The organism is Streptomyces sp. NBC_00448, from assembly GCF_036014115.1.
GTDB lineage: Bacteria > Actinomycetota > Actinomycetes > Streptomycetales > Streptomycetaceae > Actinacidiphila.
In genome coordinates this window covers 9,282,398-9,338,473 of the sequence record NZ_CP107913.1, presented here as the reverse complement: position 1 = coordinate 9,338,473, position 56,076 = coordinate 9,282,398, and the positions used below count along the sequence as shown (strand labels likewise).

Here is a 56,076-nt window from a genome sequence, read left to right as displayed (position 1 = left end):
GCGTAGACGGCCGTGCCCGAGGAGCGCGAGAGCCAGTCGGTGATGGAGTTCATACGGCCGCCGGCCGCCTCAGCGGACCGGCCGCGGCCGCTTGCGGCGCAGCAGCCGCCACAAGCCCCACGCCAGGTCGGCGACGAACACCACGATGCCGATCGCGAGCAGGAAGCCGAGGCCCCCGGCAGCCGCGCCGATCAGGCCGAGGACGATCGCCACGATGATCAGGAAGAGGAACAGGCTCATGGTCCGATGTCCTTTCGGGGCGGAGGGCGACCGGGCCGGCGGTCCCCGTTCCGGTCGCGACCGGAACGCCGCCGGATGCCGGCCGGGCCGGTGGCTCCCGTCGCCGGTACGGGGGCGCGGTCAGCGACGGGCGAGCAGCCGGGTGCCCTTCGCCCCCGGCTCGTACGGGAGCCCGTAGTGCTGGAAGATCGCCTCCTCGTCCTCGACCGGAAGGACGTCGTCCGTCCCGATCGAGGGGGCCGACTTCACCAGCGCCTTGGCGTAGGGGACCCGTACGTAGCCCGGGCCGATCACTGCCTCCGCGACGGGCACGAACACCAGCCGGTGCCGGGTGGGCAGTCCGACCCGGATCGTTGCCACCGCGGGCAGGTCGGTGGTGGTGTCCACGTAGACCGCCTCCAGGGCGCCGATCTTGTGGCTGTCCTCGTCGACCACGTCGTGGTCGCGCCACTCGCGCAGATCAGCGGACTCGATCATTCCCCAACCTACCTTTCGCGGGGGCACGCCCGGTGCCCTGTGCGTGGTCGCATTCCCCCGTTCCGGGGCATTACGCTCAGCCGGCGTCGACCTCGTCGCGGTCGCCGCCCCACAGCGTGTGGAACACGCCCTCGCGGTCGATCCGCCGGTAGGTGTGGGCGCCGAAGAAGTCGCGCTGGCCCTGGGTGAGGGCGGCGGGCAGCCGCTCGGCGCGCAGCGCATCGTAGTAGGCGAGCGCGGCCGAGAAGCCGGGGGCGGGCACGCCGCCCGCCGCGGCCGCGGCCACCACGGCCCGCCAGTCGTCCTGCGCGGCGCCGATCTCGTCGGCGAACCGCTGGTCGGACAGCAGGCTGGGCAGGTCGGGGCGGCCGTCGTAGGCCGCGGTGATCCGGTCCAGGAACGCGGCCCTGATGATGCAGCCGCCGCGCCAGATGGCCGCGATCCGGCCCAGGTCGATGTCCCAGTCGTAGGCGTCGCTGCCGGCCTGGATCTGGTGGAAGCCCTGGGTGTAGGAGACGATCTTCGACGCGTACAGGGCTTGTTCGACCTGGTCGGCGAAGTCGGCCGCGGCCTGGCCGGACAGGGCCTTCGCCTGCGGGCTCGGCAGGCCGCGGGAGGCGGCGCGCAGGTCGGCGTGTCCGGAGAGCGAACGGGCGAAGACCGCCTCGGCGATCCCGGAGACGGGCACGCCGAGGTCGAGCGCGGTCTGCACGGTCCAGCGGCCGGTGCCCTTCTGCTCGGCCTGGTCGGCGACGATGTCCACGAAGGGGCGGCCGGTCGCGGCGTCGGTGTGGGCCAGCACCTCGGCGGTGATCTCGATCAGGTACGAGTCGAGCCGCCCGGTGTTCCAGGTACGGAAGATGTCGGCGATCTGGGCCGGGGTGTAGCCGCCGATGGCGCGCAGCAGGTCGTACGCCTCGGCGATGAGCTGCATGTCGGCGTACTCGATGCCGTTGTGCACCATCTTCACGAAGTGGCCGGCGCCGTCCGGGCCGATGTGGGTGGTGCAGGGGGTGCCGTCCTTGGCCTTCGCGGCGATCCGCTCCAGCAGCGGGCCGAGCGACTCGTAGGACTGCGCGGAGCCGCCGGGCATGATGGACGGGCCGTTCAGCGCGCCCTCCTCGCCGCCGGAGATGCCGGTGCCGACGAAGTGGATGCCCTGCGCGCGCAGTTCCCGCTCGCGGCGCCGGGTGTCCTCGAAGTGCGCGTTGCCGCCGTCGATGATCACGTCGCCCTCTTCGAGCAGCGGCGCGAACTCGCGGATCACCGCGTCGGTGGGGTCGCCGGCCTTGACCATGATGATCAGCCGGCGGGGGCGTTCGAGGGCGGCCACGAACTCCTCGGGGGTGCGGGTGGCCACGAAGGCGCCCTCGTCGCCGTGCTCGTCGACGAGGGCGGTGGTCTTGGCGGTGGTGCGGTTGTGCAGTGCCACGGTGAACCCGTGGCGGGCGAAGTTCCGGGCGAGATTGCTGCCCATGACGGCGAGTCCGGTCACGCCGATGTCGGCGGTTGCGCTCATGTTCCGCTCCTGGTGCCGCTGCGGGGGCCGTGGATGCCGCTCCGGTCATTGTGCTCGGCCGGCGGCCGGCCGGCCCGTGCACCGGGGCCGTTCGGGGGTACGGCGCGGCCCGGCCGGGGCTGCTGGGCGGGCCTGGCCGGGCCGGGGGGAGCGGGGGCGGCCGGGTCGGGCCCGGCCGGGCCGCTCAGCGTCGGCTTCGGCGATCTCGGGAGTCCCCGAACAGCAGGCGGTACGCGATCAGCAGCACCAGCGAGCCGCCGATCGCGGCGAGCCAGGTATGGCCGTCGAAGAAGTGGTGCGGCACGGGCTTGTCCAGCAGCTTGGCCGACAGCCAGCCGCCGAGGAAGGCCCCGACGATGCCGATGACGATGGTGCCCAGCACCCCACCCGGGTCACGCCCGGGCAGCAGGAGCTTGGCTATCGCCCCGGCGAGCAGTCCCAGAATGATCCAACCGATGAGTCCCATGCAGGCCATATGCCCCGCGATTCACCGGACACACCGCAATACCCGCCGGATGGAGGGTTGTTACGGCGCCGGGACGCACCCGCGACGTGGACGGGACGTACCCGCGACGCCGCCGGGACGTAGGCGCCACGCGGCCGCGGCGGCACCCGGAAGGAGCGGCGGCCGCGCCCGGACGAAGCGCCGCCCGCGCCCGAAAGGAGCGCCCACCGCGCCCGAAAGGTGAGATATACGTTGGCCCGTCGGCATGGTGCTCTGCGAAGGTGGCGGCCATGCACCCACCCCAGCAGCCGCCCCCGCCCCGGTCGTACCGCGAGACCCGCGGATGCCGCCGGTGATCGACTCGTACGCGGACCCCGGAACCCCCGACCACCGCAGCGCGGGCCGCTACCTGTGGTGGCTGCTCATGAGCCAGCGCGGCCGTACGGCCGGGGGCGCGCTGCTCGGCACCGTCTGGATGGTCCTCATCACCCTGACGCCCTACGTCCTGTCCCGCGCGATCGACGACGGCCTGGAGCCGGGCCGGATGGGCGCGCTCACCGCGTGGAGCGGGGTCCTGCTCGGCCTGGGCGTGGTCAACGCCTGGGTGAGCATCATGCGGCACCGCACGATGACCCGGCTGCGGATGGACGCGACCTTCCGCACCGTCAAGTCGGTGGTCGGCCAGGCCACCCGGCTGGGTGCGTCGCTGCCGCGGCAGGCGAGGGCCGGCGAGGTCGTCACGATCGGCGTCACCGACGTCCAGCAGATCAGCCAGTCCCTCACCATGACCGGCCCGGGCTTCGGCTCGGTGATCGCCTACCTCGTGGTGGCCGGTCTGCTGCTGTCGGTCTCCGTGTCGCTCGCGCTGGTGGTGCTGCTCGGGGTGCCGGTCATCGCGGTGCTGGTCGGCCCGCTGCTGGGGCGGCTGCGCGGGGCTGAGGCGGTCTACCGCGAGCAGCAGGGCGGTCTGACCGCCCGGATCGGCGACCTGTCCGGAGGGCTGCGGGTCCTCAACGGCCTCGGCGGGAAGCAGTTGTTCGCCGACTCCTTCCGCCGGGACTCCGGCGAGCTGACCGGCCAGGGCTACCGGGTCGGGGCGGTGACGAGCTGGGTGCAGGCGCTCGGCGTCGGGCTGCCGATGGTCTTCCTCGCACTCGTCACCTGGCTCGCGGCCCGCCTCGCCGTCGAAGGGTCCATCTCGGTGGGCGAGTTCGTCGGGGTCTACGGATACGTCGCGGTGCTCGTGGTGCCGGTCGGGTTCTTCATCGAGTGCGGGTACGACGTCACGCGCGGGCTGGTGGCCGCCAAACGGGTGGTGGGCTTCCTGTCCCTGGTGCCCGACTCCGCCGTGCGGCAGGCCCGTACGGACCCGCCCGCCGCGCCGTCCGCGCTGCGCGACCCGGGCTCCGGCGTCGAGGTGGCGCCGGGCACGCTCACCGCGCTGGTCAGCGGCCGGCCCGCCGAGTCGGCCGAGGTGGTGGACCGGCTCTGCGGGTTCGCGCCCGGGGCCGTGACCTGGGGGCCGGTCCGGCTCGACGAGGTCGCGGCGGCGCAGGTCCGCGACCGTATCCTCGTCGCCGACAACGAGGCGGACCTGTTCGCCGGTCCGCTGCGCGAGATGGTCTCCGGCCGCCGCCACCACGACGACGAGGCGGTCGCCCGCGCGGTGCGCGCCGCCGTCGCGCAGGACATCGTCGACGGGCTGCCCGACGGGCTCGGCACCGCCATGGACGCGCAGGCCCGCAACCTCTCCGGCGGCCAGCGCCAGCGCATCCGCCTGGTACGGGCGCTGCTGGCCGAACCCGAGGTGCTGATGGCGGTCGAGCCGACCTCCGCGCTCGACGCGCACACCGAGGCGGCCGTCGCGGCCCGGCTGCGCACGGCGCGCACCGGCCGCACCACCGTGGTCACCGGCACCTCGCCGGTCCTGCTCGACCAGGCCGACACCGTGCACTACCTGGTCGACGGCAAGGTCGTCGCCTCCGGCAGCCACCGCGACCTGCTGCGCCGCGAGCCCGGCTACCGGTCGCTGGTCGACCGCAGCGCGGCCGAGGCCGACGCCCCGCAGGTCCCCGCGCAGCACTCACCCGCGGAGGCGGACGGTCCGGGCCGTACGGACCAGGACCCGGGCGGTACGGCGACCTGCCGCACGAGCGTGGCCGGCACGGACGCGGCCGGGGTTGCCGACGGCGGCGCGGGCGGCAGCGGGACGGGCGAGCGCGTGGGCGTGGACCGGACCGGCGGACGAGGTCCGGGCGGGGACAGCAGGTCCCCGGCACGCGAGGCGGCCGACGACCGCGGGCCCGGCGCGGGCGCCGCGACCGGCGGGGAACCGCCAGGCGACGGGCCGCCCGCGGCGGCCGGCCGGCCCGGTGCGCGCGGCGCCGACGGCAACCGGGACGGCCGGAACGGCCAGGACGAGCACGGCACCGGCGACGCGGCCGACGCGCACCGGTCCGGGTCCGGGGAGGTGGTCTGATGAGCGGGCACCTGCCGGTCGCCGAGCCGTCGGCCGTGGGGCGGGCGGCGGGGCGGCTGATCCGGTCCGACGGCCGGGCCTTCGCCGCCGTACTCGCCCTCAACGCGCTGGCCGCCGCGGCCGGGCTCGTCGGGCCGTGGCTGGTCGGCCGGATCGTCGACGAGGTGCAGAAGGGCGGCGAGGTGCGTGCCGTGGACCGGCTGGCGCTGGTCATCCTGCTCTTCGCGGCGGCGCAGTTCCTGCTCGCGCGCTACGCCCGCTACCTCGGCCACCGTTTCGGCGAGCGGACCCTCGCCCGCGTCCGCGAGCAGTTCGTCGACCGCGCGCTGACCCTGCCGGCCTCGGTGGTGGAACGCGCCGGCAGCGGCGACCTGACCGCGCGCGGCACCACGGACGTGGCCATGGTCGGTACCACGCTTCGCGACGCGGCACCCGAGGTGCTGATCGCCCTGGTCCAGGCGCTGTTCATCCTCGGCGCGGTCTTCGTGCTCGATCCGCTGCTCGGCTGCTGCGGCCTGCTCAGCCTGGGCGGGATCTGGTTCGCGCTGCGCTGGTACCTGCGCCGGGCGCGTGCCGCCTACCTCGCGGAGGGCGCGGCCAACTCGGCGGTCACCGAGATCCTCGCCGCCACGGTCACCGGCGCGCGGACGGTCGAGGCGTTCGGGCTGCAGGAGCGGCGCGTGGCGGCGAGCCGGGACGCGATCGAGGTCTCCCGCCGGGCCCGGACCCGTACGCTCAACCTGCGCACGGTGTTCTTCCCCGCGGTGGACATCTCGTACGTCGTCCCGGTCGTCGCGGTGCTGATGGTCGGCGGTCTGCTGCACGCGCACGGCGTGATGAGCCTGGGCGCGGTGGTCAGCGCGGCGCTGTATCTGCGGCAGCTGTCCGAGCCGCTGGACTCGATCATGATGTGGGTCGAGCAGTTGCAGAGCAGCAGCGCGTCCTTCGCCCGGGTCGAGGGCCTGGGCGGGGCCGCGCAGGTCGCTCCGCAGGCGGCCCCCTCCCCCGTCGACGACCGGATCGACGTCGTCGGCGCCCGCTACTCCTACGCCGGCGGGGCCGAGGTGGTGCGCGGTGTCGATCTGACCGTGCGTCCCGGCGAGCGGCTGGCGCTCGTCGGCCCCTCGGGTGCCGGCAAGACCACGCTGAGCCGGCTGCTGGCGGGGATCGACGCCCCGCACGCGGGGTCGGTGACCGTGGGCCGGGTCCCGGTCGCCGACCTGGACCCCGAGCAGTTGCGCCGCCATGTCGTGCTGGTCACCCAGGAGCACCACGTGTTCCTCGGCACGATCCGGGACAACCTGCTGATCGCCGCGCCCGCCGCGCGGGACGACGAACTGCTCGCGGCACTGGCGGCCGTGGGGGCGGACTGGGTCGGCGACCTGCCGGACGGCCTGGACACCGCCGTGGGCGACGGCGGCCACCGCACCGACGGTTCGCAGGCCCAGCAACTCGCCCTGGCACGAGTCGTGCTGGCCGATCCGCACACGCTGATCCTCGACGAGGCGACCGCGCTGCTCGACCCGAGCACCGCACGCCACACCGAGCGCGCGCTGGCGAGCGTGCTGCGCGGCCGTACCGTGATCGCCATCGCGCACCGGCTGCACACCGCCCACGACGCGGACCGGGTGGCCGTGATGGAGGGCGGCCGGCTCACCGAACTCGGCACCCACGAGGAACTGGTGGCGGCCCGGGGCGCCTACGCCGCGCTCTGGTCGTCCTGGCACGGCGGCCAGGAGTAGCCGCCTGCCGTTCGGGCCGCGGCGCGCCTCAGCGTTCGGTGTGGCGGTAGCCGAAGGGGCCGGGCAGGTCGGCGGAGGTGGTGCGGCGGCCGGTGGTGGACCAGGTGCGGTGCGCGCCCTTGCGGCCCAGCGTCAGGGAGAGCGACCTGCGGTTCACGTTGAGCCGCACGCCGGGGAAGATGTGGAAGGACTTGCGGAACGTCACGGGCATGAGGGCCTCCTCGGTCTCCCGTGGCCGTCTGCCCGCGTCCGCCGCGTTCACCCCCGGCAGCCGCCGGCCGGCCGGAACCGACCGGCCGCGCCGCTTCCGGGCGCGGCCGTGGACCCCGGCCGGGGCGAGCCGGTCCGACCGCCGACCGCCAACCGGCAACCGGCAACCGGCAACCGCCAACCGCCAACCGCCAACGGTCAGTGGAACCCGGCCACCGCGTGCGGCGCGTACGGCTCCTCCAGCCGGGCCACCTCCTCGTCGGTCAGCTCGACCTCCAGCGACGCCACCGCGTCGTCCAGGTGGTGCGCCTTGGTGACGCCGACGATGGGCGCGGTGACCACCGGGTTGCGGTGCATCCAGGCGAGCGCGACCTGCGCGGCGGGGATGCCGCGCGCCGCGGCGACCTCGGCGACCCGCTCCACCACGACGCGGTCGTCGGAGTGGTAGAGGGTGCGGCCGAACTCGTCGGTCTCGGCGCGGGCGGTGGTCTCGTCCCACGGCCGGGTCAGCCGCCCGCGGGCCAGCGGGCTCCACGGGATGACGCCGACGCCCTGGTCCGCGCAGAGCGGCAGCATCTCGCGCTCCTCCTCGCGGTAGAGCAGGTTGTAGTGGTTCTGCATCGAGCAGAACCGGGTCCAGCCGTGCAGGTCCGCGGTGTACTGCGCCTTCGAGAACTGCCAGGCGTGCATCGAGGAGGCGCCGATGTAGCGGGCCTTGCCGGCCTTCACCACGTCGTGCAACGCCTCCATGGTCTCCTCGATCGGCGTGTCGTGGTCCCAGCGGTGGATCTGGTAGAGGTCCACGTAGTCCGTGCCGAGCCGGCGCAGGCTGTGGTCGATCTCGGCCATGATCGCCTTGCGGGACAGCCCGCCGCCGTTGGGTCCCGGCCGGGTCCGGCCGTGCACCTTGGTGGCGATCACCACCTCGTCGCGGTCGGCGAGGTCGCGCAGCGCGCGGCCGGTGATCTCCTCGCTGCTGCCGGCGGAGTAGACGTTCGCGGTGTCGAAGAAGTTCACCCCGGCGTCGAGGGCCCGCTTGATGAGGTCCCGGCTCGCGTCCTCGCCGAGGGTCCACTCGTGGTTGCCGCGGTCCGGCTCGCCGAAGCTCATGCAGCCCAGGCTGATCGCCGACACTTCAAGACCGGTCGCGCCCAGTCGCGTAAAGCGCATGAGGCCGCCTCCTCGGTGTATCCGTACGTGCTGTCCGTACGTGTGTGTGCCATCGGTTTCGTGGATGCCGCTGCCCATGCAACCAGACGGACGTCCGGGCCGGTGGAACCGCCTGGTCCGGCATGCGGAATGCCGTCTCGCGGAATGCCGGCGTCCGGAATAGCGGGCACCCGGTACGCGGTTGTTCCGCAGGCGTGACCGGGCGGACCCGGTCGCACGGACCGTCCCAGCGGTGTGCACCGGGCCAGGCCGGGCAACCGCGGAAGGAGCATGTCATCGTGAGCACGCAGACCCAGCCCGCCAAGGCGTCCGGGACGTTCTCCCTCTCCGGGGAGCTGCCGGTCACCCGCCTGGGGTTCGGTTCGATGCAGTTGACCGGACCCGGGGTGTGGGGTGACCCGAAGGACCCCGACGAGGCGGTGCGCGTGCTGCGGCGGGCCGTCGAGTCGGGCGTCGACTTCATCGACACGGCCGACTCGTACGGGCCGGTGGTGGCCGAGCCGCTGATCCGCAAGGCGCTGCACCCGTATCCGGCGGACCTGGTGATCGCCACGAAGGCCGGGCTGACCCGTTCCGGGCCGAACGACTGGCGGCCGGTCGGGCGGCCGGAATACCTGCGGCAGCAGGCCGAGATGAGCCTGCGGCACCTGGGCCTGGACCGTATCCCGCTCTTCCAGTTGCACCGGATCGACCCGAAGGTGCCGCTGGAGGAGCAGGTGGGCGAGCTGAAGCTGCTCCAGGAGGAGGGCAAGATCGCGCACATCGGGCTCTCCGAGGTCGATGTGGACCAGCTGGAGGCGGCCCGGGCGGTCGCCGAGATCGCGTCGGTGCAGAACCTGTACAACCTGGCCAACCGCTCCGCGGAGAAGCTGCTCGACCACGCCGAGGCGCAGGGCATCGCCTTCATCCCGTGGTTCCCGCTGGCCACCGGCGAGCTGGCCAAGCCCGGCGGGCCGCTCGCCGAACTGGCCGAGCGGCACGGCGCGAGCCCCTCCCAGCTCGCCCTCGCCTGGCTGCTGCGCCGCTCCCCCGTGATGCTGCCGATCCCGGGCACGTCCTCGGTGGCGCACCTGGACGACAACATCGCGGCGGCCGGACTGGAGCTGACCGACGCGGAGTTCGCGGAGCTGACCGACGCGGTCGGCTGAGCCGGCCGCTGCGTTGGCCGGTATCGGCGCAGGCCGGGGACCGGGAACCTTCCGGTCCCCGGCCTGCGCGGTGGTGACGAGGCGGGCCGACGCTCACCTCGGCGGGGCCGGTCGGCGGCCGCCGTGTGCTCCCCCGATCCGCTGGTCCACGGTGGCGCGGGGGTGCGGGGGTGCGGTGGTGCGGTGGCGCGTACGAGCTCAATCGCGCGGCGTGACCGGGGAGCGCATGCCGAGCCACTGCTCAGCGTCCCAGGCCCGGAACCGCTCCACCTCGGTGAACCCCAGCTTCGCCGCGAGGCGCAGCGACCCGGCGTTGGCAGTCTGGGTGGCGAGCGCCACCGGCTCGCCGGGAAGGACGCCGTCGAACCAGTCGAGTGCCGCCGCGCACGCCTCGGCGGCGTACCCGAACCCCCACGCGCGCGGCAGGAACAGATAGCCGAGATCCGCCTTCCCCGCGGCAGCCGGGCGATGCTGCTCCGATGCCCTCCTGAGCAGGATCTGCCCGATCATCGCCCCGTCCAGATCGACGACGAAACTCCCCCGCCACCGCTCGGGCACCTCGGGCAGCTCCCGCTCCAGCTCGTCACGCGGCCGGGGCCCCCGAGGTAGGTGTGCACCTCGGGCGAGGCGAGCAGCTCGATGAAGGCCGTACGGTCCCGGGCCTCGGGCTCACGGAGCACGAGCCGCTCGGTCCTGATCGGAGCGGGTGGCCAGGGGACTGGTCCGAGTTCGGTCATACCCGCGAGCCAATCAGCGCCCTCGGCAGCGATCAAGACGCAGGCGGCCGGACCCGGCAACGCGGCTCCTCCCTGGTGAGCCGAAACCGGATTCGCCCCGGCCCTGGCCGGACGCAACGGCGTTGTCGTAGGCAGGTCCTGGTCTCAAAGCTGTGAGCGATCTTCTGGAACCGGTGCTGGACTGGGCTGTTGGGCAGCTGACGCGGCCCGAGCACGTGCGTTCACGGGTGGCCGACGTGGTCGGGCTTCGCGAGGGCGAAGCCCGTGGCTGGTGCGACTCGCCGACGGGACCTCGGCCGTGCTCCGGATCGGGGACGCGCAGGACGAACAGCAGCGTGACGGGTTCCGCATCGAGGCGGCGGTGCTCGAAGCAGCGCGCGGGCACGGCATACCCACGTCCGCACTGATCGCGCACGACCTGACCGATGAGGACTGCGGCGCGCTCGCGGTGCTGAGCACGGTCATCGAGGGGAAGAGCCGCATCCCCGTGGCACCGACGCCCGGGCGGCTTCGGGAGTACGGCGCGGCCACCGCCACGCTGCATTGTGTGCCCGGCAGCAGGCTCGGCCGACTGCCGCGCCGAACCCGACCGATCGAGCTGGTGGACTTCGCGGCCGAACGCCGGAAGCACGGCGCGAGCGACCTCCTGACGTCGGCCGAGGAACTGATCGCCGGACACGCGACACCCGAGCACGAATCCGTGCTCGTCCACGGGGACCTGTGGCAGGGGAACACGCTGTGGACGGGCACGAGGCTCACCGGGTTCGTGGACTGGGACTGCGCCGGCATCGGCGAGCCGGGCCTCGACGTCGCCCCGATCCGCCTGGACGCCGCCCTCATGTTCGGGCCCGAGCACGCCGATCCGGTGCTGGCCGGCTACCTGGAATCCGGCGGCCGGGACGATGTCGCGGACCTGGCGTACTGGGACGTCGTCGCCGCCCTCAGCACGCCACCGCGCATGGCCGGCTTCGTGTCCGCGATCCAGGACCAGGGACGCCCCGACCTCGACCGCCCGGTCCTCGAAGAGCGCCGCGACGCCTTCCTACGTGGCGCACTTGGACGTCTTTCCGCCTAGTTTCCGTCGGTAGTTGATCAGGCTGGTGGCGATTGCGGTAAGGGCGAGGAGGCTCTCTGCCTTGCGTCGTGTCCTCGGCGCGGTGGCCGGACCGCGGGACCGCCGGACCGCCGGACATGATGCGCGCGACGACGTCTCGAATCCGAAGCCATCGCCCGCGGTCGGCTTCAGCGGTCCGGCAGCGAGGCCAGGAAGTCCGCGAGGAAAGTGGTCTCCGGGTGCTCGGGCCCCAGCGAACGGCGCCTGCGGGTGAGGGTGTCCTCGCCGAGTTTCCGCGCGCCCTCGTGGTCGTCCAACTCGTACAGGACGCTCACCAGGAAGCCGGCGGTGCGCAGTGTACGGAAGTCGTCCGCGCCGAGTACCCGGCGACGGCGTGAGAGGGTATCCCGCGCCACGTCCCGCGCAGCCTCCAAGTGGCCGTGTTTCTGAAGCGTGAGCACCATGTTGTGCGCCAGGACCAGGGTGTGCGTGTGGTCGATGCCCAGCCGGCCGCGCACCGCGTCGAGGCGGTGCAGGAGCGTCGCCCGGGCGGCGGCCTCGTCGCCCATACCGGCCAGCATGACGGCCAACTGCTCCTCGAACCGCGCGGTCCTGATGTCGCTGTCTCCGAACAGCCTTCGACAGCGGGCGAGGGTGTCCGCTCCGAGGGTCCGGGCACGTTCGTAGGCGCCCGACCAGTACAGGTTCCGGACGAGTGCCTCGGCCCGGTCCACGGTGCGGTAGTCGTCCTCGCCGAGCAAGCTGCGGGAGCGCGAGAAGGTGTCGTCCGCGAGGGCGAGCGCGACGTCGGCGTCACTCAGGTCGACCAGCACGTCCACCAGCTTGTCCGCCGTGTCCAGCGTGTCCGGGTGATCGGCGCCGAACGCCCGCCGCCGGCGGGTGAACGTGTCCTCGGCGATGTCGCGCGCCACCTGCACGTCGCCGACCCCGGCCAGGGCGTCGGCCAGTTCGTCCGCCGCTTCCAGGGTCTCCGGGTGGTCGGCGCCGAGGGTCTCCCGCAACTGGTCGAGCAGTTGGAACTTCACCGAGTGCGGCGGGCTCTTGGAGATCGCCCGCAGTGCCGCCGCGGCCGAACCGTCCAGCCGGTGCCGCGCCGGGATGGTCATCTGGAAGCCGGTACCGGCGAGTTCTGCCCGGTCCGCGGTGACGTGCTGCCAGAACGCGGCCCGCGACCCCGGGTCGTAGAGCACCACGACGACGGGCAGCGCGTGGTCGAGCCAGTAGTCGAGCAACCGCGTGTCGGCCCGGAAGACCCAGCCCGCCTGATCCGAGGCGGACGTGCGGAAGTAGCTCTTCCCGCTCTTGATCTGTAGCGCGATCAGCTGGCCGGTGGGGCGGCCGTCGTCGGCGATCTCGATCATGGCGTCGATGCCGAAGTCCGACTCGTGCTGCTCGCGGAACTTCCAGCGCAGCTCACGGTGGACCAGCCGCGCGACACTGTGCACGCCGAGGCGTTCCGCATCATCTGTCAGAGCCACAAGGCCGTGATTCTACTGGCGCGACCGATGGCATGGGCAGAGATTGTCCATGCCATCGGTCGCACCTGGTGGGGCGGCGGCGCCACCGTTCCGTGCCTGGGTTCCGGCCTTGCCGGCCGGCCGCCCGGCCCGGGTGCCCGGACCCCGAGAGAGCGGCTGTCCCGGAGGGAGATCATCCCGAGAGAGCGGTCATCCCGAGGCACCCGCCGTGAAAGCAGAGGGGGCACCCGGCCGCCATCCTGGGGGGCAAGTCGGCGGCCGGGCGCGGACCGGCACCGCGGGGGGGGTGCGCCGCCGGTCGTGGGTCCGCCGGCTCGGCTGACGCACCACCGATCGGACCCTCCCTTGCGAGTCCCCTGCAAGGGCTGACGTCCGCCTGCCCCGTCATCCGGCCCTCATGCGCGCCTTCCGGAGAACTTCTCGCCGGTCTCCCGGACGGGGCCGCACCGCGGTTCGCCGCGCACCCGCCGACGGCCGCCGCGTACACGGCCCAACGGCCGCCACGTACGCCGCCACCCGGCCGTCCCGTCCACCGCCGGGCAACCGCCACGTACCCCGCTGACGGCCGCCCGCCCCACCCCGCCGACCCCTCCCAAGCAGGCACCCACCCCCGCACAGGGGTTGACGCCGTCGCGCGGCGATGCGAAGAATGGCCCACGCCTGACAACGTTGTCGAGTCGCGCGACGGCGTCCCGCACCGAGGATGGAGCCACCCGTGCAGCACCACACCTCCCCCATGAGCCGGCGCAGGTTCACCCAACTGGCAGGAATCACCGCCGCGTTGGCGGCCGTACCGACGGCGGTGGCGGCTGCGCCCGCGTCGGCCTCGTCGCCCGCGTCGGCCACGGCCGGGGGCGCGAAACCGGCGGCGGGTGGGATCACGCCGTCGAGCACCCCGCCGGACGCGATCGCGGCGACGTACCACCAGGTGCTGCTGCGCCACACGCGGTGGACCGAGACGCAGTGGGACGACAAGGCCGGCCACTACACGGTCACCGACTTCGGGTTCGCCGTGGTGCTGGGCCACGCGCTGCTGCTGACCCGCGGCGGCTACGACGCCGCCGTCACCGGCATCGACGAGGACACCCTGCGCTCGCGCACCCTCGCCACCCTCTCGCACTTCGCCGGCTCCAACCGCCTGACCGGCGGCAGCGAATGGGGCAAGACGCTCTTCTTCGACACCACCTTCCAGCTGTATTTCGTGCTCGCCGCGCGCCTGCTGTGGGACCAGTTGGACGCGGTGACGCAAGGGCACGTCGACACGATCGTGCGCGAACAGGCCGCGTACACCACGTCGTTGGGCACCGGCAACGACCCGCTGTCCGGGTCCTGGACGCCCGACGGGCTGCTCGGCAACCACGTCGGCGACACCAAACTGGAGGAGATGGGCGTCTACGCGCAGTCCCTGGCGCCCGCGCTGGCGTGGGCATCGGACGACGCGAGCTACTCCGACTGGGCTTCGTGGTACGGCAAGTGGAGCCGCAACGAGACCGGCCTGCCGGCCGCCGACCTCGCCAACCCGACGGTCGTGGACGGCGTCGCGATCAGCGCCAACACCGCGCAGAACCTGTACGACACCTTCATCGTCGAGAACCACGGCTCGTTCGGCCCGCACTACCAGTGCGAGTTGTGGCGCACCTCCGGCCGCAACACCGCCCACTTCCTGACCGCCGGCCGCCCCATGCCCGAGGTCCTCGCCGCCCAGCCGAACGCCGACCGGCTGTGGGCCTCCCTGCTCACGGTGATGAGCGACGCCGGCGAGCCCCTCATGCCGATGGTCAACGACCGCGAGCACCTGTACGGGCGGGACGTCATCCCCGTCGCGTTCCTCGCCCAGGTGCTGGGCGACCGGGCCGCCGCGCGCGCCGAGACCGCGCTCGCCGAGCGGCTGACGGCGTATCAGGCGTACGCCCCGGCCGACCGGATCACCAAGTTCTCCGGGGAGCCGAAGTACGAGCCCGAGGCGCGCGCCGAAGTCGCGATCAGCTATCTGCTGCACGAGTGGCGGGCCGCGCAGCGCGAGACGGTCACCGCGCTCACCGCCGAGGAACTCTTCCGACTGGCCTCCGGCGTCACCGACTTCGGCACCGGGCCGGGGCTGGTCGCCCACCAGACCCCGAACGCGTGGGCCGCTTCCGTCACCAAGCCGGGCTTCGTGAAGTTCTGCTGGCAACCCGCCCACGACGACTGGCTGTTCTCGCTCAGCGGCAGCACGCCGATGTTCCTGCCGAGCACGGCGGGCAAGGTCACCGGCCGCAACGTCGCCACGTACACCGAGCTGCGGGACGGCCTCGACGCGTCCGCGGTGCTGCTCGCCCTGGACAGCGGGTACGCGGGCTTCACCACGCTGCCCGGCGGCGAGGTCGTCTACGCCACCGCGGGTACCGGCGCCGGCGAGGGCCACATCGAGGTCTTCAACCTGACCATGCCCGGCGTCGCGGGCCTGGACGGCGGCCGTACGTACACCACCGCCGACGGTTCGGTCACCGTGCCGGCGGTCGACAGCGGCAAGGCCGGGCACCCGACGTCCGGGCCGCGCACCGACAACTTGACGTTCACCGCGGGCAGTTACCGCTATCTGCGGATGCAGGGGCGGCGCGGCAATCCCCAATACGGCTACTCCGTCTACGCGTTCGAGGTCCGCGACGGTGCCGCGGGTCCCGACCTGGCGCGGGGCGGCACCGCCACGGCGTCCTCCTCGGACAGCGGCAAGGGGGCGGCGCTGGCCGTGGACGGTGACCCGGCGACCCGCTGGGCGGTCTCGGTCGCCGACCGCGCCCGCGGCGACAGCTGGCTGGAGGTGGACCTCGGCGCGGCGGCCACGGTGGACCGCGTCACGCTGAGCTGGGAGGCCGCGGCCGGGCAGGCGTACACCGTGCAGGGCTCGACGGACGGCTCGACCTGGACCGACCTGGTCGCCTACCCGCCCGCCGACCTCACCGGCCGGGGCGGCTGGATCAGCGTCGACGGCCGGGCCGGGTTCGTGGTCCGCGGCGCGGCCAACCCGCTGTCCGTGTACGGCGACACGCTGATCCTCTCGGACGGGCCGGCCGAGCCGCTGCTGGTCGAGGGCGTGCCGGACGGCAGCCCGGCGGCGGTACGGGCCGCGGCCGCGCGCCCGGCGCCGAGCACCGACCACGACGCGGTGCGCGCCTCCACGGCCGGCGGTCACCTGAGCCTGTTCAACCTCTCCGGCTCGGCGGTGACCGCGCAGGTGGCGCTGGCGCAGGACACCCGTGCGGTCACCTTGTACGCGGGCAGCCAGACGGTGACCGCGCACGGCACCTCCTACCTGGCCGAACTCGGCGCTGCGGGTGCGGAGTTGGCGCCCGCGAGGGCCGTACTGCGGGCCGCCTCCGGGCGTCTTCCCGCGGGGCTGACCGCCGAGGTGTGCGACGCCGCGACCGTGGTGCTGCGCGGCCCGTCCTGCCGGGTGGAGCTCGCCGCTCCCGGTGGCCGTACGGTCCGCGTCACGCTCCGCTCGGGGCGCGCCCGCACCGTCGCTCTGCCGGGGGCCGCGCCGTATCCGCTGGACGACCTCGCGCTCGGCCGCGTCACCTTCCCGACGTCGCCGCTGCCGCCGGGCATGTCCTCTCCCGCCGCCGCGGTGGACGGGGACCCGCACACCTCGTGGACGCCGGGGGCGGGCGGGCGCATGGTCGTCGACCTCGGTGCGGTCGTCCCGCTCGGCACGGTCACGGCTCGCTGGACCGGTGGTCGCGCGCCTGCGGCGCGGGTCGAGACCAGCGGGGACGGGCTGACCTACCAGCAGGCCGGTACGCTGCCCGCCCGCGCGACCTCGTCCCTGCGGCTGAAGGGTTCCGCGCGCTACGTCGCGCTCGCGGTGCCGGACGGTGCCGCGAACGGCGCCTCGCACGGTGCCCTGAGCGGCGCCGCCCGTCTGGTGTCCTTGTCGGTGACCGGCGCGAAGTAGCGTGCGCGCGGCGGCGGGGACTCGGCTTGCTCACCGTGCCGGGTCCCCGCCGCCGTCCGAACGGTGCGGGCCGTGCTCGTCCAGCACGGCGTGCAGGAACGTCAGCGATGCGGGGGGCGTGAGAGCGGTGTCCCGCAGCAAGTCGTAGGCCAGGCGCAGCGGTTCGACGTCCTCCGGCTCCTCGACGAGGTGGCCGCTCCAACTGCTCTGCGTGTACGCCACGGTGCGGCCGTCCTGGAAGGAGATCAGCTCCAGGCAGCTGCGGATGTGGTGCGGGCCGGTGCCGAACGGCACGACGTGCAGGGAGGCATCGGGCTGCTGGGCGATCTCGATGAGGTGTTCCAGTTGGGCGGTCCACGTCTGCGGGTCGCGGGCTTTGCGCCGTAGTACGGCTTCGTCGATCAACGCGCGGTAATGGACAGGCTGCCTTCGCTGTCTCCGAACTTCATTCTGAAAGATCAGCAAGGGGCGACACGCCGGAGTCGGTGGCAGGGTAGCGAGTCGGGTCCCTACCCTCGGACGCTGAACTCAGGTGAGGTCGAAGGTGACGTTCACGGAGCCGTCCCAGTCCGGTGCCTCCGTGAGCGCGAGGGTTCCATCCTCTGTCTCGACGACTCGCACCATGATGGCGCCGCGATCCTCGCCGGGAAACGCAACGGAGAAGTGGGGATCCATCTCCATAAGGAAGTCCCAGCCCTCACGCTGGGTCGTGTCCAGGGCGTTGGCATGCCGACCGGTTGCCCGCCACTTGCCGACCGCGTCGACAGTGACGGTGATGTCGATGTCGTACATCTCAAGGCAAGTCGAGTGATTGGCCCACCATTCGAGGCGGCCCTGACCCACGAATCGATCCATGAGCACACTATGCACGGTGCGTACGCCGGACGGGCGAGCCTGTACGGCCACCGGTCGTCGTGGGTCAGGCCGCGCGACAGAGCTGCATGGCAGCCCGGACAGGTCCTCGCCTCAACCGACTGACATCCTCGCCGCCTCCGGACCTCATTCTGAAACCATCAGTAAGTCTCACGAAGGCGGCACAAGTGCCACCGTCATGCCATCGAATAGCCGGCCGGAACCCCGCCGCGCTCCCCCAAGCCCAGCACCGCTCGGCTGCCTCCGCGGCCACCACGGCCCCGCCCCTGGCACTGGACCGCGGCCGCCTGACCCGCCGGCGGGTGCCTTTGACGCGTGCAGGGATACTGCTGTGGTGCTGCTGACATGGATCGCCGAGGTGGCGGAAGAGCCCTTGGCCCTGGAACCGACCGACCGTCAGGTGGAGCGGGAGACCAACACCTGGCGGCTGGGGGCGAACGCCGAGGACAGGAGGTCGTTGTCCGTCGCCGAGGTGGCGGCTGCTTTCGAGTCGACTGCGGTGGCGCTGCGAGGACGGGTTCGCCGCATGGGGGCTTCAGGGCCGGCGACGTTCTACGTGTGGCACGACAAGATGGCCGGACAGCTGCGGTGTTCGACCGGATCGGTGCTGCCGAATGAGTTGCCGTTCGGCGGCGCCTATGTTCCCTCCGAGGATCTCAGACCGGTCATCGAGGAATTCCTTTCCGACGACAGCCCGGGGGTTGTCTCGCTGTCAGACCTGGACGCGGCGCAGGGATCTTCGCCGCGGACCGGGACTGAACCCGAGGTCGGGCCCTTGCATGTCTGGGTCAGCAGCATCGGAGCAACCTCACTGTGATTCTGCACGCCGGGCTGCCCGGACGAGCCTGCCGGTGGACAGAAATCACCAGCCCATGGCCGGATCAGCCGCAAGGTAGGACACCACGCCCTACCTCATAACGTCGGGTCGACACCGATCCGGGACGCGAGCCCGCGCAGCGGGGTGTTCCGGCGCCGCTCGGCTTCCAACATGTCCCGCACCGTGGCGGCCGCGACGGTCTGGTACCTGATCCACTCCGGTTGCTGCCGCTCGACCTCCAACAGCGTCGCCAGGGACCCATCGCAGTCGCCGGCCTGGTACTGCGCCTGCGCCACGTCCACGCGGTGGCTCGCGGTGTGCACCGGCCGGGAGATCGCACGCAGGTCCACGCGCTGAGCCAACGTCAACGCGTCGCCCGGGCGTGGGCTCGCACCGGCGAGCGCGACGTTCACCGCCTGCGTCCGCACGTCCGTCACGCTGAACGCGCTGCCGTACGCGCGCGTCGGGCCGGACCGCACCGCCGCCGCCTCGGCCACCCGCAGAATCTCTGCCGCGTCGTCATGCCGGTCCCGGCGGGCCGCCGGCGTCGCCGCCGCAATCAGCAGATTCCCGTACACCGCGAGATGCCGCGGGCTCGCGTGGCGAAACCCCGGCTCGATCTCGTCGGCCTTCCGCTCGGCCACGGCCTGCGCCTGCTCCCACCGCCCTTGTACGCCTGGCCTCCCCCAGAACACACGAAAGCGCCCACGCCTGCCTCCACGGCCAGCGCGGCCCCCGTCCCTGGCACTGGATCGCCGCCGCCTGACCCGGGAGGACCGGTTGCCGCGCGCCCGCTCCCGGGTTCGGCCGGACGGGGACGGGGAACCGTCGGCCGGAGAAATCGCCCCGATCACGCGCTGCGCGCTTGGAAGAGCATGAACGGGGGCAGCCCCGCCCGCTGCGGCTGCGCCGCGATGACAGCGGCATCCGGCACCGGTTCCTCGACCGCCTCGATCCTGAAGCCGTGCCCCGTCAGCGCGGTGAGGTAAGTGGACAGCTTTCGGTGCTGGTTCCCCGCCCGCCGTACGCCCTCCGGGTTCGTCGACCGCCAGAAGCCCTCGGTGAGGTAGTCGCCGACGACCCTGCGCACGGTGCCGTTGTCGGTCCGCGTCCAGGCGGCGTGCGGCGCCTCGAAGCAGGGGTGCGGGATCGTGAAGACCAGGCATCCCCCGGGGACGAGGACCCTGTGCACCGCCGAGAGTGCGGCGTCGAGGTCCGGCACGTTGTTCAGCGAGAGCCCGGCGGTCACCCACTCGACGCAGCCGGTACCGATCGTGGCGAGCGTGCAACCGTCGTCGACCGAGAAGACCGCCCCGCTCGGTCGGCCCCGCTCGATGGCCCGTGCGTTGGCGATCATCCGCGGAGCGGGGTCGATTCCGACCACGGAGGCCCCCCGAGCGGCCACAGCCCGGGCGACCATCCCCTCTCCGCATCCGAGGTCGAGGACAGGCGCACCCGCGAGGTTCTCGGGAACGCGGCACAGAAGGCTGTCACGTGCGAAGTCATGCAGGGCGGAACCGGTGCGCAACAGTTCCGCGTACCAGTCGGCGATGGTGTCCCAGGATTCGGTCATCAAAGTCCGGACGCTACGCGGCAGTTCCCGATCCCACCATCGAATTGGCCGGCTTACGGGGCCGGCACCGTCCTGCGCGCCAGGTCGGACAGCCGTTCGGCGTCAGGGGTGCCGGGTTCGGCGGACCAGAGGACGAGTTGCTGTTCCGGCGCGCCCGCGTAGCGGAAGGTGTCCCAGTCGAGGGTGAGGTCGCCGACGACGGGGTGGGCGATGCGCTTGCTGCCGAAGTCCTGCTGGGCGACGCGGTGTTCGGCCCACCAGAACCGGAACTGCTGGTCGGCCACGGACAGTTCGCCCACGAGGGCCGTGAGGGCCGGGTCGGCGGGATTGGTGCCGGCCTCCATCCGCAGAACCTCCACGCACGTGCGGGCCACGTCCTCCCACTCGGCGTAGATCTCGCGCATCACCGGGTCGGTGAAGACCGTGCGGACGCAGTTGCGCTCGGCTTCGGGCACGGCCGCGAAGTCGCACAAGAGCGCCGCCGCGAGCGGGTTCCACGCCAGGATGTCGAGCCGTGGCCCGAAGACGATGGCGGGCGTGTCGGTGAGCTGCCCCAGCAACCGCGCGAGGTGCGGGTGCAGCTTGGGCCGGGCCGATCGGCGCGGGGCCTTGCGGTGCCCGGTCCGGGCGGCCTGGTCGACCAGCCCCTCGACGTACGTCCGCTGGTCGCCGTCGAGCCGTAGCTCCCGCACGAGCGCGTCGAGCACCGGCTGCGACGGCGCCAGACGGCCCTGCTCGATGCGCACGTAGTAGTCGGTGCTGATCGCGGCGAACTGGGCGACCTCCTCACGGCGCAGCCCCTGGACGCGACGCTGGGTGTGCCCGCGCTCGGGGAGCCCGACCTGCGCCGGCGTGAGTTCACCACGGCGGTGCCTGAGGAACTCGCCGAGCTCACGAAGGTGCGCGGAACCAGCCACCCGTTCAGCATGGCACCGAGGCGAGCGCTCTGCCTGGGACAGATCCTTCCTAGGAAGCGGCCCGACCTTCTCCCGCCCTGCCGTCGACCGGACAGTGGACAGGGATACGGGCCCGCAGATCGCCGGCCGCGCACGATCCCGTCAGGAGCAGCACATGAGGACTGACGTCCGCTTCCCGACCAACGGCCTTCAGCTCGCCGGCCACCTCTACCTTCCGGACCTTACCGACCTTCCCGAGGGCGTCGACGGCCCACTGGCCGCGATCGTGGTCGGCCACCAGACGACCGGCGTCAAGGAGCAGTCACCGGCGGTGTACGCGGCGCGCCTGGTCGAGGAAGGCTTCGCCGTCCTGACCTTCGACGCCGCCTTCCAGGGCGAGTCCGAGGGCATGCCCCGCGGTCTGGAGGACCCGTTCCAGCGCGCCGAGGACTTCCGCGCGGCGGTCTCCTACCTCACCACGCGTCCCGAGGTCGACCCTGACCGCATCGGCGTGATGGGGGTGTGCGGCTCGGGTGCGTACGTGCCCTACGCCGCCCAGACGGACCACCGTATGAGGGCCGTGGCCGGGGTCTCCGGCACCGACGTCCCCAGCTTCTTCCGCGACGCCGACCCCGCAGGCTGGAAGGAGATGGTGGCGGCCTCCGGCACGCTCCGCAGCGCCGAAGCCGCGGGCGAGCCCGCCGCCACGTTCCCCGTTCTGCCCGAGAAGGCCGATGCCGCCACCCCCGCGCCGATCGCCGACTTCGTCGACTACTACAAGACGCCCCGGGGCCGGCACCCCCGCTCCACCGGGGACCTGGTCACCCGCAGCGCCGACCTCCTCGACCAGTTCGACTCCTTCGCCGACGTCGCGAAGATCGCGCCCCGCCCCCTGCTCATGATCGCGGGCACCGAGGCCGTCACCCGCGGCTTCTCCGAGAAGGCGGTGGCCGACAGCCCCGGCAACGCCGAGCTGTTCCTCGTCGAGGGCGCCTCCCACGTCGACCTGTACGACCGCGACCCTTACATCACGCCCGCCGCCGCCAAGCTCGTCGAGTTCTTCAGGAAGCACCTCGCCTGAGATCGGCGCGCGGGGCGGACCGTTCGTACCCGGGCGATGAGCCGGTGCGAGGCCAGGAACCGAAGCGACGCGGCGCACGTCTCTCGCACCATGACTTCAGACGAGCAGCAGGTGGACGCGCCCTCCCCCGGCCTCCCCTCGCCCGCCGCCGCGCCTGTGGACGCGTCGGAGGTGAACCCCTACGACGTCTTCGCCGAGGGGTACACGGCCGCGAACGAAGCCGGTCTCATCAATGCCTACTACCAGCGGCCCGCGATGCTGGCCCTCGCCGGAGAGGTGTCCGGCCACCGGATTCTCGATGTCGGCTGCGGCTCCGGACCCCTGTTCGCCGCGCTGCGCGACCGCGGCGCCGTCGTGAGCGGTTTCGACGCGAGCACCGGGATGGTGGAGCTGGCCCGGCAGCGGCTCGGCGACGACGCGGACCTGCAGGTGGCCGACCTGGGCAGCCCGCTGCCCTACGCCGACGACACGTTCGACGACGTCGTGGCCGCCCTGGTGCTGCACTATCTGAAGGACTGGGGTCCGGCGCTGGCCGAGCTGCGGCGCGTGCTCAAGCCCGGCGGCCGGCTGATCACGGCCGTGGAGCACCCTTTCGCCATCAACCTGATGCACCGCGAGGCGGGCCGCAAGGACGAGTACGGGTACTTCGACACCACCAACTGGGTCGAGGAGTGGACCTTCGGCGAGCAGAGCGCCCCGGTGAGCCGCTGGCACCGGCCGCTGCACGCGATGACCGACGCCTTCACGGCGGCCGGCTTCCGGATCACGGTCATCAGCGAGCCGGCGCCCGATCCGGCCGCCCGCGACGTGTTCCCCGACGAAGTCGCCGCCCGCTCCCGCTTCCTGTGCTTTCTGTTCTTCGTCCTGCAGGCCGACTGAGACGCCATCCCGATACCTGGCAGCGGAACGGCCGGTACGCGGCCCGCGGCTCTTCGCGCAGCCGCAACCGTGGTGGCTCGCCTGGATACCGGCCTGAGGCCTCCCGGGACGTGATGCGAGCCGTACCCGGCACCGGAGTTACCGCACCCGGACGGGCGCGCGAAGGCGCCCGTCCGGGAGGCGTCAGAGCCGGCGGAAGTAGACCGCGAGCGGAAACGGTGTGCACCCGAGCGCCTCGTAGAGCGCCCGGGCCGGTGCGTGGAACGCGTCTCCTCCGGTGCCGATCTCGACGACATCAGCACCGAGGGCCCGCATCTGCCCGAAGGCGTGTTCGCACAGGGCGGTGCCCACGCGGTGTCGCCGGTGCCGGGCCGAGACGGCGAGGATCGTGACGTCGCCCTTCTTGCGGGGCGAGTCGACGCTCCACGCCACGTACCCCGCGAGGGCGTCCTCGTCTTCGGCGATGGCGACGTACATGTGCCGTTCGGGCGCGTGGAGTTCGGCCACCTGTTCGCGGTAGTCCTCACGCCAGTTCCCGTGCTGGACGGCGAAGACCGTCTCCCCCACCGACGGGCGGAAGGACTCTTCGTAGAACGGCCGGAACGTCGCGATGGTCAGTGCGGTGAGTGGTGCCAGGTCGTGCGGGGTGAACGCACGGATGCGCATGGGAGTGTGCCTTTCGGACTGAGGGCGTGGTGCGGCGTGGCGACCGAGCGAGACAACGGCATCGGCCCACTCCCGGCCACGACATCGGCGTCGGGCCGGGCCCTCAGCGACGCGTACGCCACGTGGCGAAACACTCCATGGCCCGCAGCATAGCGACGAGCCGCATGTCGGTACGCCGACCCGCGAACTCCCGTCAGCCGGGCGGCGACAGCCGTAGGTCGAGACGGCGGGACCTGGGCGCCCGCTAGGCTGCGGTCTTACCCGCCGGACCGTTTCGGAGGAGCCGTGGACATCGCATCCGCCCAGCAGCTCGCCTGGGAGAACAAGCTCGCCAAGGGCTTCAACGTCGAGGATGTGGACCTGGAGTTCGGGCTGCTCACCGCCGAGGTGGGCGAGGCGTTCACCGCGTGGCGCAAGGGGCATGCCGACTTCGGGGAGGAGTTGGCCGACGTCTTCCTCTATCTGACCGCCCTGGCGCAGATGAACGGGCTGGACCTCGACGCCGAGGTCGCCCGGAAGATCGAGAAGAACAAGCGGCGCACGTACGAGCGCAACGCGCACGGAGCGCTGGTCAGGACGAGCGACGGCTGAACGCGGTTCGCACCGCACGCCGAGGGGGTTCGCCCGAACCCGGGCCGGGCCCGGCCGGTCCGGCGGCGTACCGGGCCTAGACGTCGAACGGGCCGATCGGGCCGAGCGCCAGGCGGACCGTGATCCGCTTGCCGACCGGTTCGCGGAGGACCTCGAAGCCGTCGCAGAGCGCGAAGACGATCTCCAGGCCGTGCTGGCCGATCCGGCCGGGCTCGGCGGCGCGGGCGAGCGGGAGCGTCGCGTCGGTGTCCCAGGTGGTGATCTCCAGCACCGGGCCGCGGATCTCCAGGTTGAGCACGCAGGGCCCGGGGGCGTACTTCACCGCGTTGGTGACCAGCTCGCTCACCACGAGCTGGGCGTCGGCGTGCGCCTGGGCCGGTACGGGCAGGCCGTGCCGGTCACGGGCGCGGTCGAGGAAGGCCGCGGCCATGGCGCGGGCGACCGCGATCGAGCCGGTGTCGCCGTCGTACGCCGCGCCGGCCCACAGGTCGGGCGTCGCCGCCGGGGCCCGGCCTTGCTCGGCCGTCGTGCTGTCGTTCATCCCCGCGCCCCTTGTCCGTTCCCCGTACGTTCGTCGTACGCGACGCGAGCCGTATACCCCGTCCCGCACGGGTCAATACCCCCCGCGGCACACTCCTTTCGCATACTCCCGGGGCACGCGCCGGCGCACTCGCCGTCGAGGCGGGGCGGGCCGTGTGCGGGGGCGATGCGGGGGCAAGCGACTCCCGAGAGTGCACATGACAGAACGTGGCGGAACGTGACATGCGGAGGTTGTCGTGGAGATCTCGGGGATCATCAGTGCCATCGTGATCGGCATCATCATCGGCGTGCTGGGGCGGCTGGTCGTGCCGGGCCGCCAGCACATCGGGGTGGTGTGGACGATCCTGATCGGCATCGTGGCCGCGTTCGTCGGCGCCGCGATCGCCAGTTGGGTGGGCGTGGCCCATACCCACGGCGTGGACTGGATCGAGTGGCTGATCCAGATCGGGCTGGCGGCCGTGGGCATCTCCGCCCTGGACCGGCGCGGCTACAGCCACCGGTAACGGCCGGTGCCGGCGCAGCACGCGCCGCCCCGCCCTGGCGCGGAGCGGCGTGTCGCCGTGTGCGGAGGCGGTGCGGCCGGCCGGTACGGGTTCGGGCGACGGGCAGCGGTACGGGTCCGGGCAGCGGCCGGCGGGCAGCGGGCGGCGGTACGGCCGGCGCCGCCGAAACGGCGGCGCCGCAACCGGGTCACCGCGCTACCGCGCCAGGAACGCCGCCACCGTCTTCCCCCCGCCGTTGCGCGGCTGGATCGCCAGGCCGTCGGCGAGCTTGTGCACCATGGACCAGCCGAAGCCGCCGGTGCGCCCGGTCCAGTCCGGACGGCGCAGCCGGGGCAGCGACGGGCTGGCGTCGTCGACGGCGACGTGCAGGCGCTCCGGGGTACTGCTGAACCGGACCTCGAGCGCCCCTCCCGCGTGTCGGATCGCGTTCGTCACGAGTTCGGAGACCATGAGCAGCAGGTTCTCGGCGACGGCGGCCCCCACCCGGGGGGACAGTCCGTCGAGGAACGCTCTCGCCGCGCTTCTGGCCTCGGCGGCGGCTCCCGGCCGACACACCAGATCCACCCGGTCGGTACCCGTTCCGCGGGCTTGCACGTCCTCCACGGCCTTCACCCCATGACCACTCGTCCACTGCCCCGCATGAGCGGCTGCAACGCTCTCCTACCCGGGACGCCCGGGAATCTGCGCGGATCGGCGCAGATGGATGCACGGAAGACGGACAGGAACGCTCTCAAGGACCGGTGCGGCCGGTACGACCGGTGCGCCACGCCACGACGGAGGGGAACGCAGGGATGACGGACACGGAGGAGGACGGCCATGGCCAGGACGGTGCGCACGCCGGCGGGTACGACGACGCCCGGCCGCACGACGAAGCCCGCGCGCACGGCGACCGCCCGCGTGAGCGCAGGCCGCTCGGCCTGGGGGCTGTACCGCGAGACCCGTCGCCCGGGAGCCCCGGGGCCGGCCCGGCGGCTGGTCGCGACGCCGCGGATGGTCGCCGCGGTGCTCGGCCGCCGCTACCCGGGGCTGTCCCGGCGCCGGCTGGCGGCGTTCTCGCTGCTCGCCGCGCTGTACGTGCTCTCACCGATCGACGCGATTCCGGACGTGATTCCGGTGCTGGGCTGGACGGATGACTCGGCGGTGGTTCTTTGGTTCGTCACGGGCCTCGTCCGCGAGTCGGGCCGCTATGTCGAGTGGGAGAGGCAACACCGACAGTAAGGTCTCGGAAATGCACAAATGGAGTGGCCACCCCTTTCCGCTCGGCGCCACCTTCGACGGCACCGGCACCAATTTCGCGCTTTTCTCCGAGGTCGCCGAGAAGGTCGAGCTGTGTCTGCTCGACGACTCGCGCAAGGAGACGCGGGTGACCCTGACCGAGGTCGACGGTGTCATCCGGCACGCCTACCTGCCCGGCGTCGGCCCCGGGCAGCGCTACGGCTTCCGGGTGCACGGCCCGTACGACCCCGCGCGCGGGCACCGCTGCAACCCCGCCAAGCTGCTGCTCGACCCGTACGCCAAGGCGGTCGAGGGCCAGGCCGACGGCCACCCCTCGCTGCTCGGCTACCGCGACGGCGACCCGGACACGCCCGACACCGCCGACAGCCTGCCGCACGCGATGCTGTCGGTGGTCGCCGACCCGTACTTCGACTGGGGCGACGACCGGCTGCCGAAGCGGCCGTACCACGAGTCGGTGATGTACGAGGCGCACGTGCGCGGGCTGACCATGACCCACCCGGGCCTGCCCGCGGAGATCCGCGGCACCTACGCGGGCCTGGGCCACCCCGCGGTGATCGAGCACCTGACGAAGCTGGGCGTCACCGCGGTGGAACTGATGCCGGTGCACCAGTACGTGCAGGACGGCCATCTTCTCGGCCGCGGCCTGACCAACTACTGGGGCTACAACACCATCGGCTTCTTCGCCCCGCACAACGGCTACTCCTCCGCGGGCGGTTGCGGCGGGCAGGTCACCGAGTTCAAGTCGATGGTCAAGGCGCTGCACGCGGCCGGGATCGAGGTGATCCTCGACGTGGTCTACAACCACACCGCCGAGGGCAACCACCTGGGCCCGACCCTCTCCTTCCGCGGAATCGACAACGCGTCGTACTACCGGCTGGTGGACGACGAGCCGGCGTCGTACTTCGACACCACCGGCACCGGCAACAGCCTGCTGATGCGCAGCCCGCACGTGCTCCAGCTGATCATGGACAGCCTGCGCTACTGGGTGACCGAGATGCACGTCGACGGGTTCCGGTTCGACCTGGCGGCCACGCTGGCCCGGCAGTTCCACGAGGTGGACCGGCTCTCCGCGTTCTTCGACCTGGTGCAGCAGGACCCGGTGGTGTCGCGGGTCAAGCTGATCGCCGAGCCGTGGGACGTCGGCGACGGCGGCTACCAGGTCGGCAACTTCCCGCCGCTGTGGAGCGAGTGGAACGGCCGCTACCGGGACACGGTGCGCGACTTCTGGCGGGCCCGGGACGGCGTGCTGCCGGAGTTCGCCTCCCGGCTGACCGGCTCCTCCGACCTGTACGCGGGCGAGCACCGCAGGCCGCGCGCCGGGGTGGACTTCGTGACGGCGCACGACGGTTTCACGCTGCGCGACCTGGTGTCGTACAACGACAAGCACAACGACGCCAACGGCGAGGGCAACCAGGACGGCGAGAGCCACAACCGGTCCTGGAACTGCGGCGCCGAGGGCGACACCGACGACCGCGGCGTGCTGACGCTGCGGGCCCGGCAGCAGCGCAACCTGCTGACCACGCTGCTGGTCTCGCAGGGCGTGCCGATGCTGCTGCACGGCGACGAGATGGGCCGCACCCAGCGCGGCAACAACAACGCCTACTGCCAGGACAACGAACTGTCCTGGACCGACTGGGAGTTGGATGCCGAGCAGCGCGATCTGCTGGACTTCACCCGGCGGTTGATCGCGCTGCGCCGAGGTCACCCGATCTTCCGCCGGCGCCGGTTCTTCCGTGGCGGCGTCGGCGGGGACGGCGGCCCCGGGGACCTGACCTGGCTGCGCCCGGACGGCCGGGAGATGGCGGACCGCGACTGGGCGCGGCGGGACGCGCACGCGATCGCGGTGCACCTCAACGGCGACGCCATCTCCGAACCGGACGCGCACGGGCAGGCGATCACCGACGACTCGTTCCTGCTGCTGTTCAACGCGCACTGGGAGCACGTGGGGTTCCGGCTGCCGCCGGGCGAGTTCGGGCACGGCTGGAGCGTGGTGGTGGACACCGCGGAGCGCTCCGCGGGCGACGCCGACCCCGCGGTGCGGTTCGCGGCCGGGGACACCCTCAAGGTCGAGGCGCGCGCGGCGGTCGTGCTGATGCGGGTGCCGGACCGGACCGGCTGACCGGCTCGGCCCGGTCGGGTCTGGTCCGGTCGGGTCCGGTCGCGTCTCATCCGGTCTGGTCCGGGCGCGGCTGACGCGCTACGGGCACGAGGACGGAGTGCGGGCGCGATGACGCACTGCGGGCGCGGGACCGGCTTACGGTCCCGCGCCCGTGCCGCTCGGCGACCGCCGCCCGTGTGGGCCTCGCGCCCGCGGGCGGCCGGGGGCTCAGAACGCCCCGAGCGCCAGCAGCACTCCGCAGACGGCCAGGGCGACGCCGGCCAGCACGTTGAGCGCGGTGGTGCCGCGCCGCGGGCCGACGCCGCCCGCGGCGGCCTCCCGGGCGGCGACCCGGCTGTGCGGGTACTGCCCGCGGGCGAACCGCCGGCTGAAGACCACGAAGAAGACGCCCCACAGGGCGAGCAGCACACCGAACCCGGTCCGCATACGGTCCTCCAACCGCCGTCCACCGCTTCTCCCGGTCGCCTTGCCCCGACCGCCACCGGCAAACGGCCGCGGTCTCCCCCGCCGCCGTCGCTGTCACCGTCACCGTCACCGTCGCGAACGGGCCGGAGGAGCCGCCGGGCGCACCCGGGAAGATGTATCCGCCCGGTACCGGGCAGCGCCCGAACCGGGCGCCGGAGCCGCGACTTTGGGTGCTTTTCGACGCGACTTCGGGCACCGCCCCTCCGCGACCTGCACCGACTGTTCATTCGAACAGGCCGAACCGGACCGTTTGTTGTCCGTTGTGGGCCATGGACGGGCAAAGGCCCAGCGGTATAAATTTTCTACGGGCGATACCGGGCAGGCCGTGCCCGGACCGGAGCGAGAAGCGAGGTGGGCATGAGAGCCGAGGAGCGTCAGCACCGCATCCTGACCCTGGCCCGCCACCACGGCCAGGTCGAGGTCACCGCGGTCGCCTCCGACCTCGCGGTCGCCCCGGAGACGATCCGGCGCGACCTGGGCGTCCTGGAGCGCCGCGGCCTGGTGCGCCGCACCTACGGCGGCGCGTATCCGGTCGAGGGCGCGGGGTTCGAGACCGCGCTCGCCGAGCGGGTGAACCTGCACGTCGCCGACAAGCGCAGGATCGCCGCCGAGGGGGTCAAGCTGCTCGGCGAGGCGGAGACGGTGTTCGTGGACGAGGGCTACACACCGCAGTTGCTCGCCTCGCTGCTGCCGCGCGACCGTCCGTTGACGGTGGTCACCGCGTCGCTGTCCACCGCGGCGGCGGTCGCGGAGTCCGCGGACACCACGGTGCTGCTGCTCGGCGGCCGGGTCCGGGCCAGGACCCTGGCGACCGTCGGCTCGTGGGCCTGCGCCATGCTCTCCGGTTTCGTCATCGACCTGGCGTTCGTCGGCTCCAACGGCATCTCCCGTGAACTGGGCCTGACCACACCCGATCCGGTCGTCGCCGACGTCAAGGCCAAGGCGCTGGAGGTCTCGCGCCGGCGGGTGTTCGTGGGCCACCACAGCAAGTTCGGCGCGAGCAGCTTCTGCCGCTTCGCCGAAGTCGCCGACTTCGAGGCGATCGTGACCGACACCGGCCTGTCCAGCACCGAGGCGCACCGCTACACCCTGCTCGGCCCGCGCGTCTTCCGGGCCTGACCCGCGGCGCCGTCCGCCCGCTGCCCCTGACCCGACCAGCCGCCACCGACCCCGCCGTTCCGCCGTCCGCCCCGTTCCACCGCCCGTCCCCGTTCCGCTCGCCGTTCCCCCGCCCCCCACCACCCGTCCTCCCCCGCGCCGCCCTCCCCGCGCCGCCTTTCCCCACCGCTCCCCCACCCCACCCCCACCGATTCGACTTCGGCCCAACCCCCCGGTTCCACCAGCCCGTTCCGGCATGCCGCCATCGGCCCGCCGGATGCTCCCACACACCCCGACTCCAGTCATGAAAGGGACGAATCATGACATCCTCCACCGGCTCGACCGGCGCCGCCCGCAGACTGCGCCGCCGTACCCTGCCCCCGCTGGCTCTGGCGGTGTCGGGCATGCTGCTCGCGGCCGCCTGTTCGGGAGCGGGCGGGGCCGGCGGCGGCTCCGGCTCGCACTCCATCAACGTCCTGATGGTCAACAACCCGCAGATGGTCGACCTGCAGAAGCTGACCGCCGCGAACTTCACCAAGTCCACCGGGATCAAGGTGAACTTCACGGTGCTGCCCGAGGACGACGTCCGCGACAAGATCACCCAGGACTTCTCCAGCCAGGCCGGGCAGTACGACGTCGGCACCATCAGCAACTACGAAGCGCCGATCTTCGCCAAGAACAACTGGCTCTCCCCGCTGACGTCCGAGGCGAAGGCCGACACCGCCTTCGACCAGAGCGACATCCTGCCCGCGATGCAGCAGTCCCTGACCTACCAGGGCCAGTTGTACGCCGAGCCGTTCTACGGCGAGTCGTCGTTCCTGATGTACCGCAAGGACGTCTTCGCCGCGAAGCACCTGACCATGCCGGCCAACCCGACCTGGACCCAGGTCGCCGACCTCGCGGCGAAGGCCGACGGCGCGCAGAAGGGCATGAAGGGCATCTGCCTGCGCGGCCAGCCCGGTTGGGGCGAGATGATCGCGCCGCTGACCACCGTGGTGAACACCATGGGCGGCACCTGGTTCGACAAGGACTGGAAGGCGCAGGTGGACAGCCCTGCCTTCACCAAGGCGACGCAGTTCTACGTGGACCTGGTGCGCAAGCACGGCGAGGCCGGCGCCGCGCAGTCCGGGTTCACCGAGTGCCTCAACGACCTGGAGCAGAGCAAGGTCGCCATGTGGTACGACGCCACCTCCGCGGCCGGCTCGCTGGAGGGTTCCGGCTCGCCCGTCGCCGGGAAGATCGGCTACGTGCCCGCGCCGGTGGAGCAGACCAAGAACTCCGGCTGGCTGTACACCTGGGCCTGGGGCGTGCAGAAGGCGAGCAAGCACCAGTCCGACGCGTGGAAGTTCATCTCCTGGGCGTCCGGCAAGGGCTACGAAAACCTGGTCGGCAAGCAGTTGGGCTGGTCCCGGGTGCCGGCCGGCAAGCGCGCCTCGACGTACACCAACCCCGACTACGTCAAGGCGTCCAGCGCCTTCGCCACGCCGACGCTGAACGCGCTGAAGGCCGTCGACCCGGCCAACCCGGGGGTGCAGCCGCGGCCCGCGCCCGGCATCCAGTTCGTCGGGATTCCGGAGTTCACCGACCTGGGCACCCAGGTCTCCCAGCAGCTCTCCTCGGCCATCGCCGGCCGCACCAGCGTGGACAGCGCGCTGAAGGCCAGTCAGAAGCTCGCCGAGAAGGTCGCCGGCAAGTACGCCGGCAAGTGAGCGGGAATCCGACACGATGAGTACTCCGTCGATCATCCGCCACCGCCACGCGCCGCCGGTCGTCTCCCGGTCCGCCGCGGGCCGGGCACCGCGCCGGCCGCGCGGTGCCTGGGCCCGGCGGGCGCCGCTGCTGCCCGCGCTGGTCTTCATGATCGTGGTCACCCAACTGCCCTTCGTCGGCACCCTGGTGATCTCGTTCATGCGCTGGAACGCCCTGGACCCGAGCGACAAGGGCTTCACCGGCCTCGACAACTACAAGGAGGAGTTCACCGACCCGCAGCTGCGCTCGGCGCTGACCACCACGGTCGTGCTGACCGTCACGGTGGTGCTGGTCAGCCTGGTGCTGGGGCTGGGCCTCGCGCTGCTGATGGACCGGAAGTTCCCCGGCCGGGGCGCGGTGCGCACCCTGCTGATCACGCCGTTCCTGGTGGTGCCGGTCGCCTCCGCGCTGCTGTGGAAGCACGCGCTGTACAACGCCACCTACGGCTTCATCAACGGCTCGCTCACCTGGATCTGGAGCCTGTTCGGCAGCGACTCCGCGCCGCAGCCCGACTGGCTGTCGACGTCGCCGAAGCTCGCCGTCGAGGCGTCGCTGATCTGGCAGTGGACCCCGTTCATGATGCTGATCCTGCTGGCCGGCCTGCAGTCCCGCCCCACCGACGTGGTCGAGGCGGCCCGGGTGGACGGCGCCGGCAGCTGGGACATCTTCCGCTACCTGACCTTCCCGCACCTGCGCCGCTACCTGGAGCTGGCCGCGCTGCTCGGCACCGTCTACGTGGTGCAGAACTTCGACGCCGTCTTCACCCTCACCTCCGGCGGCCTGGGCACCGCCAACCTCCCCTACGCCGTCTACAGCACCTTCTACGAGGCCCATGACTACGGGCAGGCGTCCGCCGAGGGCGTGATCGTGGTGATCCTGTCGATCGTCGTGGCGACCTTCGCGCTGCGCTCGGTCTCGTCGCTGCTCAGGGAGGAGACCCACTGATGGCCGCCACCACCCTCGACGCCCGGGCCGCCGCGCCCGTCGCCGGCATCGCGCCGCGCGAGCGGAAGGAACGGCGCTCCCGCCGGCTGCTGGCACTGGGCGCCTGGATCTGCGGGATCGTCTTCTTCCTGCCGTTCGCGTGGATGGTGCTCACCTCCTTCCACAGCGAGCAGGACGCCGGCACCAACCCGCCGAAGATCGACGCCCCGCTCACCCTGCACGGCTACCGCGAGTTCTTCGGCTCCGGCACCGGGGTCAGCCCGTGGCCGCCGCTGATCAACTCCCTCACCGCCAGCGTCGTCTCGACCCTGCTGGTGCTGGTGCTGGCCACCCCGGCGGCGTACGCGCTGTCCATCAAGCCGGTGCGCAAGTGGACCGACGCGATGTTCTTCTTCCTGTCCACCAAGATGCTCCCCGTCGTCGCCGGGCTGCTGCCGGTCTACCTGATCGCGAAGAACATCGGCATGCTCGACAACATCTGGCTGCTGGTCATCCTCTACACCTCGATGAACCTGCCGATCGCGGTGTGGATGATGCGGTCCTTCCTCGCCGACGTGCCCGTCGCGATCATCGAGGCCGCGTCCATCGACGGCGCCGGGCTGCCCACCATCCTGACCAGGATCGTCGCGCCGATCGTGGCGCCAGGCATCGCGGCGACCGCGCTGATCTCGTTCATCTTCAGCTGGAACGAGCTGCTCTTCGCGCGGGTCCTCACCGGCGTCACCGCGGGCACCGCGCCCGTCTTCCTGACCAGCTTCGTCACCAGCCAGGGCCTGTTCCTGGCGAAGGTGTGCGCCGCCGCCGTCTGTATCTCCCTGCCGGTACTCGCCGCCGGGTTCGCCGCCCAGGACAAGCTCGTCCAGGGCCTCTCTCTTGGAGCCGTCAAGTGAAAGCAGCCGTCATCAGCTCTCCCGGCCAGGTCGGCATCGAGACCGTGGAGGACCCGGCGCCCGGGCCGTCCGAGGTCGTCGTCCAGGTCGCGGCCTGCGGCCTGTGCGGAACCGATCTGCACATCCTGCAGGGGGAGTTCGCGCCGACGCTGCCGATCGTGCCGGGCCACGAGTTCGCCGGCGAGGTCGTCGCGGTCGGCGCCGGGGTGCGCGACCTGCGCACCGGCGACCGGGTCGCGGTGGACCCGTCGCTGTACTGCCACGAGTGCCACTACTGCCGGATCGGCCGCAACAACCTGTGCGAGCGGTGGAACGCCATCGGTGTCACCAAGCCCGGCGGCGCCGCGGAGTTCGCGGTCGCCCCGGCCGCGAACTGCGTCAAGCTCCCCGAGCACATAGCCACCCGCGACGCCGCGCTGATCGAGCCGCTGTCCTGCGCGGTGCGCGGCTACGACATCCTGCGCTCCCAGCTCGCCACCCACGTCCTCATCTACGGCTCGGGCACGATGGGCCTGATGATGATGGAGCTGGCCAAGCGCACCGGCGCGGCGAGCGTGGACATGGTCGACGTCAACGAGGAGCGTCTGGGCACCGCCCGGCGGCTCGGCTGCTCCGCGACCGCCACCAGCGCCGACGAGCTCGACCAGCCGCGCGGCTGGGACGTGGTCATCGACGCCACCGGCAACGCGGGCGCCATCCAGGACGCCCTCGGCCGGGTCGGCAAGGGCGGCACCTTCCTCCAGTTCGGCGTCGCCGACTACGCCGCCCGCGCCACCATCGAGCCGTACAAGATCTACAACCAGGAGATCACCATCACCGGTTCCATGGCGGTGCTGCACAGCTACGAGCGGGCCGCGGAACTGTTCGCCGGCGGGGTGCTCGACCCCGAGGTGTTCATCAGCGACCGCCTGCCGCTGGTGGACTACGCGGCGGCCCTGCAGCGCTTCCAGGCGGGCGTGGGCCGCAAGATCCAGGTCCTGCCGTAGGTCATGTCCGCGTAGGGCGTGTCCGCGTAGGGCGTGTCCGCAGCGCCGTCGCCGTCCGTGTCCCCGCATCCCCGTGTCGCCGTATGCCCGCATCCCCGTACGCCCGCGTCGCCAGGACGTCGTCGGAAGAGGAACGCCCATGACCGTGCCCCTGCCCGGGCCGCCACCCGTACCGCCGCCACCGCCGCTGCCGCCTCCCCCGGTGCCGGCGCTGGTGATCGGTGAGGCGCTGACCGACGTCCTCACCGGTGCGGGCGGGGAGCGGCGGGAGCATCCCGGCGGCAGTCCGGCGAACGTCGCGCTCGGGCTGGGCCGGCTCGGCCACCCGGTGCGGCTCGCCACCCGGATCGGGCGCGACCGCACCGGGACGGTGCTGCGGGAGTGGCTGGAGCGCGGGGGCATCGAGCTGCTGCCCGGGTCCGTCGGCGACGCCCCGACGTCGACGGCCACCGCCCGGCTGCGCGCGGACGGCACCGTCGGCTACGCGTTCGACCTGGTCTGGGACCTCGCGCCGGCGACGGTCGCGGCGCTGCGCTCGGGTCCGCCCTCCCACCTGCACATCGGCTCGATCGCGGCCGCGCTGCCGCCGGGCGCCGACCTGGTGCTGGCGGCCGCCGAGCGGTCCCGGACGCGGGCCACCGTCTCCTACGACCCCAATATCCGCCCGGCGCTGCTGGGCGACCGCGCCCGCGAGCGCGCCCGGGTGGAGCACCTGGTCGAGGTGAGCGACGTGGTGAAGGCCAGCGACGAGGACCTCGGCTGGCTCTACCCGGACCAGGACCCCGACACCGCGGCCGCCGGCTGGGCCCGGCGCGGCCCCGCCCTGGTGGTGCTCACCCGCGGCGCCCGCGGCGCCCGCGCCTGGTGGCGGCACGGTCACCTCGACGTCCCGGCGCCGCCGATCCGCGTGATGGACACCGTCGGCGCGGGTGACTCGTTCATGTCCGCGCTGGTCAGCGGCCTGCTGCGGCGGGACCTGCTCGGCGCCGGCGGCCCGTCCGCGACCGCCGCGACCCGCGCCCGGCTGCACGACGCCACCAGCACCGGCACCCTGACGCCCGAGGTGGCCGGGGCGCTGCGGTACGCGGTACGGGCCGCCGGCATCACCTGCTCCCGGCCCGGGGCCGCCCCGCCGACCTACGAGGAACTGGACCGCCCGCCCGCCTGACCGGCCCCGCTTCTCCCCGGAGCATCGGGCAACGGCGTCCCGCTCACCCGAAGTGGACCACGATCCGGCCCTGGTTGGACGAGTCGGTCTCGAAACTCCGGTACAGCCGCTTCAGATGGGGCTGCCGCAGTGTCGCCAGCACCCGGGACCTGAGCTTTCCCGAGCCCTTGCCCGCGATGATCTCCACCCGGTCCGCCTTCGTGGCCGCGGCCCGGAAGATGATCTCCCGTACCGCCCGGTCGATGTCGCGGTCGCTCCGGAACAGCGGATGCAGGTCGAGTGTGAGCGTCATCGGTGCCTGTGCCTTCCCTGCGGGCGGCACCGCTCGGTACGGCGCGGCCATGAGCACCGTACCCCCGGCCGGGAAACGTGCGGTACTCCCGGCCGGGAAACCCCGTGGCGGACCGGGGACGGCTGCGGCTACGGTCGCGCGGTGACCACTCGTACGTTCCGTATCACCGTCCGCGGTGTCTTCGACGGGCTCAGCGCCGAGCAGCGCGCGGAGTTGCTGGCGCAGGCACCCGAGCACGACGTCCTGCGCGCGGCCTTCACCCCCGAGGGGCACCTCAGCTACGACCTCACGGCGCGCTCCGCGTTCACCTTCCGGTTCGCGGATACCGGGGAGGCCGAGGAGGACATCGTGGCGGCGACCGCCCGTGCGGACGCCGCCGCGCGCGCCTGGCTCGACGAGCGCGGCTACGGCTTCGCGAAGCTGCGCGCCCAGGCCGAGGACCTCTCCCAGGCGCCCCTGGGCAAGCGGCAGCGGCGTGAGGCGGCCAGGAAGCCGGCGTAGGCCCTCCCGGCGGGTCAGGCGCGGGTCCGGCCGCGGACGGGCCTCGGGTCAGGCGCGGCCACGGGTCCGTCGGGTCAGGGGCCGGGTCCGGGTCCGGCGGGCGCGGGTAGGCGGTGGCGCTGCGGTCACCGTCGGCCACGGCCCGTCACGGCGCCGGGTAGATGTCCCCCGCGGCCATCATGCTCTCCTGCTCGCAGTCGAACTCCATCTGCTTGACCCGCTGTTGGAGCCGCCTGCGCTCCTTCGGGTCGCCGCTGCGCTCCGCGTCCGTCTCCAGCGCGAACGCCTCCTCGCGCATTTCCCTGACGTGCCGCTCGTTGGCCGGGCCGTTCTCGTTCATGTCGCGCCTCGCTCCGTGCGCCGAGAGCCGATACCTCCAGCCAAACAGCCCTCCCGCCCGGCCGCCACCGGGAGCGGTCCCGGCCCGGCCCCCGGCCATGGCCCGGGCCCCCGCGCTGCTCGCGACATGCGCCGGGCGGATGCCGCCCACTACGTTCGTCCCGTACGAGCGCATCCGCTCCGACCGACAGGGAGACCATGTCCGGCACCGACGACTTCAACGCCCACACGATCGCCGAGTTCCGCGCCAACGACGGCCAGGTCGGCGGGAACTTCGCCGGCGTGCCCCTGCTGCTTCTGCACACCGTCGGCGCGCGCAGCGGGCAGCCCAGGGTCAACCCGATGACGTACCTGGCCGACGGCGAGCGCTACCTCGTCTTCGCCTCCAAGGCCGGCGCGGACCGCCATCCCGACTGGTACTGGAACCTCCGCGCCCGGCCGCACGCCCGGATCGAGGTCGGCGACCAGGTGCTCGACGTGGAGGTCAAGGAACTGGCCGGGGCCGAGCGCGACGAGCAGTACCGCCGCCAGGCCGATCGCAACCCGGTCTTCACCGAGTACCAGAACCGCACCACCCGCACGATCCCCGTGATCGCCCTGACCCCGGTCGGCCCCGCGTCCGCGAGCGACGCGGACGGCGCGGAGGGCACCGAAGGCGAGGGCGGGCAGGGCTGACCGTCCGCACCGCCGGGTCGCCGGCCGCGGGCCCTGGTCACGTCACCGCCCGCGGCCGCCGGGGTTGAGCCGGACCGTCCGGATTTCAGAGACGTTTCAATCAGCCGGGGTCCACCGGCCCTCGCACGCGTCTTGACTGCCGCTGTATACGGCCCTAAGTTGTGGCGCGTTCGCATTGAAACGTTACAGTCCGGCTGTGGCTGGCGTCGTGCGAGGAGCACCCGGGAGGACCAGGCATGCCCCGTTCCCACGACCACCGGCCGGGCCGGACGCCGATCCGCCGACGGCTGCCCCTCGGGGTCGCGGGCGTGGCGGCCACGCTGCTGCTCACCGTGACCGCGGGGCAGGCGCCCGCCGCCGCGGGCGGGGCGGCCGGCGCCGGCGCCGGCTGTCCCTGGGTGGGTTCGAGCGCCGCGCCCGCGCAGCGCGCCGCGCAGGTGCTCGCGCGGATGACGGTCGACGAGAAGCTGTCGATGACCCACGGCAGCGGGCTGCCCGGCTACGCGGGGGTGGTGGCCCCCATTCCGCGGCTGTGCGTGCCGGCCCTGAACCTCAACGACGGCGGCGCCGGCGTGGTGATGGGCGGCACCACCGCGCTGCCGGCACCGGTGGCCGCCGCGGCCAGCTGGGACCCGGCGGCGGAGCTGTCGTACGGGCAGGTGGTCGGGGCCGAGGCGAAGACCAAGGGCATCAGCGTCGACCTCGGTCCCGACACCAACCTGGAGCGCGATCCGCGCGGCGGGCGGGTCTTCGAGATGGCGGGCGAGGACCCCTACCTGTCCGGGGCGATGACCACGCAGTACGTGAAGGGCGTGCAGTCCAAGGGCGTGATGGCCGACATCAAGCACCTCGTCGCCAACGACACCGAGCAGAACCGCAACAACGGCAACGCGATCGTCGACGAGCGCACGCTCAACGAGATCTACTACCCGGCGTTCGAGCAGGCCGTGCAGGAGGGTGGCGCGGCCTCGATCATGGCCGCGACCAGCCTGGTCAACGGCGTGCACGCCAACGAGAACGCCACCTTGCTGAAGGACACCGCCAAGCAGGACTGGGGCTTCGACGGTTTCGTGGTCACCGACTGGGACGGCGCGCGCAGCACCGTGCAGGCCGCCAACGCCGAGCTGGACCTCAACATGCCCGCCCCCGGCAACTTCGGGCAGCCGCTGTCGGACGCCGTCCGCTCCGGCCAGGTCAGCATGGCCGTGCTGAACGACAAGGTGGCCCGGCTGCTCACCGAGGAGTTCGCCTACGGCCTGTTCGACTCCACCGCGGGCTCCCCCGGTGCCACCGCCACGACGCCCGAACACGTCGCCACCGCGCGGGACATCGCGGCGGAGGGCACCGTGCTGATGAAGAACAAGGGCGGGCTGCTGCCGCTGAAGACCTCCGCCACCCCGTCGATCGCGGTGATCGGGGCGGCCGCCAAGGACTCCGCGATCACCGGAGGCGGCGGCAGCTCGCACGTGCCGGTCGACCCGTCGTCGGTGGTCACCGTCGCGGACGGCATCGCGGCGCGGGCGGGCTCCTCGGTCCGGGTGGACACGGTCGGCTCCTGGACGGGGGCGGCCTCCTCCTCCGCCAGCGGCTCCGACCAGCCGGCCAACATGTTCGACGGCGATCTCGGCACCCGCTGGTCCAGCGGCACGCCGATGGCCGGCGGCCAGTGGGTCAGCGCCGACATGGGCGGCTCGCACCCGATCGACCGGATCACCATGGACGCCGGCAACGGCACGGACTACGCCCGCGGTTACCAGGTCTACCTCTCCGCCGACGGCAAGGACTGGGGCGCCCCGGTCGCCGAGGGGACCGGCACCGGCCAGCTGGTCACCGCGACGTTCGCCGCCCGGCAGGCGCGGTACGTCAGGATCGTGCAGACCGGGTCGGCGAGCAGCTGGTGGTCGATCGCCGAGCTGAACGCGTACACCTCCGACGGCAGCGGCGGGCAGACCGCCGTGGGGCGCTCGGGCGTCCGCGTGCCGGGGGTGACCGACAAGCTGCCGACCGTCCCCTCGGCGCGTTTCAGCACCGCCGGCGGGCAGCAGGGCCTGACCGCCAGCTACTACAACAACCTCGACCTGTCCGGCGCTCCCGCGCTCACCCGGGTCGAGCCGGACATCGACGACCACTACACGGCCGCGCCGGGGCCGGGCGTCAACCCGGCCGGTTTCTCGGTGCGTTGGACCGGCTTCCTGACCGCGCCGGTCACCGGCACGTACACCTTCTCGATGGCGAATACCGGCGGGATCAGGATGACCGTCGGCGGCCAGCCGGTCTTCCAGGACTGGGCGCAGTACGGTCCCGGGGTCTCCGCGATCCACCTCAAGGGCGGGGTGCGGACGCCGATCACGGTGGAGAACTACCAGCCGGTGAACGGCCCGAGCGGGCCGGTGGCCGGCACCCCGACCACGCCGCCCGGCAACGGCTCCGTCACGCTCGGCTGGCAGGTGCCCGACACCGCCGCGATCGCCGCCGCGGCGGCCGCCGCCAAGCAGGACAGCGTCGCGGTGGTGGTCGTGGGCGACGACGAGAGCGAGGACGGCGACCGGCAGAACCTGACGCTGCCCGGCGCGCAGGACGACCTGGTCGCGGCGGTCGCCGCCGCCAACCCGCACACCGTCGTGGTGCTGAACACCGGTGCCCCGGTGCTGATGCCGTGGCTCGGCTCGGTCGACGGCGTGCTGGAGTCCTGGTACGGCGGGCAGCAGAACGGCGCGGCGCTGGCGTCCGTGCTGTTCGGCGACGTCGACCCGTCCGGGAAGCTGCCGCAGACCTGGCCGGCGAGCATGTCCCAGTTGCCGACCGCCGACCCGTCCCGCTACCCGGGCACCGTCGACGTGGCGACCAACACCACCGACTACCACTACAGCGAGGGCCTGGACGTCGGCTACCGCTGGTACGACGCCCACCACCTGACGCCGCTCTTCCCGTTCGGCTACGGCCTGACGTACTCGTCGTTCTCCTTCGGGGGGCTCAGCGTCTCGCCGGGCGCGGCCGACGCGGCGGGGCCGGTGAAGGTCTCCGCGACGGTCCGGAACACCGGCAGCCGTACGGCCTCGGAGGTCGCGCAGCTCTACGTCGCCGACCCGGCCGGCGCCGGTGAACCGCCCAAGCAGCTCAAGGGCTTCCAGCGGGTGACGCTGCGGCCCGGCCGGTCCCAGCGGGTCACCTTCACGATCGATCCGTCCGACCTGCACACCTGGGACGACGCCACGCACGCGTGGAAGACGAACGACGGCACCTACCGGATGTACGTGGGCGGCTCCTCCCGCGACCTGCCGCTGAGCGGCAGTTACACGCTGCGCCGCTCCACCGGCGCCCGCGCGGTGACCGCGCAGGCTCCCGCGACCCTCGACCCGGCGCACGGCGGCGTGGTGACCACCACGCTCACCGCCGGCGGCACCCAGACCCTCGGCCACGCCAGGCTCGGCCTCGACGTGCCGGCCGGCTGGACCGCGAAGGCGCGCACCACCGCGGAGTTCCGCAGCGTGAAGCCCGGCACCCGGCTCACCACCTCGTGGCTGGTGACCCCCGCGGCGGGCGCGCAGGACCGGCTGTGGCGGCTGACCGCCGAGGCGTCCGCGGACGGCGGCTACCGCTCGCGCAGCGGGCTGCAGGTCACGGTCGGCCCGCTGGTGGCGGCGACGCTCTCCTCGACGACGAAACTCGCCCGGACCGGCGGCAGTTACCCGGCCACGCTGACGCTGCGCAACACCGCCGACCAGCGCGTGTCGGTGAGCGTGGGGACCGACGCGCCGACCGGGGTGAGCGTCGATCCCGCGACGACGTCGGTGGTGCTCGCGCCCCGGGCGTCGGTGACGAAGCGGCTGACCGTCAGCGTCGGGAACGACGCGGCGTCCGCCTCGATCGACCTCACCGGCACGGTCACCGCGGCCGGGCAGGACTACCCGCTCCAGGGCGGCTCCCTCGACCTGCCGCTGCTGTTCGGCTCGCTCGCCGCCGCCTACGACAACACCGCGGTCAGCGACGACACCGCGCCGCAGTCCGCGAACTTCGACGGCTCCGGCTACAGCTACTCCGCCCAGTCGCTCGCCGGTGCCGGCCTGACCCCCGGGCAGCCGGTCCCGCACGGCACGGCGGCCCTCACCTGGCCGTCCGCCGCGGCCGGCCGCCCCGACAACGTGGTCGCCGCCGGGCAGAACATCGCGGTGAGCGGGAGCGGTACGCAGCTGTGGTTCCTCGGCTCGGCGAACAACGGCAGCGGCTCGGGCACCGGCACGCTCACCTACACCGACGGCAGCACCGCGCCCTTCACCCTGGGCCTGACCAACTGGACGCCGAGCACCCCGCTGCCCGGTGACGACCTGGTCGCCACCGCGCCGACCTGGAACCGCCCGGCCGGCAGCGGCTACCCGGCCGCCACGGCGGTGAGCGTCTACGCGACGAAGGTCCCGCTGGCCGCCGGCAAGACCCTCGCCTACGTCACCCTGCCCGCCACCGTCACCGGCGACCAGGCCGGCACCCGGCTGCACGTCTTCGACATCGCCGTCGAGTAGCCCGCGCCACCGCCGCCACCCTCAGCCCCACCTCGCCCGTACCCGTACCGATATCCGCACCCGCACCTCCTCGCACCTCGCCCCCCCACCGGATCACCCGTCAGGAGCGTGAGTTGAAAAGGATCATGTCAGCGGTCGTCCTCCCGGTCGCCGCGCTGGTCGCCGTCATGGCACCACCGGCAGCGGCGGCCGGTCCGGCCGGCGCCCCGCACTACGCGAGTCTCGCCGCCTCGTTCGACAACACCGGTATCAGCGCGGCCGCCGCGCCCGCCTCGGCGGATCTCGACGGCCTGGGCAACAGCTTCGTCGCCGAGGACCTGGCGGCGGCCGGCTGGGGTCCCGGCGCCGCCGTCACCGTCGGCGGGACCCGGCTCACCATGCCGGGCACCGCCCCCGGCCGGCCCGACAACGTCATCGCCGACGGTCAGCGCATCGCCCTGCACGGCGCCGGATCGGCGCTGACGTTCCTGGTCACCGGCACGGCCGCGGACGCCGCCGGCGCCGGCACGATCAGCTACGCCGACGGCAGCAGGCAGAGCTACCGGTTGAGCGCGCCGGACTGGTACAGCGGGCCGAGCGACGCCATGGCGGTGCGCACCTCGCACCGCAACACCCCGGCGGGCCCGACCGCGTTGGACGTGAAGCTCTACGCGGTGTCGGTGCCGCTCGACGCCCGCAAGCGGCCGGCCGCGGTGACGCTGCCCACGGTCGCGGGGCCGGACGGCGCCGCGGCGCCCGAACTGCACGTGTTCGCGCTCGGGTTGCGGCCGGTGCCGGCCGGGTGGACCGCCACCTGGTCCGCGGCCGTCGACGACGGCCTGGCGCCGTCCGTGTGGACCGACCGCACCCTGCGGATGGTGGAGCACACCAGCGTGGGCGGCAACCGGGTGCGGATCAGGCTCGACAACGCCTTCGGGCCCAAGCCGCTGACGGTGGGCCACGCGACGATCGCGGTGCGCGCGTCCGGCGCGGTGCCGGCCGCCACCCCTGTCTCGCTCACCTTCGGCGGCAGGCAGACGGTCACGATGCCGGCCGGCGGGCAGGCGTACAGCGACCCGCTGCCCTTCGCCGTGCCGGCCGACAGCGACCTGCTGGTCAGCCTCTACCTGCCGGGCACCGTCCAGTTCGCCGCGACGCACAGCCTGGGCCTGCAGGACATGTACTCGACCGACGACGGCGGCACCGACGACGCGGCCGACGGCGCCGACTTCCCCGTGCACAACCTCTTCGACTTCTGGACGGTGCTGTCCGGCATCGAGGTCACCGGCCCCTCGCACCGCACCGTCGTCGCCCTCGGCGACTCGATCACCGACGGCTACACGTCCACGGTCAACGGCAACCAGCGCTGGCCGAACTACCTCGCGCGGCGCCTGCTCGCCAAGGACGGCCCGAAGGCACCGGCCGTCGCCGACGAGGGGATCAGCGGCAACAAGGTGCTCACCGACCTGTTCAACGGCCTGCCGAACACCGGCACCGGGGGCGTCAAGGCGACCGCCCGGCTCGACCGCGACGTCCTCAGCCAGGCCGGTGTGCGCACCGTCGTCGTCCTGGAGGGCATCAACGACGTCGACTCCGACGCCTCGGCCGCCGACGTGATCGCCGGCCTGAAGCAGGTCGCCGCGACGCTGCACGCGTACGGGCTGCGGGTCGTGGTCGGCACCCTCACGCCGACCGGGGGCTGCGGCTGCACCACCCCGAGCCGGGCCGCGGCGCGCGACGGCATCAACGACTTCATCCGCCACAACGACGGCGCCTTCGACGCGTGGGTCGACTTCGACGCCGCCGTCCGCAACCCGGCCGACCCGGAGACGATGCTCCCGCAGTACGACTCCGGCGACCACCTGCACCCCGACGGAGCGGGCTACCAGGCCATGGCGGACGCCATCGACCTCAACAGCCTCTGAGCGAAGACCCGTTCGCACCACACGCCCCACACCACGCGCCTCACGTCGCGTCGCAACGGGCACGGGGCGCCCCCACCACACCGGCGGGGGCGCCCCGTTCGGGCAGGTCAAAGGCACCGACGACGACCGGGCGCGGGAGCCGCGGCCCGAACCGGGCGCCCGCTCCCGCCCGATATCAACTTGACCTGTACATGGCATTCTTTTGGTCCTACGATGACCCCGCACCACGCGAGAGCGCTCTCTCGCGCGCTTCGGTCTCACTCCCCCCGGACGGAAGAAAGAAGTGTCATGAGACGCAGAATCGGCACGATAGTGGGCCTGTCCGCCCTGCTCGTCGCGACCGCCCTCACCGGCGCCGGTGCCATGACGGCCAGTGCCGCCCCGGCCGCCGGCAGCCGCGCGGACGCCTCCGACGCCGTACTGACGGCGATGGTCCACGACCTGGGCCTCACCCCGACCCAGGCCCACCAGCGGCTGCGGCAGCAGGCCGCCGCGACCACCCTCAGCCCCAAGGCACGGAAGGCCGCGGGGAGTTCGTACGGCGGTTCGTGGTTCGACCAGGCCGACGGGAAGCTCGTGGTCGCCGTCACCGACGCGCACGCGGCGGCGGCCGTCGCGAAGACCGGCGCCACCACCAAGGTCGTCGCCCGCACCGCCGAGCAGCTCGACGCGGCGAAGTCCGCGATCGACACGCTGGCCAGGCAGCACAAGGCCCCGGCGGGGGTGAGCAGTTGGGGCGTGGACCTGCAGTCCGACCAGGTCGTGATCGACGTGCGCGCCGACCAGGCGCAGGACGCGGCGGTGCGCGCGTTCGTCGCCAGGGCCGAGCGGGGCGACACCGCGCGGGCCGTCACGGTACGGACCACGACCGCCGCGGCTCCGACAACGCTGTCAGCGGGCACGGTCGGCGGCGACCCCTTCACCAGCCACGGCATCCGCTGCTCGATCGGCTTCTCGGTGATCGGCGGCTTCGTCACCGCGGGCCACTGCTCCCAGCAGGGCGCGGCGGTCTACGGCTGGGACGGCTCCTACGTCGGCGACTTCCAGGCCGGCACCTTCCCGGGCAACGACTACTCCTGGGTCAACGTCGGCAGCGGCTGGTGGACGGTGAACGTCGTGCTCGGCTGGGGCACGGTCTCCGACGTGCTGGTGCACGGTTCCAACGTGGCCCCGGTCGGCTCCTCGGTGTGCCGTTCGGGCTCCACCACGCACTGGCACTGCGGGACGATCCTCGGCACGAACGAGACCGTCAACTACAGCGAGGGCAGCGTCTACGGGCTCACCGAGACCAACGTCTGCGCCGAACCGGGCGACTCCGGCGGCTCGTTCATCAGCGGCGACCAGGCCCAGGGGGTGACCTCCGGCGGCTACGGCGACTGCACCTCCGGGGGTGAGACCTGGTTCCAGCCGGTCAACCCGATCCTGTCCGCGTACGGTCTGACCCTCCAGACCAGCTGACTCCGGCACCGCCCGCACCGCCTGCACCACCCCAGGCCCGCCCCGGGCCCCCATACCCCGGGGCGGGCCGTCGGCGCTCATCACGGGGGGTCGCGCGGCTCCATTGCCCGGGTGCGGCGCCTACCGCGCGGGGGCCTCGCACAGCGCCGCGGCGAGCGCGACCTCCGTGCCGGCCAGACCGACCGAGCAGAAGACCGTGATCTGGTCCGGGCCGGTACGGCCGGTCGCCGCGCAAGCCAGCACCGCGCCGAGCTCCACCATCCGGTCGGTGGGAAACAGGTGCGCCTCGGCGTAACCGCCCGCCTGGGCAAGGGAGTCCGTGAGGACCACCTCGGCCCGGTCCACCAACGACGCGGGCAGCTCGTGCCGGGAGACGGTCTTGGGGCCGACCGTGGTCACATGCGTGCCCGGCGCGATCCAGTCGGCCTCCAGTACGGGCACCGCGCTGGAGGTCGCCACGATCACCACCTCGCGCTCACGTACCGCGTCCTCGACCCGGGCCACCGCGCGGACGGCGACACCGAGTTCCCCGGTGGCACGGCGCGCGAACTCCTCGGCGCGCCGCAGGTCGCGGGCCGCCACGGTGACGGCTTCGAGCGGACGGACCGCGCGGACCGCCCACAGTTGCGCCCACGCCTGCGTGCCCGTGCCGACCAGTCCGACCCGAACGGGTCCGGGCCCGGCCGCCACGTCCACCGCGAGGGCGCCGATCGCCCCGGTCCGCCGCGCGCCGAGTTCCGCGCCGTGCACGAGGGCGCGCAGCGTGCCGTCCGCGGCGTCCCACACGGCGACCAACTGCTCGGCCCCGGCGAACGTGTCGTACGCGCGAAAGCCGAACAGCCCCTGGGCGGGCAGGCACCCGGCGGTGAAGACCAGGTCCCCCGCGCCGAGGTCGGCGCGCACCCGCGGCGGCGCGCGGAGGGCGCCGTCATGGTGGGCCACCAGCGCCGACCGCATGACCCGGACGGTCGTCGCCGCGTCGAGCCGGTCGCGGACATCGTCGTCGTCGAACACCATGGGGGACACCGATCACGCCTTTCCCGGAGGGCTGAGCGCCCGGCGAGCCGAGCCGAGCGCCGAGCCGGAGAGCTGAGCCGGGGCACCACACTGTCGACTCCACGGCGGTCGGCGCATCCGCCGAACGACCGACGCCGCTCAGCCCTTGGTCGCAAGGCTGCCGGGCCGGCCGGTGCTGAGCGGCCCGGCCCGGGTGCCCTGCGGAACCCGTGGTCGGTCAGGTGTGGGCGAAGCCGGAACCGGCCTCGTGGGCGGGCGGGGTGGTGGTGAGGCGGTCGACGGCCTTGGCGAGGGTGGCCAGGAGGGATTCGGCGAGGTCGCGGCTGAAGCCCTCGCGGACCACGATGCGCAGGACGGCGATCTCCTCGGCGTTGGGCGGCATGGTGTACGCGGGCACCTGCCAGCCGTCGCGGCGCAGTTCGTCGGAGACGTGGAAGACGGTGAACCTGCTCGGGTCGTTGAGCTTGAACGAGACGACGGGGATGTCGGTGCCGTCGCTGATCACGTCGAAGGCGTCGAGTTTCGCGATGCCGTCGGCGAGGAAGTGCGCGGTGTCCCGCAGCCCTTCCATGACCTTGGTGTAGCCCTCCCGGCCGAGGCGTACAAAGTTGTAGTACTGGCCGACGACCTGGTTGCCGGGGCGGGAGAAGTTGAGGGTGAAGGTCGGCATGTCGCCGCCCAGGTAGTTCACGTGGAAGACGAGGTCCTCGGGCAGGTCCTCGGCGGAGCGCCACACGACGAACCCTATGCCCGGGTAGGTGAGGCCGTACTTGTGGCCGGAGACGTTGATCGACTTCACCTGCGGGAGCCGGAAGTCCCATTCCAGGTCGGGGTGGAGGAAGGGGGCGACGAAGCCGCCCGACGCGGCGTCGACGTGGATCGCGATGTCCGTGTCGTGCTCGGCGTTGTAGGCCACGACCCTGTCGTGGATGTCCTTGATCGGCTCGAACTCGCCGGTGTGGGTGGTGCCCAGGATCGGCACGACGCCGATGGTGTTCTCGTCCACGTACGACATGGTCTCGTCGGCGTCGACGGTGAACCGGTCGGCGGCCATGGGCACGTAGCGGGGCTCGACGTCCCAGTAGCGGCAGAACTTCTCCCACACCACCTGGACGTTGGAGCCCATCACCAGGTTCGGGCGGTCCGCGGGGAGCCCGGCCGCCTGGCGGCGCTGGCGCCACTTCCACTTCATGGCGAGACCGCCGAGCATGACCGCCTCGGAGGAGCCTATGGTCGACACGCCGATCGCGTCGCCCGAGGAGGGCGCGTGGAAGAGGTTCGCGACGATGTTGACGCAGCGGCGCTCGATCTCCGCGGTCTGCGGGTACTCGTCCTTGTCGATCATGTTCTTGTCGAACGTCTCGGCCATGAGCTTCTCGGCCTCGGGGTCCATCCACGTCGTCACGAACGTGGCCATGTTCAGCCGTGAACTTCCGTCCAGCAGGAGCTCGTCGTGGATCATGCGGTACGCCGCCTGGGGCGCCGTCTCCTGATCGGGCAGCCTGTTCTTCGGCACCTGTATGCACCCCAGGCGCGTGGTGTAGGCCGGGTCGATCAGCGCTTCGCTGCTGTCGTGACGGTGTACCACGATCACTCCCATGTCGACTGTCTGACTTCAGCGGCCCAGCATGCCAGCCCCGCCCGGGTGTTCGACGCCGGGACGCGCCGGTGCTGACCGGACCACCGGCCAGGAGCCGTCCGGGTGATCGGTGGCGAGGACGTACTCGGGGCGGGGCAGCGCATGGGCGAGGTGCGGTTGCGCGGAAGGTGGTTGACCGGATTGGTTGTAGGGAACACAATTGTTGCTATGACTACAACTAATTCGGGACCGCACTCCGGCGAGTCGGAGGAGGCGGGCGGGCGGGTGCTGTTGATCGGCGCGTCCCGGGGGCTGGGGCTCGCGCTGGCCCGGGAGTGGGCTCGCGGTGGGCGGCGGGTCGTGGCGACCGTGCGGGGGTCGGGCCGGACCGAGCTGCACGACCTCGCCGAGGGCTCCGCGGGGCGGATCGAGATCGAGACGGTCGACGTCACCGAGCCGGCGCGGATCGCGGCGCTGCACGAGCGGTTGGCGGACCGGCGGTTCGACCTGCTCTTCGTGAACGCGGGGGTCACCAACCAGCCGGAGGGGACGGTGGCGCAGACCGCGACCGACGAGTTCAACCGGGTCATGGTCACCAACGCGCTGGGCCCGATACGCGTCATCGAGGCGCTCCAGGACCACGTCGAGCCCGACGGCACGATCGGGGTGATGTCGTCGGGTCAGGGCAGCGTGGCCAACAACGAGCGCGGCGGCCACGAGGTGTACCGCGGCAGCAAGGCCGCGCTCAACACGTTCATGCGCAGCTACGCGGCACGGCACGCCGGCCAGCAGCGGACCCTGGTGCTGATGGCCCCCGGCTGGGTGCGGATCGGGGTCGGCGGCCCGGACGGCCGGCTCAGCGTCGACGAGAGCATCCCGAACGTCGTCAGGACGCTCGACTCCCTCCAGGGCGCGCCCGGCCTGCACTACGTCGACTACCTCGGCCGTACGGTGGCGTGGTGAACGCGGCGCCGCAGCAGGCCGGGCACACGGCGCGGCGGCTCGGGCCGCCACAGCACTGAAGAACGCGGGAGACACGACCGATGGCAGGCTCCTCGATACGATCCACCGACCCCGGCGGGCAGGTCTGGGCCCTGATGCAGCGCTTCGTCGAGGCCCACAACCGCCACGGCGAGCTCGCCGAAGCGCTCGGCTTCCGGCTCGGCGGCGGTCGCGGCAAGATCCTCTTCCAGCTCCGCGAGGGACCGCGCACCCTCAGCCAGCTCGCCGCGGCCAACGGCGTCGACGCCCCCTACGCGACGCTCATCGTCGACAAGTTGGAGGCCCACGGCCTGGTCGAGCGCCGCCCGCACCCCGGCGACCGGCGCCGCAAACTCGTCACGCTCACGGCCGCCGGGCACGACGCGCTGGCCACCGCCGACGCCATCCTGCTGCGCCCACCCGCGGCCGTCGGCACCCTCCCCGCCGACGACCTACGGCAGCTCACCGAACTCCTCGTCCGCCTCCTCGCAGCCGACACGGCCCAGAGCGGGCAGGCCACGCCCGAGGGATGACCCGGGCGGACCCGGGCCACGGGACGACCCGCCACCCGCCAACCCGCTGCGGCGCGAGCCGGCCCGGCGTACCGTACGCGCCCCGCCGAAACGTCAACTCCCCTGCGGGGCTCCCGGGTTCGCGGGGGGCGCCGGGGGCGTTGTGGAGGCTGCCGCGGCGATCACGTCGTCGAGTACGGCGCGGGAGCGGCGCAGGTCGTCGATCATCCGGTCGATGCGGTCGCGCTCCACCGTGAGGTCGGCGACCAGTTGGGTTCCGGCGGACTCGCAGGGGCCGCCGTCCGCGTCCCGCATGCACGGAAGCAGCTGCACGATCTTGGCGCTGCACAGCCCGGCCGAGTAGAGCTGCTGGATGCGGACGACGCGGTCCACCGCGCTCTCGGCGTACTCGCGGTGCCCGCCGGGCGTGCGGTCGGCGCTGAGCAACCCCTGCTGCTCGTAGTACCGCAGGGACCGCTCGCTGACCCCCGTGCACCTGGCCAGCTCACCGATCCGCATGACGCACCTCACACTCTTCCCGGTTGAATCTGACACCGATGCTAACTCCTAGCGTGGCCGCCATGACCGACACCCGAACGACGCCGCACCTCTTCGCGCCCACCTCCCTCGGCGGCCTCCGGCTCGCCAACCGCCTGGTGATGGCGCCGATGACCCGCAACCGGGCCACCGCCGAGGGCGTCCCGACCGCCCTCATGGCGACCTACTACGCCCAGCGCGCGACCGCGGGCCTGATCGTCGCCGAGGCCACCACCCCGAACGCGGTCGGCCGGACGTACCCGAACACCACCGGCATCCACGACGGTGCGCAGGTGGCCGGGTGGCGCCGGGTCACCGAGGCGGTGCGCGCGGCCGGCGGCGGACCGATGTTCCTGCAGATCCAGCACGGCGGCCGGGTCGGCCACCCCGACACCAGCGGCCACACCCCGCTCGCGCCGTCGCCGGTCGCGCTGCCCGAACTCCTGCACACCCCCGCCGGGAAGCGGCCCGCGCCCGTCCCCCGCGAGATGACGCCGCACGACATCGGCGCCACCGTGGCCGACTTCGCCGCCGCCGCCCGCAACGCCGTGGCCGCGGGCTTCGACGGCGTCGAGGTGCACAGCGCCAACGGCTACCTGCTGCACCAGTTCCTGTCCCCCAACACCAACCACCGCACCGACGCGTGGGGCGGCGGCGTGGCGAACCGTATCCGCTTCACCGTCGCGGTGACCGAGGCCGTCGCCGCCGCGATCGGCCCGCGGCGCACCGGGCTGCGGATCTCCCCCGGGCGCGCCGTCAACGGCATCGACGAGGGCGACGACACCGGCGCGCTGTACCCGGCGCTCGTCTCCGCCCTGGCCGGCCACGGCCTGGCCTACCTCCATGTCGGCTTCGCCGAGCCCGGCGCCGCGGTCTACCGGGACATCCGCGAGCAGTGGCCGGGCACGCTCATCGCCAACCCGCTCCTGCCCGCCGACCGGCTCCCCGCGGACGGCGGCCGGCACGCGGCCGAACTCCTGCTCGCCGCCGGCGCCGACCTCATCGCCCTCGGCCGCCCCTTCCTCGCCAACCCCGACCTGGTCGAGCGCCTCCGCACCGGCGCCCCCGTCAATCCCGTACGGGACCGGTACCTGATGTACGTGGGCGGGGCGACCGGCTACACCGACTACCCGTTCCACCCGCCCGTGGCGTGACACCGGTCCGCCACAAGGACGTTCGGACGTGCGGACGTGCGGGCGGCCGCTCCCCCGGCGCCGCAAGGGACCGCGGGCTGACCCGGGAACGGCGGTCGCGTCCGGCATCATGCTGGGCATGACCGACTCCGAACCCGGCAGCACCCCAGGAACCGGCAGGGTGGCGCATCAGCGGGTGCCGATGACCGGCCGCGACCCCGAGCAGCACGGCCGGGTCTCCACCCCGCTGGAACTCCTGCTCGACCTGACGTTCGTGGTCGCCGTCGGCACCGCGGCCGAGCAGTTCGCCGAGATGCTCGCCGCGGGGCATGCCGCGCAGGCGGTCGCCGCGTTCGTGCTGGCGATGGTCGCGATCTGCATCGCGTGGATCAGCTTCAGCTGGTTCGCGTCCGCGTTCGGCACCGACGACTGGCTCTACCGGGCGCTGACCATGGTGCAGATGATCGGCGTCGTGGTGTTCGCGCTCGGCCTGCCGGCGTTGTTCCACTCCGTCGAGGACGGCGGCCGCCTCGAACTGCGCGCGATGGTCGTCGGATACGTGGTGATGCGCGTCGCGATGGTGCTCCAGTGGTGGCGCGCGGCCCGCGACTCGCCGCCCTTCCACGACGTCGGCATGGCCATGATCCGCTGGACGGTGACCGTCCAGGCCGCCTGGACGGTGATCGCGTTCACGCATCTGCCGCGCGCCGCCGTCTTCACGGTCTTCGTCGTGCTGGCGGCGCTGGAGCTGATGCTGCCGGTGCTCGGCCAGGGCGGCGCCGGCGGCACACCCTGGCACCCGCACCATGTCGCGGAGCGGTACAGCCTGTTCGCGATCATCACGCTGGGCGAGGGTGTGGTCGGCACCGTCGCGTCGTCCGGCGGTCTGCTCGGCGGCGCGGACGGCACGCACTGGACCGGCACCGCGGTGGCCGTCGTGGTCGCCGGCGTCGGGCTGACCTTCGGGATGTGGTGGGTGTACTTCGCCACCCCGTTCGGCGACATCCTGGTGCACCGCCGCAGCCGCGGCTACCTCTTCGGGTACGGGCACATCCCCGTCTTCCTCGGGATCGCCGGGGCGGGCGCCGGGCTGCACGTCGCCGGGCTGTACCTGGAGCACCACTCGGAGCTGAGCTCGACCGCGGTGGTGCTGGCGCTGGCGCTGCCGGTCGGCGTGTACGTGCTGACGATCTACCTGCTGCACGCGCTGCTGCTGTCCGCCCGGGACCGCTTCCACCTGCTGCTGATCTCCCTCACGCTGGTCGTCCTCGTCGCGGCGGTGGCCCTGGCCGCGGCCGGTGCCGCGCTGTCGGTGTGCCTGCTGGTGGTGATGCTCGCGCCGTTCGTGACGGTCGTCGGGTACGAGACGGTCGGCCACCGCCACCAGCGGCGGATGCTCGACGACCTCGCCCGGCGGGACGAGGGCTGAGGCGGTGCCGGGCGGAGGGCACCTCGAGGACGCCGCCCGGTCCGCTCACGCCCGGTCGGTGCGCGGGAAGACGTACTCGTCGAGGACGATGCCCAGCGCCACCGCCGCGGGGATCGCCACCAGCCCGCCGACGATGCCGAGCAGGCTCCCCCCGATCAGGACCGCGACGACGGTGACGACCGGGTGGACGTCCACCGCGAACTTCATCGCCCGCGGCATGATCAGGTAGTCCTCGGCGACGCGGAAGGCGATCGAGAACGCAGCGGTGGCCAGGGCCACGGGCAGGGACACCGACAGGGCGACCAGGCTGACCGCGACCCCGCCGATGGTCGAGCCGATCACCGGCACCATGTCCATGAGGGCGACGAAGAAGCCGAGGGCGGCCGGGTAGGGCACGCCGGTGGTCTCGCACCAGATGACGGTGGCGGCGCCGGCGATCGCCGAGGTGGCGACGTTGCCCAGCATGAAGCGGCCGACCCGGCTGAGGATCTCCTCGCTCACCGACTCGGCCCTGGTCCGGCGGGTGCCGGGCACGAAGCGGTAGCAGAACCGTTTGATCGTCGGCAGGGCCACCATCACGTAGAGGGTGACGGTGATGACGATCGCGGTGGAGGCCACCGCGCTCACCACGAGCTGCCCGGCGCCGAGCACTCCCCCGGCGATCTCGGACGCGCCCCCGCCGGAGCCGAGTCGCTGCCGGACTTTCTCGATGACGTGGTAGTGCTCCTCCAGGCGGCCCAAGGTGGTGTGGTGGTCGTGCAGTTGGCTGCGCCAGCGCGGCACGTCGTCGGTGAGCGCGGTGATCGCGGCGCTGACCGGCGGGATCACCAGTGCCACGAAGCCCGCCAGGACTCCGGCGAGCCCGGCCGCCACCGTCGCCACCGAGAGCCCCCGGCGCATCCCGCGCCGGCACAGCCACGCCACGACCGGTTCCAGGCTGACCGCGATGAAGACCGCGAGCAGCAGCAGCGTCAGCAGCTCGCTCATCCGCAGCACGGTCCGCACCAGCATCCAGGCGAGCACCGCGCCGAGACCGGTGCCGAAGCCGACGCCGAACCAGGAGCGGCGGACCGCCGGGAGGACCGCGCCCACCCGCGGCCGGCGGGAGGAGGCGGAGGAAGCGGACGACGTGGAGGAGGAGCCGATCGCGGGAGCGGCCGGCGCCGGCGGCAGCGCGGTGTCGGCGGGCAGGTCGGTCATGGCAGGGGGCTCCCTCGCGACGGTGGACCGCACGGACCGGTGCGCGCGGGTGGTGCGGTGGCGCCGCCCGCGCGTCCACCCGTACCAACGGCGCCGGCGCCGCCGCGTCACCCACTGCCGCCCCGTGCCCCCTGGTCGGCGGAACCGATGGGCGCCGATCGGGCGGCAGGGTCGCGAACGGTGCCGGCGAACGGGCCCACCGCCCGGTGCCGGCGACCGGTGTCAGCCGCCGTCCGCCCGAGGGATCTCGTACAGCTCGCGGTAGGCGGGGAAGTCGCCGCCCGGCCCGCGCACGCCCTCCGCGGACAGCACGGCGTGCAGCACGGCGCGGGTGAGGACGTCGGCGCCCGCCGCGAGGACGGCGTCGAGGGCGCCCGCCGCCAGATGGACGCCGAAGGCCGGGTCCGTGGTCGTGAGGGCGTCCGGCGTCAGCAGCGGCCGCCGTCCGGTGGCCAGCGCGAAGACCGTGTCGCCGTCGGAGAGCAGGTGCACCGGGCGGACCGCGCGGGCCAGCCCGTCGTGGGCGGTGCCGGCGAGCTTCTGCGCCTGCGCGCGGGTCAGTACGGCGTCGGTGGCGACCACGGCGAGCGTGGTGTTCAGCGGCGGCCGCCGTGCCGCGGCGGCCAACCGCTGCCGGCCCCGGTCGCGGACGGCCGCGGGCAGCGGCGAGCCGTCGACTCCGAACTCGTCGGCCCACCGCGGGAGGGCGCCCCACAGGGCGCCGGTGTCGGGGTCGGCCACCGACCCGGAGGAGTTCACCGCGGCGAGCGCGGCCACCGTGGTCCCGGCGGGCAGGACGGTGCTCGCGGTGCCGACGCCGCCCTTGAGACCGCCGGCGACCGCGCCGGTTCCGGCGCCGACGCAGCCCTGCGCGACCGGCGCGCCCTCCGGCGTCGCGGCGGCCGCCTCCACCGCCGTCCGGCCCATCTCCCGGTCCGGGCGGGCCGACCAGTCGCCGCCGCGGCCGAGGTCGAACAGCGCGGCGGCCGGCACCACCGGCACCACCTGGCCGGGGCCGCCGACGCGGAAGCCGCGCCCCTGCTCCTCCAGCCATGCCATCACCCCGCCGGCCGCGTCGAGGCCGTAGGCGCTGCCGCCGGTCAGCACGATCGCCTCGACGCTCTGGACGAGGTTGCGCGGGTCGAGCGCGTCGGTCTCGCGGGTGCCCGGGCCGCCGCCGCGCACGTCCACGGCGGTGACGGCGCCGCCCTCGGGGGCCAGCACCACAGTGGTGCCGGTGAGCCACCCGTCGCCGGCGCGCTGCGCGTGGCCGACCCGCAGGCCGGCGATGTCGGTGAGCGCGTTGACCGCGCCGTGCCGCTCGGCTCCGCCCGTGGTCATCGCCTCACCCGCTCCCATCGATCGCGCCGTCGCCCCGAGGGCGTGTCCACCGCTCGCGCCTCTCCTCCGCTCACACCTTGCCATCCGTCTCCGGCTCCGGCGCGATACGGGCGCGGATCGCGGCCTCGACGGCGGCCGGGTCGTCCGGGGTGATGAACGGGCGGATGTGCTTGCCGACGTCGAGCAGCAGCCCCTCGCTCTTGCCCAGCCGGCCCGGGTCCAGGCTGGCCCATATCGTCGGGCTCGACGTGCCCCAGATCCGCGCCTGGCCGCTGAACAGGCCGAGGGTCACCCGCCGCACGTCGCGGATGTCGGCGTAGCGCACGGTCTTGGTGCCCCACGGGAAGTAGTAGCCGCGGATGCGCACGGCGTCCGGCATGCAGCGAATCCAGCGGTCCCGGTAGATCTCCTGCGTGTCCATACGCATATCCTTCCCGCAGCCGTCGTGGACGCACCGCTTCCCCCACGGGATCGGCCGGGTCCGTGCGCGGAACTCGGGGCGCGCTGCGCGTTCTTGACTCGTATGTGCCCCAACTGCGCAGAAACGCGCGGTTGACACGGGGGAATCTGCGCGATTTACTCCCGGGCAAGCGCTGGAATACGAGTACCGGCGCCAGAGGTACGCCTAGCCGGTAAGCGGCCCGCAGTTGCGCCGCAAGCCCGGACAAAGTCGCCAGGACCACCGAGCAGGGTCCGAGGCGGGGACGTACCCTCCATCATCAGGAGCTCGATGATGCGCATCGACCGCGGTTCCGCTCTCCGACTCACCGCGCTTCCGGCGCTGTTGGCCGCCGCACTCGTCCCGTCGCTCGCGATGGACCAGGCCGGCGCGGCGTCCGAAGCGGTGTCACCGCCGCCGGCCCACGCCGGTTTCGACTACCAGATCGGCGGCGCGTACCCCCCGCCCGCCGGGGTGAGCGTGGTCAGCCGCG

At 72.9% G+C, this 56,076-nt stretch carries 52 protein-coding genes and 2 pseudogenes (2 of these 54 only partly in view); 28 read left to right on the top strand and 26 right to left on the bottom strand.

Features of this window, described 5'->3' with window-relative positions; translation table 11 throughout:
- From OG370_RS40090 to OG370_RS40070, 5 genes are all read right to left on the bottom strand, one after another.
- Positions 1–53, bottom strand: the start of a protein-coding gene (locus OG370_RS40090) for a DedA family protein (protein WP_328473254.1). It extends 706 nt beyond the left edge of the window; 53 of the gene's 759 nt are visible here — the first part of the coding sequence; the start codon lies at positions 51–53; its stop codon lies off the left edge, out of view.
- Positions 54–69: 16 nt separating this feature from the next.
- On the bottom strand, positions 70–240 hold the full coding sequence (locus OG370_RS40085; RefSeq protein ID WP_328473253.1) for a hypothetical protein: 171 nt from the start codon (positions 238–240) through the stop codon (positions 70–72).
- Positions 241–360: 120 nt separating this feature from the next.
- Positions 361–717, bottom strand: coding sequence for a PRC-barrel domain-containing protein (locus OG370_RS40080; RefSeq protein WP_328473251.1), 357 nt, complete (start codon positions 715–717; stop codon positions 361–363).
- A gap of 76 nt (positions 718–793) precedes the next feature.
- Entirely contained in the window at positions 794–2,236 is a 1,443-nt protein-coding gene (gndA, locus tag OG370_RS40075) for an NADP-dependent phosphogluconate dehydrogenase (protein WP_328473249.1), read from the bottom strand.
- A gap of 184 nt (positions 2,237–2,420) precedes the next feature.
- Positions 2,421–2,702, bottom strand: coding sequence for a GlsB/YeaQ/YmgE family stress response membrane protein (locus OG370_RS40070; RefSeq protein WP_328473247.1), 282 nt, complete (start codon positions 2,700–2,702; stop codon positions 2,421–2,423).
- Positions 2,703–3,033: 331 nt separating this feature from the next.
- Between OG370_RS40070 and OG370_RS40065 the strand changes: the two are divergent.
- Both OG370_RS40065 and OG370_RS40060 read left to right on the top strand, forming a co-directional pair.
- A pseudogene (locus OG370_RS40065) lies at positions 3,034–4,737 on the top strand (ABC transporter transmembrane domain-containing protein); the annotation flags it as partial.
- A gap of 422 nt (positions 4,738–5,159) precedes the next feature.
- On the top strand, positions 5,160–6,902 hold the full coding sequence (locus OG370_RS40060; RefSeq protein WP_328473245.1) for an ABC transporter ATP-binding protein: 1,743 nt from the start codon (positions 5,160–5,162) through the stop codon (positions 6,900–6,902).
- 28 nt (positions 6,903–6,930) lie between these two features.
- On the opposite strand, the gene OG370_RS40055 is transcribed toward OG370_RS40060, so the two are convergent.
- Entirely contained in the window at positions 6,931–7,113 is a 183-nt protein-coding gene (locus OG370_RS40055) for a DUF4236 domain-containing protein (protein ID WP_328473243.1), read from the bottom strand.
- 197 nt (positions 7,114–7,310) lie between these two features.
- Positions 7,311–8,282: an aldo/keto reductase gene (locus tag OG370_RS40050; protein ID WP_328473241.1), complete on the bottom strand. Its 972-nt coding sequence runs from the start codon at positions 8,280–8,282 to the stop codon at positions 7,311–7,313.
- 278 nt (positions 8,283–8,560) lie between these two features.
- Between OG370_RS40050 and OG370_RS40045 the strand changes: the two genes are divergently transcribed.
- A complete protein-coding gene (locus tag OG370_RS40045; RefSeq protein WP_328473239.1) occupies positions 8,561–9,430 on the top strand; it encodes an aldo/keto reductase in 870 nt (289 codons plus the stop codon).
- Positions 9,431–9,628: 198 nt separating this feature from the next.
- Here the strand turns inward: OG370_RS40045 and OG370_RS40040 are convergent.
- A pseudogene (locus OG370_RS40040) lies at positions 9,629–10,167 on the bottom strand (GNAT family N-acetyltransferase).
- 103 nt (positions 10,168–10,270) lie between these two features.
- Here OG370_RS40040 and OG370_RS40035 point away from each other — a divergent pair.
- Positions 10,271–11,242, top strand: a complete 972-nt coding sequence (locus OG370_RS40035) for a phosphotransferase enzyme family protein (RefSeq protein ID WP_328474856.1) — start codon at positions 10,271–10,273, stop codon at positions 11,240–11,242.
- A 167-nt stretch (positions 11,243–11,409) separates the two neighbouring features.
- Here the strand turns inward: OG370_RS40035 and OG370_RS40030 are convergent, their stop codons facing one another.
- The gene (locus OG370_RS40030) at positions 11,410–12,720 is read right to left on the bottom strand and encodes a tetratricopeptide repeat protein (protein ID WP_328473237.1); all 1,311 of its coding nucleotides are present in this window, start codon (positions 12,718–12,720) and stop codon (positions 11,410–11,412) included.
- 736 nt (positions 12,721–13,456) lie between these two features.
- Between OG370_RS40030 and OG370_RS40025 the strand changes: the two genes are divergently transcribed.
- On the top strand, positions 13,457–16,654 hold the full coding sequence (locus tag OG370_RS40025) for a discoidin domain-containing protein (protein ID WP_328473235.1): 3,198 nt from the start codon (positions 13,457–13,459) through the stop codon (positions 16,652–16,654).
- 30 nt (positions 16,655–16,684) lie between these two features.
- Here OG370_RS40025 and OG370_RS40020 read toward each other — a convergent pair whose 3' ends face one another.
- A complete protein-coding gene (locus OG370_RS40020) occupies positions 16,685–17,119 on the bottom strand; it encodes a DUF5753 domain-containing protein (RefSeq protein ID WP_328473233.1) in 435 nt (144 codons plus the stop codon).
- Positions 17,120–17,182: 63 nt separating this feature from the next.
- Complete coding sequence (locus OG370_RS40015; protein ID WP_328473231.1) at positions 17,183–17,509, bottom strand: hypothetical protein; 327 nt, start codon at positions 17,507–17,509, stop codon at positions 17,183–17,185.
- A 349-nt stretch (positions 17,510–17,858) separates the two neighbouring features.
- Between OG370_RS40015 and OG370_RS40010 the strand changes: the two genes are divergently transcribed.
- Positions 17,859–18,344, top strand: coding sequence for a hypothetical protein (locus tag OG370_RS40010; RefSeq protein WP_328473229.1), 486 nt, complete (start codon positions 17,859–17,861; stop codon positions 18,342–18,344).
- A gap of 95 nt (positions 18,345–18,439) precedes the next feature.
- Here the strand turns inward: OG370_RS40010 and OG370_RS40005 are convergent, their stop codons facing one another.
- The 3 genes from OG370_RS40005 to OG370_RS39995 all read right to left on the bottom strand — a co-directional run bounded on the left by OG370_RS40005 (position 18,440) and on the right by OG370_RS39995 (position 20,834).
- On the bottom strand, positions 18,440–18,988 hold the full coding sequence (locus OG370_RS40005) for a hypothetical protein (protein WP_328473227.1): 549 nt from the start codon (positions 18,986–18,988) through the stop codon (positions 18,440–18,442).
- A gap of 206 nt (positions 18,989–19,194) precedes the next feature.
- Positions 19,195–19,917, bottom strand: coding sequence for a class I SAM-dependent methyltransferase (locus tag OG370_RS40000; RefSeq protein ID WP_328473225.1), 723 nt, complete (start codon positions 19,915–19,917; stop codon positions 19,195–19,197).
- Positions 19,918–19,970: 53 nt separating this feature from the next.
- Entirely contained in the window at positions 19,971–20,834 is an 864-nt protein-coding gene (locus tag OG370_RS39995; RefSeq protein WP_328473223.1) for a helix-turn-helix domain-containing protein, read from the bottom strand.
- Positions 20,835–20,988: 154 nt separating this feature from the next.
- Between OG370_RS39995 and OG370_RS39990 the strand changes: the two genes are divergently transcribed.
- Positions 20,989–21,894 carry an alpha/beta hydrolase gene (locus OG370_RS39990; protein WP_328473221.1) on the top strand — a complete coding sequence of 302 codons (906 nt, stop codon included), beginning with the start codon at positions 20,989–20,991 and terminating at the stop codon, positions 21,892–21,894.
- Positions 21,895–21,984: 90 nt separating this feature from the next.
- Positions 21,985–22,773 (top strand): class I SAM-dependent methyltransferase, encoded by a 789-nt coding sequence (locus tag OG370_RS39985; RefSeq protein ID WP_328473218.1) that lies wholly within the window; start codon positions 21,985–21,987, stop codon positions 22,771–22,773.
- A 183-nt stretch (positions 22,774–22,956) separates the two neighbouring features.
- On the opposite strand, the gene OG370_RS39980 is transcribed toward OG370_RS39985, so the two are convergent.
- Positions 22,957–23,439, bottom strand: coding sequence for a GNAT family N-acetyltransferase (locus tag OG370_RS39980; RefSeq protein WP_328473216.1), 483 nt, complete (start codon positions 23,437–23,439; stop codon positions 22,957–22,959).
- Positions 23,440–23,724: 285 nt separating this feature from the next.
- Here OG370_RS39980 and OG370_RS39975 point away from each other — a divergent pair, with 285 nt between their 5' ends.
- Positions 23,725–24,030: a MazG-like family protein gene (locus OG370_RS39975; protein ID WP_328473214.1), complete on the top strand. Its 306-nt coding sequence runs from the start codon at positions 23,725–23,727 to the stop codon at positions 24,028–24,030.
- A 76-nt stretch (positions 24,031–24,106) separates the two neighbouring features.
- Here OG370_RS39975 and OG370_RS39970 read toward each other — a convergent pair whose 3' ends face one another.
- Positions 24,107–24,571, bottom strand: coding sequence for an ATP-binding protein (locus tag OG370_RS39970; protein WP_328473212.1), 465 nt, complete (start codon positions 24,569–24,571; stop codon positions 24,107–24,109).
- A 235-nt stretch (positions 24,572–24,806) separates the two neighbouring features.
- Here OG370_RS39970 and OG370_RS39965 point away from each other — a divergent pair, with 235 nt between their 5' ends.
- Positions 24,807–25,073, top strand: a complete 267-nt coding sequence (locus tag OG370_RS39965) for a GlsB/YeaQ/YmgE family stress response membrane protein (RefSeq protein ID WP_328473210.1) — start codon at positions 24,807–24,809, stop codon at positions 25,071–25,073.
- Between the two features lie 195 nt (positions 25,074–25,268).
- Here OG370_RS39965 and OG370_RS39960 read toward each other — a convergent pair whose 3' ends face one another.
- A complete protein-coding gene (locus tag OG370_RS39960; protein ID WP_328473208.1) occupies positions 25,269–25,676 on the bottom strand; it encodes an ATP-binding protein in 408 nt (135 codons plus the stop codon).
- A gap of 213 nt (positions 25,677–25,889) precedes the next feature.
- Between OG370_RS39960 and OG370_RS39955 the strand changes: the two genes are divergently transcribed.
- Together OG370_RS39955 and glgX are read left to right on the top strand one after the other, a co-directional pair.
- Entirely contained in the window at positions 25,890–26,291 is a 402-nt protein-coding gene (locus OG370_RS39955; RefSeq protein ID WP_328473206.1) for a YkvA family protein, read from the top strand.
- 10 nt (positions 26,292–26,301) lie between these two features.
- Positions 26,302–28,428 (top strand): glycogen debranching protein GlgX, encoded by a 2,127-nt coding sequence (gene glgX, locus OG370_RS39950; protein WP_328473205.1) that lies wholly within the window; start codon positions 26,302–26,304, stop codon positions 28,426–28,428.
- Between the two features lie 207 nt (positions 28,429–28,635).
- On the opposite strand, the gene OG370_RS39945 is transcribed toward glgX, so the two are convergent.
- Positions 28,636–28,854 carry a hypothetical protein gene (locus OG370_RS39945; RefSeq protein WP_328473203.1) on the bottom strand — a complete coding sequence of 73 codons (219 nt, stop codon included), beginning with the start codon at positions 28,852–28,854 and terminating at the stop codon, positions 28,636–28,638.
- A 396-nt stretch (positions 28,855–29,250) separates the two neighbouring features.
- Here OG370_RS39945 and OG370_RS39940 point away from each other — a divergent pair, with 396 nt between their 5' ends.
- From OG370_RS39940 to OG370_RS39915, 6 genes are all read left to right on the top strand, one after another.
- Positions 29,251–30,012, top strand: coding sequence for a DeoR/GlpR family DNA-binding transcription regulator (locus tag OG370_RS39940; protein ID WP_328473201.1), 762 nt, complete (start codon positions 29,251–29,253; stop codon positions 30,010–30,012).
- 299 nt (positions 30,013–30,311) lie between these two features.
- A complete protein-coding gene (locus tag OG370_RS39935) occupies positions 30,312–31,700 on the top strand; it encodes an ABC transporter substrate-binding protein (RefSeq protein ID WP_443060827.1) in 1,389 nt (462 codons plus the stop codon).
- 16 nt (positions 31,701–31,716) lie between these two features.
- Positions 31,717–32,685, top strand: a complete 969-nt coding sequence (locus OG370_RS39930) for a carbohydrate ABC transporter permease (RefSeq protein WP_328473199.1) — start codon at positions 31,717–31,719, stop codon at positions 32,683–32,685.
- Positions 32,685–33,575 carry a carbohydrate ABC transporter permease gene (locus OG370_RS39925; RefSeq protein WP_328473197.1) on the top strand — a complete coding sequence of 297 codons (891 nt, stop codon included), beginning with the start codon at positions 32,685–32,687 and terminating at the stop codon, positions 33,573–33,575. The genes OG370_RS39930 and OG370_RS39925 overlap by 1 nt, the downstream gene beginning before the upstream one ends.
- Positions 33,572–34,561 (top strand): zinc-dependent alcohol dehydrogenase family protein, encoded by a 990-nt coding sequence (locus OG370_RS39920; RefSeq protein ID WP_328473195.1) that lies wholly within the window; start codon positions 33,572–33,574, stop codon positions 34,559–34,561. The genes OG370_RS39925 and OG370_RS39920 overlap by 4 nt, the downstream gene beginning before the upstream one ends.
- Before the next feature lie 139 nt (positions 34,562–34,700).
- A complete protein-coding gene (locus OG370_RS39915; protein WP_328473193.1) occupies positions 34,701–35,729 on the top strand; it encodes a carbohydrate kinase family protein in 1,029 nt (342 codons plus the stop codon).
- A 43-nt stretch (positions 35,730–35,772) separates the two neighbouring features.
- Here OG370_RS39915 and OG370_RS39910 read toward each other — a convergent pair whose 3' ends face one another.
- On the bottom strand, positions 35,773–36,021 hold the full coding sequence (locus OG370_RS39910; protein ID WP_328473191.1) for a Smr/MutS family protein: 249 nt from the start codon (positions 36,019–36,021) through the stop codon (positions 35,773–35,775).
- 141 nt (positions 36,022–36,162) lie between these two features.
- Between OG370_RS39910 and OG370_RS39905 the strand changes: the two genes are divergently transcribed.
- Positions 36,163–36,522 (top strand): DUF6204 family protein, encoded by a 360-nt coding sequence (locus OG370_RS39905; protein ID WP_328473189.1) that lies wholly within the window; start codon positions 36,163–36,165, stop codon positions 36,520–36,522.
- 145 nt (positions 36,523–36,667) lie between these two features.
- Here OG370_RS39905 and OG370_RS39900 read toward each other — a convergent pair whose 3' ends face one another.
- Positions 36,668–36,862, bottom strand: a complete 195-nt coding sequence (locus OG370_RS39900) for a DUF6381 family protein (RefSeq protein ID WP_328473187.1) — start codon at positions 36,860–36,862, stop codon at positions 36,668–36,670.
- A gap of 197 nt (positions 36,863–37,059) precedes the next feature.
- Here OG370_RS39900 and OG370_RS39895 point away from each other — a divergent pair, with 197 nt between their 5' ends.
- From OG370_RS39895 to OG370_RS39880, 4 genes are all read left to right on the top strand, one after another.
- Positions 37,060–37,536, top strand: a complete 477-nt coding sequence (locus OG370_RS39895; RefSeq protein ID WP_328473185.1) for a nitroreductase family deazaflavin-dependent oxidoreductase — start codon at positions 37,060–37,062, stop codon at positions 37,534–37,536.
- A 236-nt stretch (positions 37,537–37,772) separates the two neighbouring features.
- Positions 37,773–42,053: a glycoside hydrolase family 3 C-terminal domain-containing protein gene (locus OG370_RS39890; RefSeq protein WP_328473183.1), complete on the top strand. Its 4,281-nt coding sequence runs from the start codon at positions 37,773–37,775 to the stop codon at positions 42,051–42,053.
- 125 nt (positions 42,054–42,178) lie between these two features.
- The gene (locus tag OG370_RS39885; RefSeq protein ID WP_328473181.1) at positions 42,179–43,957 is read left to right on the top strand and encodes an SGNH/GDSL hydrolase family protein; all 1,779 of its coding nucleotides are present in this window, start codon (positions 42,179–42,181) and stop codon (positions 43,955–43,957) included.
- Between the two features lie 288 nt (positions 43,958–44,245).
- Complete coding sequence (locus OG370_RS39880) at positions 44,246–45,415, top strand: S1 family peptidase (protein ID WP_328473179.1); 1,170 nt, start codon at positions 44,246–44,248, stop codon at positions 45,413–45,415.
- A 120-nt stretch (positions 45,416–45,535) separates the two neighbouring features.
- Here OG370_RS39880 and OG370_RS39875 read toward each other — a convergent pair whose 3' ends face one another.
- Together OG370_RS39875 and OG370_RS39870 are read right to left on the bottom strand one after the other, a co-directional pair.
- Positions 45,536–46,432, bottom strand: a complete 897-nt coding sequence (locus OG370_RS39875) for an ornithine cyclodeaminase family protein (RefSeq protein ID WP_328474852.1) — start codon at positions 46,430–46,432, stop codon at positions 45,536–45,538.
- A 217-nt stretch (positions 46,433–46,649) separates the two neighbouring features.
- The gene (locus OG370_RS39870; protein ID WP_328473178.1) at positions 46,650–48,032 is read right to left on the bottom strand and encodes a glutamate decarboxylase; all 1,383 of its coding nucleotides are present in this window, start codon (positions 48,030–48,032) and stop codon (positions 46,650–46,652) included.
- A gap of 207 nt (positions 48,033–48,239) precedes the next feature.
- Between OG370_RS39870 and OG370_RS39865 the strand changes: the two genes are divergently transcribed.
- Together OG370_RS39865 and OG370_RS39860 are read left to right on the top strand one after the other, a co-directional pair.
- Positions 48,240–48,974, top strand: coding sequence for an SDR family oxidoreductase (locus OG370_RS39865; protein ID WP_328473176.1), 735 nt, complete (start codon positions 48,240–48,242; stop codon positions 48,972–48,974).
- A gap of 80 nt (positions 48,975–49,054) precedes the next feature.
- Entirely contained in the window at positions 49,055–49,525 is a 471-nt protein-coding gene (locus OG370_RS39860) for a MarR family winged helix-turn-helix transcriptional regulator (protein WP_328473174.1), read from the top strand.
- 93 nt (positions 49,526–49,618) lie between these two features.
- On the opposite strand, the gene OG370_RS39855 is transcribed toward OG370_RS39860, so the two are convergent.
- Entirely contained in the window at positions 49,619–50,023 is a 405-nt protein-coding gene (locus OG370_RS39855) for a MerR family transcriptional regulator (RefSeq protein WP_328473172.1), read from the bottom strand.
- A gap of 62 nt (positions 50,024–50,085) precedes the next feature.
- On the opposite strand from OG370_RS39855, the gene OG370_RS39850 reads away from it, so the two are divergent.
- The gene (locus OG370_RS39850) at positions 50,086–51,195 is read left to right on the top strand and encodes an oxidoreductase (RefSeq protein WP_328473170.1); all 1,110 of its coding nucleotides are present in this window, start codon (positions 50,086–50,088) and stop codon (positions 51,193–51,195) included.
- Positions 51,196–51,313: 118 nt separating this feature from the next.
- Positions 51,314–52,603 carry a low temperature requirement protein A gene (locus OG370_RS39845; protein WP_328473168.1) on the top strand — a complete coding sequence of 430 codons (1,290 nt, stop codon included), beginning with the start codon at positions 51,314–51,316 and terminating at the stop codon, positions 52,601–52,603.
- Positions 52,604–52,648: 45 nt separating this feature from the next.
- On the opposite strand, the gene OG370_RS39840 is transcribed toward OG370_RS39845, so the two are convergent.
- From OG370_RS39840 to OG370_RS39830, 3 genes are all read right to left on the bottom strand, one after another.
- A complete protein-coding gene (locus OG370_RS39840) occupies positions 52,649–53,803 on the bottom strand; it encodes an AI-2E family transporter (protein WP_328473166.1) in 1,155 nt (384 codons plus the stop codon).
- A 222-nt stretch (positions 53,804–54,025) separates the two neighbouring features.
- Positions 54,026–55,144 carry a P1 family peptidase gene (locus OG370_RS39835; protein WP_328473164.1) on the bottom strand — a complete coding sequence of 373 codons (1,119 nt, stop codon included), beginning with the start codon at positions 55,142–55,144 and terminating at the stop codon, positions 54,026–54,028.
- Between the two features lie 70 nt (positions 55,145–55,214).
- Positions 55,215–55,565: a hypothetical protein gene (locus OG370_RS39830; protein ID WP_328473162.1), complete on the bottom strand. Its 351-nt coding sequence runs from the start codon at positions 55,563–55,565 to the stop codon at positions 55,215–55,217.
- Positions 55,566–55,877: 312 nt separating this feature from the next.
- On the opposite strand from OG370_RS39830, the gene OG370_RS39825 reads away from it, so the two are divergent.
- A protein-coding gene (locus OG370_RS39825) for an endo alpha-1,4 polygalactosaminidase (RefSeq protein ID WP_443060932.1) crosses the window boundary here: on the top strand, positions 55,878–56,076 show its beginning. Its footprint extends 620 nt past the window's final position; the window shows 199 of its 819 coding nt (coding positions 1–199); it begins with the start codon at positions 55,878–55,880; its stop codon lies off the right edge, out of view.

Excerpts from the sequence above, each read along its gene's own strand:
- OG370_RS39915 (WP_328473193.1), top strand. The coding sequence starts at position 34,701 with ATGACCGTGCCCCTGCCCGGGCCGCCACCCGTACCGCCGCCACCGCCG.
- OG370_RS40055 (WP_328473243.1), bottom strand. The coding sequence starts at position 7,113 with ATGCCCGTGACGTTCCGCAAGTCCTTCCACATCTTCCCCGGCGTGCGG.
- OG370_RS40000 (WP_328473225.1), bottom strand. The coding sequence starts at position 19,917 with ATGACCGAATCCTGGGACACCATCGCCGACTGGTACGCGGAACTGTTG.
- OG370_RS39880 (WP_328473179.1), top strand. The coding sequence starts at position 44,246 with ATGAGACGCAGAATCGGCACGATAGTGGGCCTGTCCGCCCTGCTCGTC.
- OG370_RS39850 (WP_328473170.1), top strand. The coding sequence starts at position 50,086 with ATGACCGACACCCGAACGACGCCGCACCTCTTCGCGCCCACCTCCCTC.
- OG370_RS39860 (WP_328473174.1), top strand. The coding sequence starts at position 49,055 with ATGGCAGGCTCCTCGATACGATCCACCGACCCCGGCGGGCAGGTCTGG.
- gndA (WP_328473249.1), bottom strand. The coding sequence starts at position 2,236 with ATGAGCGCAACCGCCGACATCGGCGTGACCGGACTCGCCGTCATGGGC.
- OG370_RS40015 (WP_328473231.1), bottom strand. The coding sequence starts at position 17,509 with ATGGATCGATTCGTGGGTCAGGGCCGCCTCGAATGGTGGGCCAATCAC.
- OG370_RS39930 (WP_328473199.1), top strand. The coding sequence starts at position 31,717 with ATGAGTACTCCGTCGATCATCCGCCACCGCCACGCGCCGCCGGTCGTC.
- OG370_RS39835 (WP_328473164.1), bottom strand. The coding sequence starts at position 55,144 with ATGACCACGGGCGGAGCCGAGCGGCACGGCGCGGTCAACGCGCTCACC.
- OG370_RS39970 (WP_328473212.1), bottom strand. The coding sequence starts at position 24,571 with ATGAACGACAGCACGACGGCCGAGCAAGGCCGGGCCCCGGCGGCGACG.
- OG370_RS39940 (WP_328473201.1), top strand. The coding sequence starts at position 29,251 with ATGAGAGCCGAGGAGCGTCAGCACCGCATCCTGACCCTGGCCCGCCAC.
- OG370_RS39890 (WP_328473183.1), top strand. The coding sequence starts at position 37,773 with ATGCCCCGTTCCCACGACCACCGGCCGGGCCGGACGCCGATCCGCCGA.
- OG370_RS40025 (WP_328473235.1), top strand. The coding sequence starts at position 13,457 with ATGAGCCGGCGCAGGTTCACCCAACTGGCAGGAATCACCGCCGCGTTG.
- OG370_RS39955 (WP_328473206.1), top strand. The coding sequence starts at position 25,890 with ATGGCCAGGACGGTGCGCACGCCGGCGGGTACGACGACGCCCGGCCGC.
- OG370_RS39895 (WP_328473185.1), top strand. The coding sequence starts at position 37,060 with ATGTCCGGCACCGACGACTTCAACGCCCACACGATCGCCGAGTTCCGC.
- OG370_RS40070 (WP_328473247.1), bottom strand. The coding sequence starts at position 2,702 with ATGGGACTCATCGGTTGGATCATTCTGGGACTGCTCGCCGGGGCGATA.
- glgX (WP_328473205.1), top strand. The coding sequence starts at position 26,302 with ATGCACAAATGGAGTGGCCACCCCTTTCCGCTCGGCGCCACCTTCGAC.
- OG370_RS40080 (WP_328473251.1), bottom strand. The coding sequence starts at position 717 with ATGATCGAGTCCGCTGATCTGCGCGAGTGGCGCGACCACGACGTGGTC.
- OG370_RS39865 (WP_328473176.1), top strand. The coding sequence starts at position 48,240 with ATGACTACAACTAATTCGGGACCGCACTCCGGCGAGTCGGAGGAGGCG.
- OG370_RS40050 (WP_328473241.1), bottom strand. The coding sequence starts at position 8,282 with ATGCGCTTTACGCGACTGGGCGCGACCGGTCTTGAAGTGTCGGCGATC.
- OG370_RS39900 (WP_328473187.1), bottom strand. The coding sequence starts at position 36,862 with ATGAACGAGAACGGCCCGGCCAACGAGCGGCACGTCAGGGAAATGCGC.
- OG370_RS39840 (WP_328473166.1), bottom strand. The coding sequence starts at position 53,803 with ATGACCGACCTGCCCGCCGACACCGCGCTGCCGCCGGCGCCGGCCGCT.
- OG370_RS39935 (WP_443060827.1), top strand. The coding sequence starts at position 30,312 with ATGACATCCTCCACCGGCTCGACCGGCGCCGCCCGCAGACTGCGCCGC.
- OG370_RS39885 (WP_328473181.1), top strand. The coding sequence starts at position 42,179 with ATGTCAGCGGTCGTCCTCCCGGTCGCCGCGCTGGTCGCCGTCATGGCA.
- OG370_RS39830 (WP_328473162.1), bottom strand. The coding sequence starts at position 55,565 with ATGGACACGCAGGAGATCTACCGGGACCGCTGGATTCGCTGCATGCCG.
- OG370_RS39990 (WP_328473221.1), top strand. The coding sequence starts at position 20,989 with ATGAGGACTGACGTCCGCTTCCCGACCAACGGCCTTCAGCTCGCCGGC.
- OG370_RS40085 (WP_328473253.1), bottom strand. The coding sequence starts at position 240 with ATGAGCCTGTTCCTCTTCCTGATCATCGTGGCGATCGTCCTCGGCCTG.
- OG370_RS39980 (WP_328473216.1), bottom strand. The coding sequence starts at position 23,439 with ATGCGCATCCGTGCGTTCACCCCGCACGACCTGGCACCACTCACCGCA.
- OG370_RS39945 (WP_328473203.1), bottom strand. The coding sequence starts at position 28,854 with ATGCGGACCGGGTTCGGTGTGCTGCTCGCCCTGTGGGGCGTCTTCTTC.
- OG370_RS39985 (WP_328473218.1), top strand. The coding sequence starts at position 21,985 with ATGACTTCAGACGAGCAGCAGGTGGACGCGCCCTCCCCCGGCCTCCCC.
- OG370_RS39870 (WP_328473178.1), bottom strand. The coding sequence starts at position 48,032 with ATGGGAGTGATCGTGGTACACCGTCACGACAGCAGCGAAGCGCTGATC.
- OG370_RS39910 (WP_328473191.1), bottom strand. The coding sequence starts at position 36,021 with ATGACGCTCACACTCGACCTGCATCCGCTGTTCCGGAGCGACCGCGAC.
- OG370_RS39925 (WP_328473197.1), top strand. The coding sequence starts at position 32,685 with ATGGCCGCCACCACCCTCGACGCCCGGGCCGCCGCGCCCGTCGCCGGC.
- OG370_RS39855 (WP_328473172.1), bottom strand. The coding sequence starts at position 50,023 with ATGCGGATCGGTGAGCTGGCCAGGTGCACGGGGGTCAGCGAGCGGTCC.
- OG370_RS39845 (WP_328473168.1), top strand. The coding sequence starts at position 51,314 with ATGACCGACTCCGAACCCGGCAGCACCCCAGGAACCGGCAGGGTGGCG.
- OG370_RS40060 (WP_328473245.1), top strand. The coding sequence starts at position 5,160 with ATGAGCGGGCACCTGCCGGTCGCCGAGCCGTCGGCCGTGGGGCGGGCG.
- OG370_RS39875 (WP_328474852.1), bottom strand. The coding sequence starts at position 46,432 with ATGGTGTTCGACGACGACGATGTCCGCGACCGGCTCGACGCGGCGACG.